Raw genomic sequence first — 57,671 nt, forward strand, 5'->3', positions numbered from 1 at the left:
CCAGCCTCAAGCAGCTGATTAATAGAATCTTTGTTTAAAGTGACCTGAATCTGGTTTGCCATAAGGTTCCTCCGTTCAGGTCATTATACTTAAGAAATACAAATCATTTTAATTACCTACAGTTCCTAATGCCCAGGCAGTCCCTGACCATGCTCTGCCCAGCCTGTCCCCGCCCATACCGGACAGCATGTTTTTGACTGCAGCACGGGGCCATATCATTGTAGCTACGCTGTTTTTGACTGCCGTCCCGTTACAGATGCGCAGCCAGGGGCAACATGTGATAACTTATGCTTGCGGGTCTCCTTATTCAGGGGCGTTATGTATGCAGAATTTCCCGGAGTGTTAAATGGTCACCAAGTTCAGAGTACTGCTGGTTCTGGCACTGGCCTCTTCCTTTGTGCTCAGCGCCTGTTCCATCAAGGATGAGACAACTCAGGAAGAGCGTGTCTCAGAATCAGTGCTGGCCAAACGCCCTGAGGGCAAGACCAAGACCCAGCGCTTTATTAACAAGTGCTCTGACTGTATCCTGGGCGACATTTCCGAAATCGAAGACATTATCGATACCTATCTGAGTACCTATACCGCTCTTACCAATTACCCTAAGGGCTCCTTCCTTTATCAGCGCATTGCCCCTACCCTTGCCTTTGAACGCTGCGCTCAGAAAGCCCTGCTACTTGGTGATGACCGCGCCTTTAAACGCATGCTGATCCGTCAGGGTCAGATTGCCCGTACCGCCCGCTATTTCTATGCTACCAACAGATACTCTGACGGCGCTTTCTGGATTCAGCGCATTATCAATGTCAGAGGCGAAATGGACGGCCTTGAAGTAGCCGGACGTATCTTCATCCAGGACATCAGAACCATTGGCGTGGGCGTGCGCCTGCTTGAGCAGTCAGCCCGTCTGGGCAACAGAAATGCCAGACAGATGCTCATGGGTCTTATGAATCCTGGCTCAGTTTATTACCAGCAGCTGACCCGCAACTCCACCCGCGATGAAGACTATGAGAACAGCGAGAAGGATCTGGATGATTTTGATGCCAGTGATGAGGAGCTTGACACTCCAAAGACAGCCGAAGAGGCCCGTCAGAAAGCCCGCGCTGAGCATCTTGCCATGATAGACGATGGCGACAGCGGTGCCCATCTTTACCTGCGCAAGACCAAACTTACCCCTAAAAACCAGGCTCTGAGCCGCACCCAGGTCATCTCCGATAACGGTACCTCAAACGCATCAGACAGCGCTGCCACCAGATCCGGCAAAGCCAGAGCAAGTGCTGACAGCGCTACTGCCCGGGATGCCACCGGAGCAGGTTCTGCCACTGAAGCAACTGCAGCCACAGCTGCAGCAGCTGACACTGCCACTGCATCATCTTATGCTGCTCCTGAGGCGGCTCCATCAGACACAGATGCTCAGCCGGCTCCTGCAGCATATGCAGCCCTGACTCCTGACAGCCAGGAAAAGTCCTCTGATGATAAGTCCACTGCCGATAAGTCCACTGCTGATGCAAAAGCAGCTATGGAAGGAGAAGAGAGCAAAGAGGAAAGCTCTATGCTGAGCTTTGGTGCCGTACGCCAGGACGGATCATCTGTTGAGGAAGAGTCTGAAAAGTCAGCAAAGGATAAAAAGCGTGACTCGGGCATACCTCAGGGCATTCCTGTACTCGAGCGTCCTGTCAGCTATTACGAGGCTGCCCGTCATCAGGCCGCAGCTGAAGATGCTGCCCGTGCTGCAAAGCAGGAGGAGCTTACCATACCGGGATCCGGCGCTGACACCCTGCATGCCCTTGATTCAAATGATCCTGAACTTGATACCCCACTGGAACTTTATGAGGACTACAGCAAAGCAAATGGCGAAGCTGAACATCACTTAGACAGTGACGGCATGCCGGACGAGCCGGGCTCACCTGATCCATCAGCCGCAGTTTCTGAAATTCTCAAGCGCCAGCAGGAGCGGGTAAAAGCCCGTGAAGAGCAGATGCGCGCTGTAGAGAAAAAGGCCGATGAAGCTGCCCGTGCTGCCCGTGAGCGTCTGGAAAAGCATATGAAGAAAGTCAAGGAGCGTCAGCAGCAGTCACAGTCTCTTTCAGAGGGCAACGCAACCGGGGATCAGCCTCCTGCTCCACCTTCAGGCTTTGACATCAAAGACCGTCATCCTGAACCTGAAGCGGCTGCCTCCTGGGCTGATCACACTGACGAAAGATAATGCGGCCCGGACTCACTGACACTACCGCCGTCTGAGATCGCATCCACAACAGCACAAAGCTACTGCAAAAGTTCCCGCGTTCGCCAGGTGGACAGACCTCAAGGCAAGAACCAGCCTTCAACCAGGAGCAAGCTGCAGTCACCGGCCAGCCTGCTGCCAGGAGCAAGCTGCAGTCACCGGTCAGCCTGATACCAGGAGCAAGCTGCAGTCACCGGTCAGCCTGATACCAGGAGCAAGCTGCAGTCACCGGTCAGCCTGATACCAGGAGCAAGCTGCAGTCACCGGTCAGCCTGCTGCCAGACTCAGGCACCAGTCTGATACAGTTACAAATCGTGCCTGGCAGTCCTCAGGTGCTCAGCACTGTAAAAGAAGTTGTGACCGAACGATAAAGTCACGTGCCCGTGCCCCATAGGCCCTGGCTTGAAAACAGAGTGTTTGCTGCCCTTTAAAAAGCTTATTTTTTTGATCCAGAGTCAATTTGCACTGCCCTTATCGATATATCATATCGAGTATTACTCTGAACATATGCTTTTCGGACTGAGCCCCATCAGGTGCTGAAAAAGCTTTGAATTAAGCACCATGGCCAACAGAGCTCAGTGATTTTTACGACCTCAGATCACGGCAGGTTCCTCATGGCAATGCTGGTCATAGCATGCCAGGATGTCATCGCCAGGGAATACTCTCCATAAAGGAGCTGCCGTCTGCATATTAATGACCAGGCCCGGCTGATCATGCAAATACAGGTACCGGGCCTTTCCTGGTGTGCCCCTGCAATACCCGGCCAGATTATTGCCAGGTCATGACCAGCGCTTTTGTTTTTTCGGTTATTTACCTGATTTTCAGGCTTTTAAGTTTTTTAATGCGCAGTCTGCAGCATGCGTCTGGCAACACAGGCCGCATGGACAAGTGATCCTGATGCTGCAACGCCACCTGGTTTTTCCCGGTTTTGTTCAATCAGGGTAAGATGCTTAACAAGAACTTAATTTCCCTGATTTATACTTTTGCGATCGTGTTACCAGCCCCCTGCGAGCCGGTAACTGACCATAATGCTTACCACCTGACAAGCAATGCTGCGCCCGTCACCCCCTGTGCATCGATTGCATCAGGATTCCTTTCCTCGCCATAACCATAACTGCGCTGCCCAAAGCCCGGGACGGCCTGGCGCTGCCATCACAGTTAACAGTATGTCAGCCCCTCAGGTCCATCCCGAAAAATTTGCCATACAGCCATGCTTCCAGTGGTACATGCCTGTCAGCTCATGCAGAGCAGATGATGCGTGGCAGATGGTGCAGGAGTAAACAGCAGAACATGCAGGCTGTTACGGGAAAGAGGTGGTACAGACCAAATCTGATTGAAAAGTTGCAGGCCTGCTGACGCAGGCAAGCAAGCCCCTGCACTATGCAGTGCATGCTGCGGCCAAACCCGCACAGCCTGCTGCAACGCATATGCAGCACGGCTGCGGCTCCGATGCGGCATGGATGCGGCGCAGATGCAGTATGCCTGCAGCGCTGCCGGCCCGTCAGCACTGGGCTCCAGTTTCAGGTTGTGAGCTGGTGGCCTGCAGCATTATGTGCGTGTGTTTTGTAAAGCCTTATTGCCCAGGGCTTGTCCCCGGGATCCATGGCAGAAGCTGCCTTGCCTGTGCAGGGCGGATATACGGACTTTTTATATAGGTTGCTCTATGTCTGACAGTAAGAAAGTTGATCTGGTACCAAAAGAAATTTCGTGGTTATCCTTCAATGGCCGTGTTCTTCAGGAGGCAGCTGACCAGTCCGTACCCCTGATTGAGAAGATTCGTTTCCTTGGTATTTACTCCAACAACCAGGACGAATTCTTCAAGGTACGTGTGGCCAACCTCAAGCGTCAGATCATCATCAACAAGGAAGAAGGCGGTGATGAGTCAGTAAGCGTACGTCTGCTCAAGGAAGTACAGCTGCTGGTAAGCCGCTATCAGGGTGAACTTAACCGCATCTACCGCTCCCTTGTCCAGGAGCTGGCTGAACACCGCATCTACCTGCGCGATGAAACCGAGGTAACCGACAATCAGAAGGCATGGGTACGCACCTACTTCAAGCGCCATGTACTCAAGCACATCAATCCTATTATCTTTAACAAGAACATGGATCTGGTGCAGTTCCTGCGTGACCAGTACACCTACCTGCTCATAAGAATGACAGGCAAGGAGGTCAACTATGCCCTGCTGGAAATCCCTTCAGATGTAGTACCACGCTTCATCTCCATGCCTACCGAGGAGGGTCAGACCACTCTGATGTTCCTCGATAATGTCATCCGCATCTGCCTTGATGACATTTTCAAGAGCTTCTTTGACTACGACACCATCGAAGCCTACTCCATTAAGATGAACCGCGATGCCGAGTACGATCTGCTGGGTAATGTAGACATGTCCGTACTTGAGAACATGTCAAACTCCCTCAAGCAGCGTCTGAATGCCATGCCGGTACGTTTTGCCTATGACCGCGCCATGCCTAAGGACATGGTTGCCTTCATGACCGATGAGCTGCATCTTTCAGACATCGATTCATGCATGCCTGGCAGCCGCTACCACAACTTCAAGGACTTCCTGTCATTCCCAAGCATTGGTGGTGACGGTCTTGAAAACCCTTCTCTGCCTCCGGTCCGCTCCACTGCCTTTGACAGCAATATCAACGTCTTTGATGCCATCTCCAAGGGCGATGTTCTGCTGTACTACCCATATCACAACTTCGACTACTTCACCGAATTCCTGCGTCAGGCCTCCTATGATCCAAAGGTTACAGCCATCAAGATCAATATCTACCGTGTGGCCCGCAACAGCCGTGTAATCGACTCTCTTATCGATGCAGCCAACAATGGCAAGCGCGTCACCGTAGTAGTGGAGCTCAAGGCCCGCTTTGATGAGGCCAACAACATACGCTGGGCCTCTCACCTTACCGATGCTGGCGTAAAGGTTCTCTTCGGTCTGCCAACTCTGAAGATTCACTCCAAGCTGTGTATTGTTTCCCGTAAGGAAGACGGTCAGACAGTACGCTATGCCCACATTGGTACCGGCAACTTCAACGAAAAGACGGCCAAGATCTACACCGACTTTGCTCTGTTTACCCGTGATGATGCGCTGACCAGCGAAGTACACAATGTCTTTGAGTTCATTGAGTACCCGTACACCCGCCCACGCTTTGACAAGCTGCTGGTATCTCCAATCAATGCCCGTCAGCGCATTTATGCCATGATTGACCGCGAGATTGAGAATGCCTCCATGGGCCTGCCATCCTACATCAACCTCAAGGTGAACAACCTGGTAGATGAGGGCCTCATTGAGCATCTGTACAAAGCCTCTCAGGCCGGCGTAAAGATCCGCGCCATTATCCGTGGCATGTGTTCTCTGCGTCCTGGTATTGAGGGTCTGTCAGAGAATATCTACATCACTTCAATCGTGGATCGCTATCTTGAGCACCCACGTGTGATGATTTTCTGCAATAACAACAATGAGGAGCTCTACATCTCATCTGCTGACTGGATGACCCGTAACCTCGATTACCGTATTGAGGTGGGCTGCCCTATTCTTGATCCTTCTCTGCGTGAGCGTATCCGTACTATCTTCAAGATTCAGGAGAGCGACAATCAGAAGGCCCGTATCATCGATGCCAACCAGAGCAACGAGTACGTTCCTTACCGTCCGGACTCTCCAAAAATCAGATCTCAGATCGAAATTCAGAAATATCTTGAGGGAATTGAGCAAAAGCTATCAAGTGAGATGCGTGACAAATCATCCGAGTTGGTAGATAATGAACCTGTAGCCGGGAAGAAGCCTGAAACGCGTACAGGCGCAGCAGCTAAACAGCTCAGTCACTCCCTGCCAAAAAAATCAGATAATCCGGACTTAAACGGTCCTCACGAAGAGGAACTTGATCCGGTAAGCGGTCCAGAGACCCGCAGCACTCAAAAGTCTGCAAAAGGCGCCAAAAGCGCCAGATCAACCGCATCTCGCAGCTCTGCAGCTAAGAGCAGAAAGCCTGCGACAGCCCGTACCAGAACCACGAAAAGCGACAGCTAGTCGCAACCGCTGCAGGTTCTGACCCATAAGGGGCAAGATTTCACAGCCCCATGCGACATGCGCAAGGCCATCTGCCAACCGGTGCCGCTGGTGCTGATAACCAATACTGTTATCTTAGTAAATCCCTGCATGGTATGCGGGGATATTTTCTACCTGTTTGTTGTATCTAGCAAATTGCGGATTTTACTCATATTTAAGCCATTTTCACACAAAACAACATACTCATACGAGCCATACCATCACAGCTGTACCTGGCACAAAAACCTGTCTCTAATCACCACAGTTAACAGCGCCCGCTCCGCACAAAAACCTGTCTCTAATCACCACAGTTAACAGCGCCCGCTCCGCATAAAAGTCCGTGCAATGACCTTCCAACTAAGCCCCTCAATCCCCAGCGCAGCACCAGTACACCACCATTACTCCAAACAGGCTGCACAGGATCTGATAAAAGCTCATAGACAGCCGTGAGCGCCTCATACAGCCACTTCAACCGCATCAGGGTACATGACCATACCCAAGCATAATATCGCCGTCTGAGAGCACGTCAGAGGCCGTATAAAGCATACCAGCCACAGCTCTGTTAAAAGGCAATACAGCATCTGCAGCAACGGCGCTGCACCAGCTCTGCTCCGGACCTGCACCGGCCGCTGCACCAGGGGACGACTGTTTTCATCCGCAGAGGAAATCTCGTCCTTAAACCATGGACTCACTTAAGCTAAAATTTCTGCAGATTTTTGCAATAAAAGTACGCCAATTTGGTGCACAATGCACCGAAACATATGCATAACTGATTTAATCCCCCGATCAGGCCCATTCCCTGATGATAATATTTATCAAAAGCCACAAAGCCCTTTCAGATGCTTTTTACCGGCCGCCAGCAAAGAGATAAGCCCACATCCCATCAGCATTACAAATAACAGTGCCGCAATAACAGCCCCGGCTCCAAAAGCGTATACTCACAGCTGCCAATCAGCCCAGGATAGCCAACACGGTCGCATGGCGCCTTATGCAGACTGCTGCTGCCGCTGACCAGTACTGACGTCAGCTGCAACCGCCTCCAGGCCAGCTTACTGACGTCAGCTGCAACCGCCTCCAGGCCAGTTTACTGACGTCAGCTGTAACCACCTCCAGGCCAGCTTGCGGGGCTGCGGCAAAAACCAGCGTCCCCAGACGACGGCATGCGCCAGCCATGGCGCCTGTGCTGCAGGACGGCCTGACCTGGCAGCAGCCTGATTCTTTCTTCCTTTTCTTATTTGTTCAGGGTTAACCCATGATGCCTCACGAGATCAGCAACATACTCATAACTGTTTTAACAGCCGTTGTTTCTGCCCTGGCTGTTGCCGCTTTCTTGCGCCGCAACCAGGCTGACAAAGGTGACAGCGCTCAGCAGGGATCTGCCGGTAATGGCAGCGGTTCAGTTGCAGGTGCTGCAGGCAGTACAGCTGATACAGCTCTTATTGAGCAGGCTGCCATTGCAGCCAGCCTCCAGGAGCAGCTGGATAATTTAAGACGCGAGTACGACGAGCTCAACGCTCAGCTCGACACTGTCCGTGAGGCTGCCCACAACGAAAAGATCACTCTGGTTAAGGATCTGTCCAACTGCCAGACTGAGACAGGTAATCTCAAGCAGCAGATTGCCAATCATGAAAATGAGCTTAAGAAAGTACAGCTTGACCATCAGATGGCCATCAAGAAAGAGCAGGAGCAGGCTGCACGACTTATTGAGGAAAGCAGCAACCGCTATGAAGCTTCCATCAGTGAAATCAAATCAGCCAATGAACGCCTGCTCATCAACCTCAAGACTGCCAACCAGGAAGCTCTGAACAAGCTTGAGCAGGAAAACACCTCCCTTAAGGAGGCCCTCAAAAAGGCCCAGGAGGAAATCATGGAGCGCAGTGAGGCTCTTGCTCAGACCCGCAGTGAAAAGGAGGCCGTGGAGCAGCTGCGTGTTGAGGACAGCAAGCGTTTTGCCCAGTCACAAAGCGAGCTTGAGCACCGCCTGAACACCATGGGTGAAAAGCTTCTCAAGGATCGCTCCGAATCCCTGCAGAAACTCAACAGTGAGCACATGGTGCAGATTATCAACCCTCTGCAAAATGAGCTTAATACTTTCCGCACTCTCATTGCAGCCACTCAGAAAACCAATTCTGAACAGGCCGGCCAGCTGCAAAATGAGCTCAAGCATCTGCATGAGGCTCAGATCAGCCTTGGTGAGAAAGCCGAAAACCTATCCCGCGCGCTGCTGCAGGGCAGCAAGAGCCAGGGCATCTGGGGCGAGCAGCAGCTGGCTCTGGTGCTTGATGCCTCAGGTCTTAATGGTGAGGAAAGCTATGTTCGTGAGGCCTATGCTGTTAATGACCATGGTGACAAGGGCAGAGCCGATGTACTGATTCGCCTGCCTCAGGGCCGTGGCCTGATTATCGACTCCAAGTGCTCATTAACAGCCTACACCGAGCTGTGCAATGCTGAAAAAGAAAACGACAGGAAGGCCTGTGAAGCAGCCCTGTCACGTCACATTGACTCTATTCGCAAGCACATTGATGAGCTGAGCAAGAAGGATTATCCGGGCTACGACAGTTACGGCAGCCCTGGCTTTGTCTTCATGTTTGTTCCTGTAGATCATGCCCTTGGTACTGCCCTGCGCCATGACGATCGCCTTTATGGTTATGCCCAGAGCAAGAATGTCTACCTGGTATCTCCATCATCCCTGCTCCCTGCCCTGCGCATTGTGGGCAATCTGTGGGTGCTGGCCAATCAGGGTGACAAGTTCCGCATGCTTGCCCGCAGCGCTGAGCGTATTTACCAGAAGTGCTCCAAGGTCTGTAACGACTTTGAGGCCATTCTCAAGATTCGTGACAGCCTCAACAAAAATATCGATGCCATGGCTGTGTCCTTATGCACAGGTCAGGGCAATCTCAAAAACATTCTGCAGAAGTTTGCAGCTGACGCCCCTGCTCTTACCATGGAAGCCGTCGAAAGCTTTGAGCGCGCCCTGAACGCCGACAGCGCCCCTGCCACAGCCGCATCAGCCGCTGCAGCCGCCACTGCAGCCGCCTCAGGATCAGCCACTGGCGCTCTGCTCATAGAGCGTACTCCAGCAGCTGCAGCAGCCACTGCAACCGCCACTGCAGCACAGCCAGTCTCAGCCGCCCTGCCAGCGGCCCAGGACAGCAGGAGCAGCGCCGACGACCAGGCACAGCTCAGCCCGGCAGAGGCAGACAGTCAATCAGACAGCAGCGACGCCACCAGCAGCTCTGCTGCCGCAGCAACACCAGCTGTCCCTGCTGCCGAGTCTGATAGTGACAGCTCAGAGTCTGCTGACGATGTTAATGAGGCTGCCGCCATAGCCTCTGAAATTGTCAGTGAGGCTGCCCAGGACAGCGACGAGCCTGCTCCTGCACGCTCCCGCAGCCGCAGCACCGCCAGAACTGGCCGTACCCGAACCACAAAACCAAGAACTGCACGCAAGAGCACCTTTACTCAAAGTGAGCTGCTTGACAGTGAGGCCGAGTCCGACATTCTTGAATAGCTGGACAATCTGCAGCGCACACAGCTGTCAAAGATGACCTGAGCAGCTGGCAATAAAAATGCCCTGAGATTTATTTCTCAGGGCATTTTTATTTGGGACCCGGCCTCTCAGGCATAGCCATATCCTCAGCGACGGCATATAGCCATATTCTGAGCAAAGCGCATCTGGTCTCTGCGCCTGCAGCGCATGAGACCTGGCCACTGCGCCTGCAGTGCATGAGACCTGGCCAATGCGCCTGCAGCGCAGGCCAGGGGCCAGTGACGCATGCCTGGAGCCAGTGACGGCTTTAGATCTTGTTTACCGGGACGGACTGAATGCAGACATCCATACGCTTGCGGACAGGGCTTGGAATCACCTTCTTGAGATCGAAGAGCTCAAGCAGAGCCGGAGCTGAGTGCTTGCTGCGGTACTCAAGCTCAGCCGGGAAAAGGAAGACCAGCTCAAAGAAGCGTACCACAGAGCCGTCGGTCAGGGTCAGCTCCTGACATTCCTTGTCGTAGGCACCAAGGGCAGTGAGCATGCCACCGGTAAAGTCGGTGGTGGAGTGGACAGGCTTGCCCTTGGAGAAGGCATAGCCAAAGCCAATGAACTCATCTGTGGTCAGCACATAGTTGATAAGGTCACACAGGGTATTTACCGGCCAGAGATTGTAAGACTCACTGTTGGAAAATTCCCACTCCTTTGGCAGGCACACAGCCAGCTCAATACGGCTGTTGGTCAGAGGATCAACACCGCCTGGTACGTTGAGCCTGCGGCCTGAAACACCACGGGTCATGATGAGATTGAAAGGACGATCCTCTGATGGAGGCACATTGACCAGCTCATAACGGTCGGTCTTAAAGATAATCTGATACTTTCCAAAATGATGACGGATGTGTTCATCAAGACGCTGCTCATCTTCCTTTGACAGGCTCAGTGAGGTGTTATCAGGATCGTAGGACTGACAAAGAGCCAGCATACGGTTGATAGTTGGCAGCAGCTTGTCTTCGGAGCCGAATTTGATGAACTTCAGAGCGCGCTGCAGACGGATCTGAGCGTCGTTGGTAAGACCGAGCTTGAACAGAGCATAGCCCTTGTAGAACAGATAGGTGGCATGATCCTTACCCTGCATGCCGTACTTGTCGAGCAGAGCATTGGCGTTGAGATAGAGCTGCTCACTGGTGGCCAGCACCTGAGGATTGGAATCCTGAACATTGGCAGCATTGATATAGGCACGGGCCAGCTCCAGGGCAAGGTCATAGTCGAGGTCAGCCAGATGAGGCTCAAGCAGCTCGATAATGCCACCAAATGAATCAGCCTCATAAAGCTCGGCAACCTGCTTTACAAGATTTGCCTTATCAACATTTTCCATCACAAAAATCTCCATCTAAAAGTGCATGAAGCAATGCCATCTCACCGGCATATGATAAGTATCCATATTATCTGCAGCTCACAAGCCCCATAACCAGGCACCACAATGGTAAGGCAACAGGGCAGCTGCGGCGCCAGCAATGCCCTGGCGCCGACCTGGTGTGGCCGGGTGCCCGGCCATGCATGACCAGGCCACCTTTCATCATGGCTGTGCTCACGATGCGGGCACCGGCTGGGCGTAGCGTGCATGCATAATTAAGGCAGCCTCAGCCCTGAGAGCAACTTTGTGCTCTTATCTGCTGCCATAAGCGCCTGCTTATGGCAGTTCAGATAATATCAGGACCGGCGGCTGCCCTTAAGAAAAGGCTGACCTCAATCAAGCCTTGCGTGGCCAGACACGCGGGAAGAAGCGAGGCACACGGCTCTTATAGTCGGCCCACTCCTCAGGAAATTCCTTTTCAAGACGTGGCTCATCGAGGAATACGGCAGCAAACCAGGCAAAGCACAGAATGGCAACCGGTACCACGAGGCTGGCAAGGGAGTTGAGCGAACAGGCAAAGCCCATATAGTACAGGAAAACGCCTACGTGCATAGGATTGCGACACACGGCATAAGGACCTGTTGTTACCAGATGGGTGGTCTCCTTCATCATTTTGACCTTGCCCAGGTTACCTGCACCGCCCTCGCCTTTCTTTACCAGGGCCACATTGGACCAGATGGCAAAGAACAGACCTACGGCAGAGCTGAGACTGCCAAGATAGACATTGGTGGAGCTTTGAGCAAGGAAGGTGGCCGGAACTGCAATGCTGATGAGATACATCACTGTCGGACCGACAAAGATAAAGGCGAAAAAGCCAACAGCATAAATAGCTTTCTCTCTAAAACTGAACATTTGTAACTCCTTTTCTCAGAATGCTCTGACAGCATCACAACCTGCATGGACTGAAACCATGGCCATGGTCTCAGTCACTGACTGCATCATACTGCCACAGGGCGCAGGCCAGCGACTGTACGGCACCGTTCAAGGTTTTCTGAGTTATGTAACTTTCAGTAAATATAACTGAAGAGCAGCCTGCAGACAGTGAAACACGGCACAGTGCGACAGCTCTTTATTCAGTATCTGGCTCGAGACAGGAGCAAAGGTCCAGTTCGGGAGCATCCTCAGTACAGTCTATCAGCAATAAGACAATACCTGGCAAAAATGATAAAGCCCCGCATCACTGACCCGTAAGGGCACTGATGCGGGGCAAATCAGCTCATCCAGGCACATGCAGCCTGGCCTGCAATACGATTCACACGATCATACGCCGCGCAGACCAGGTCATCAGCACTGCAGTATATGAAATACCTGTCAGGGCCAGCTTAGCCGGCGGCAGACCTGTCGGCTGCGGCGATAGCGGCAGGCCTGTCAGCTTAGCCGGCGGCAGACCTGTTGGCTGCGGCGGTAGCGGCAGACTTGTCAGATTAGCCGGCGGCAGACCTGTTGGCTGCGGCTGCGGCTGCAGCAGAGGCCTGCTCAAGGAGCATGGTCAGAACGTGTACCGGATGGTTGGCGCGCTTATGCTCCATACGCTCAACCTGAGAGCGGCAGGAGAAGCCGGTGATCAGGCACTGAGTGAATGGACGGCTGGTCAGATGCTCCTTCCAGTTCTGCTCATAGACAGTACGGGTCTCTTCCTGATTGCTCTTCATATGACCAAACAGACCGGCCATACCGCAGCATGCAACCGGCAATGGCAGAGCACGCAGACCAAAGTGGGCCAGAACATCCTGCCACATTCTTACTGACAGAGGTACCAGAGCCTGCTCGGTGCAGTGACAGAAGAGATAGAAGTCATCAGCAAATGAGCATGGGCCAATGGCGCTGTCATGTAAAGAATCTGCGTCGGTACTGCCTGCGCCTGCAGCGCCCTGAGCGGCAGCGGCTGCAGATCCGGCAGCGCCACGGGAAGCTGCGATGACATTTTTGATCTCAGCGCCCAGACGCTGCTCAACAGCTCGGAACTGAGAAGATACCAGAGCATCCTTAAGCCACTCTTCAGGCATCAGCACCTTAAACTCAGGACAGTCAGGAATAAGAGCCGGATATTCATCGCGATAGCAGATAGTAAGTGCCGGATCAAAGCCTACCATGGTAAGTCCACGGCTGTGCAGACGGGCAAGGCGCTGGGCCTGCATGCGGCCATACTTGATAAATTTGGCGCGGGCACCACGAATAATGAAGAGCTTGCCATTGATATATGGCTTTAATATGGCAACCCTGAAGCCCATTACCCTGACAAGACGGGCCAGCTCTACCAGTGAGTCAGCCTCATGGCTGGCAGTAAAGGCATTGGAAATAACAATGACATCAAACTCAGAAGCACGGTTTTCAGCTTCCTCAGCACTGAGTACCGGAATTGAGAACTCAGCGCTCTGCTGCCACATGGTGCGCTCATTGAACACTGGCAGATCAACAAAGTTGAAGAAGTGCTCCATGATTGCCCTGTTTAAATCCGACTGAATCAGGGCATTGGCCAGCTTAGGCATCTTTGCCAGCACCGGATTGGAACGTTCGGCATTCATGCACAGCAAGTCCATGGATGGACGCAGATAACGGCTGTAGTAGAAGTTGAGGAAGCGGGAGTTCATCTCAGCTGAGTTTACGTGAGCCGGACACTGGGTCTTGCAGGACTTGCAGGACAGACATGTAGCCACATGGCCCAGATACTCGTGATTGAAATCCTCACGGTCAAAAATGGTATTACGGGTACGGGTGCACAGATTGCCAAGCCAGGAAAGCCATGATTTGGCCTGAGCCACAAAGTCACCAGGAGGATTGTTTGCCTCGGCCAGCAGCTGCTGCTCTACGGCATTAACATCAACCTGACGCTCACTCATAAGGCGCAGCCACTCACGCATCAGACCTGAGTAGCCCTTTGGTGACTTCACATGGTCTTTGGAGAAACGGTAGCTTGGGCACATAAGTGAGGCACGTGAGTAGCTGAAGCACTGACCGTTACCATTACAGTTAAGGGCAGGCTCAAAGTTCTCACGAACCCTGATATCGATGGTGCGATCCAGATCGCCGCGCATAGGGTCATCAAGAGCTACCAGACTGTCAGTCTCATTGCCCCATGGCACACAGATTTTGCCCGGATTGAGTCTGTTGTCAGGGTCGAAAATGGCCTTGATCTTACGGGCCAGAGGATAGAGCTTGCCAAAGAAGACCTCGCCATAGCAGGAGCGGTAGCCACGACCATGCTCACCCCACATCTGACCGCCATACTTCTTAACCAGCTCGACCACGCCATTGGAGATATCTACCAGCTTCTGACGATCCTCATCGGTAGTCAGATCAAGAGCCGGGCGTACGTGCATCAGACCGCAGTCGACGTGACCGAACATGCCATAGGTTACATTCATGCTGTCAAGCAGAGCACGGAACTCCAGAATATAGTCAGCAAGATTCTCAGGAGGCACTACTGTATCTTCAGTAAAAGCCACCAGCTTCTTGGCACCGGCAGCAGATCCGAGCAGACCTACGGCCTTCTTGCGCATGCCATAGACAGCAGCTATACCCTCTTTGGTATCAACAACCTGAGCGCCCAGAATACCGCTGCGGCGCTCAGAGGCATCCTTTTGAGTCTTCTCATAAAGAGACATCATGAAGGCGCGGTCTTTTTCTTCGTCATGACCGTTGAACTCAACAATGTTTACGCCGCTGATTTCAGCACCGGGAACATCAGTAATGTAATTCTTTACGCTCAGCCAGACAGGATCCTTTCTGGCCAGATCAAGCACTCTGGAATCAACGGTTTCAACAGAGAAGGCGCCAGCCTTGATCAGGACATTGGCATGACGCAGGGCTGAGTCAAAGTTCTCATACTTGATGACGCACAGAGCACGGAAAGATGGCTTTAAGGTCAGATCAATACGGGCACCGACCAGAGTAGCAAGCGTACCCTCAGCACCGCAGATCAGGCGGGCCAGATTGAGAGTATCAGTATCTGCATCATAGGCATGCATCAGGTCATAACCGGTAAGGAAACGGTTAAGTTTTGGAAAGTGTTCTTTGACCTCTGCGCTGTGCCATTTGAGCAGCTCATAACATCTGCGGTAAATCTCACCCTCAAGGCCTGGGCGGTCAAGACAATTTTTGAGCTCCTCACCCTTTACCGGTCTGAAAGTACATAAGGTACCGTCACGCAGCACCACCTCAGCCTCGAGTACATGCTCAGAGGTGCGGCCGTAAACAAGCGATCCCTGGCCGGCTGCATCATTGGCAATCATGCCGCCAATAGTGGCACGCGATGAGGTTGACAGCTCAGGAGAGAAAAACAGCTGCTCGCTGGCAACATGCTCGTTGAGCTCATCTTTGATTACACCTGGCTCGACCACGATGCTGCGCTCGTCCGGTCTGAAGTCACTGAAACTCTTCATGTGACGGGACATGTCGACAATCACACCATGATTGAGTGACTGACCATTGGTACCGGTACCGCCGCCACGTGGGGTAATACGGATTTTTTTAAACTCAGGAGCTGAGGCTGTTTTAAAGAGGGTAACCACATCTTGCTTGCTCTTTGGGAAAACCACAGCCTGAGGCATTTTCTGATAGACAGAATTATCTGTAGCCACCAGCAGACGGGCCGCATAACGATCTTCAATTTCACCGGCAAAACCGTTTCTTGCCAGCGCCTCAAGAAACCTGGCATGATCATTATCCACTTTGGATACATTAACAATCTGAGGAATAATCAAAGTCATACGACACCCGCAATATGCAAAAATCCCTGAGCAGCCCGCCCAAAAAGGCGGTACTCCCCCACGTGCACTTCTCAACAGCCACTTCCCACCCTTTCACCTCATCTCATGAAGCCCGGCTTTATGATGACAGGCCATTCTTACGTCAGGCCACACTCCTGGAAGGCCACCCTTTATGGCAGGCCATGGCAGGCCATCCTTACATCAGGCCATCCTTATGGCTGGCTATCCGTCAGTCTACAGTCATTGCCGGCCATACTCATGACTTGCCATAAAGGACCTGAATAACAGCGATGAAACGGCATGGGAAAGCCGATAAGATACGCCCATATCTGTGCAAGATCAAGAATGCCACGGCCATGCAGCAAGAGCCTTTTATCCCGCTCAAAACCTCATCATATGAGCCAATAATTACACAGCAGATCAGCAATATACGCCGCATATTATCCCTGGTCAGCTTCAGGCGGGCAAAGCTCACTACGGCTGACAACAATTGCATGCAAAGCCCTCTGAAAGAAGCGCAGCAGCGCTCATTCACGGCCGGTTTAAGCGGCCACAGCCATGGCAAAGCTCCCAGGAGAACACGCCTGCAAAAGCACCTGGCAATGCTATATTTTTGCAGCCCTGCCCTTACAGTGCGCCTTCTTTCACCATAGTGGGCCTGCCTGTGCACCAAAAAAGTCCCATCTTACAGCCATGCCTCCCGATTCAGGAAAGACCACCTGCAGCTGCCAGACGCTCTGTAAAACATGAATAAGGCGCAGTCAATGATCATGCATTGAATATGGAATTTTCCACACAGCAACAGTATGGACGCCCTCAGTATCGGACTACCTGAAAGCCTGCTCTGTGGTGCACCCACTATCTGATAATACCAGGCCTGGGCATCAAAGCTCCAGAGCAGCTGCCGGCCAGTGACAGGGGCTGCTCTGGGCCAGGTCACGCTCTGCCGGCGGAGATCGACAGTCTGATGCATACCGCAGATAAGAGCCTGAAAAGCAAAAAAGCCCTTTCACATGGTGAAAGAGCTTTGCAATACAACTGTACAAGGAAAAATTCTGCTAATTACCTGGCTGCTGGTGCAGGAGCAGCACCTGGCTGACCTGGGGCACCAAAACCGGCTGCGCCGCCCTGTGCTGCTGGAGCTCCCTTCTCTAGGGAAACAATGCGCTTAACATCGATGGTGGTGCTGAAGAAATCCTTATCTACAGTACCGGACAGCTCAATAAGCTCGCCCTTGGAAATATGAGACCAGTTCTGCTCGTCATCAAGCTCAACCTCAATGGAGTTGGTGCCGTCAGTGAACTCGTAACGCTCATGGCCCAGGTAGTCTACAAGGCGGCCGCGCAGGGTAACCCACTGATCATCATAAGCATTTTGCTTTACGGCCTGAACTGAGCCTGTATCCGGGGTATTGAAGCCCTGTGGACCGGCGCCGTAGCCACCGTCAGCATAAGCAGCTGCACTTACAGATAAAGCGGTTGTAACCAGTAATGCATTTAAAAACTTCATATGATCTCTCCTGGCCGACAGCTTATCTGATGAAGCCTGGTGGCCTTTGCTAGCCCTTAGGGCCATGTAAATGCCCTGCGGCATGTCTGCAGGCTCGAAGTGCATTACCTGCATGACATTAAAAACTGTTATTTACCAGGTGGCCTGTATACCACCCTTGATTAATCTGTAACTCAGACAGCTGAAAATATAATTGGCCGGCCTGATTATTTGACAACCTGAGCGTCGGTTACATCAATCTCGATGGCGCGTGGGGTTACATCAGTCTCGCCGTAGATGGTAATGGTCTGATCCTTACCAATGTGAGACCAGTTACGGTCATCATCAAGCTCAACTACGATGCGGCCAGTGCTGTCAGCAAATTCGTACTTGTCATTGCCAAGGTAGTTGGTGAGCTTGCCGGTGAGCACTACGCGCTGCTCGTCAAGACCGCTCTGGGTAACAGCCTGAACAGTGTTCAGAGCAGTTGCTGGACCAAAGCCTGCTGGACCGCCGGCCTGGCCTGAAGCGGCCTGACCGCCGCCAAAACCTGCAGGACCGGCAGCAAAGGCAACAGAGGAAACAGCTGCCAGGGCAGCAGCACTTACAAGAGCAGAAATCTTACGCATGTGACTCTCCAGATTCGGGACTTGGTTCACTTCAACCAGGCTTTTCTCAGAGAAATCAGCGCACAATACGCTGTTCTTTTTGGAACTGAGGGCTCCCGGCAGTTTTGGTTCGTTTGTGTGTGTAAGCTCATTTAAACCCATTGCACTTAGCTGATACTTAGCTGATTTTGTCTCTTTCCTAATACAGTCCAGTATCACCCCAAAAAGCCCGAAAATATGGGGTCCATGGGCACAGTGAAATACAAGTGTCAGATAATAATAATTAAAAAAATATGATCTTCGTCACTACTGAGGAATGCGTTTCACTCAATCATAGATTCAATGTATGCATTGCATACTGCCCGTACATCTAATCCCAATCTTCCTGTAACCAGGATGCAGCCGCCTGTCTGGCCAGCTGAGCAGACATGCGCCCCCTGCACCTCAGGCCTGCTGAACAGGCATGCACCTCTGCCTGCCCTGCGTTGACAGCTGTAAAGTCTAATGATTCAAAGTTACAGCACGTTCGCCTTAATCTTTTTCCTGCCAGAAAAGAAAAAGCCCTTTCATGCCGGGCACGAAAGAGCTTGCAAATACAACTGTACAAGAAAAAATTGTTAATTCTGTCTTACGGCAGGGGATGCAGTCTGAGTCTGGACCTGCTGCACAGGAGCCTGCAACTGACCTGCAGGGTAGGTCTGTGAATTAACAGGCTGTGCTGCAGGCTGGGCATAACCCTGCTGGGCCTGTCCAGGCTGTCCGTAGCCACCGAAACCGGCATTTTGATGAGCAGCCGGTTTCTCCAGAGAAACGATGCGCTTGACATCAATGGTGGTGAAGAAGAAGTCTTTGTCTACCTCACCTGTAAGCTCAATGAGTTCACCTTTGGAAATGAAAGACCAGTTCTGATCATCATCAAGCTCAACTTCGATAGAGCTGGTGCCATCGGAAAACTCATACCTGTCTTCGCCCAGATAATTCACCAGACGGCCACGCAGAGTAACCCACTGGTCATCATAGGCATGGCTCTTAACCCCGGCTACTGACCCAACATCAGGGGTGTTAAAGCCCTGCGGGCCAACGCCATAATAGCCGTCAGCATAAGCAGCGGAACCAACAGTCAGGGCAGCACCCAGAATTATAGAGTTAACAAGCTTCATATTTTTCTCCTCCCAGCCCCTGGCAGCTTTCGCTCCAGCCTGCCTGTACGTTTATCTGCCCGTATGACAGTCCGTTTATACAGCAAGTCTGAATGTGCTGTGGTCTGTCCGTATGACAGCACCTCTGAGTATCCCTCAGTCTGGCTGGCTCATCAGGGGGCCTGGGATATATCTTTTCAACAACCACGCCTTTGTCAGGACTTAAACTATCGGTCCTGCAGCACACAAAGGCAATTTTCGGTCTATACCCGATTATGTGCATGCATTCAAATCACAGCCAGTTCCTTCTCAGGAAGGAGACCCGGCTTTAAATCAAAATGCATGCTTATTTTCAGATCACCAGAAGCACTATTCAGTCAATAATCGCAGCTGGTAATTGTTTGCACGGGAACATTAAAGCGCAGGCAACTTAGCTGTTACTTAGTGTTTTTACCACCTTAAATGTGCCTGAGAAAAAGTTAAAGTCATTTGCCTTAAATAAGGTATTTTTGCGGAAAAATATTTTTTATTCCCCGAAAATTATGGTGCAGGATTAAAAAGCATTTATGTCATTATTCCTGTCCGGAATAAATGCAAAAAAGCCCTTATACCGGGGGATATAAGGACTTTGCAATACAACTGTACAAGGAAAAAAAATCTTTGTCTGGCTGGGCTATCTGGCCGGAGCCGGAGCACCGGCAGGCACAGGTGCCTGAGCTGGAGCTGCAGGAGCTGCTGATGCAGGTGCAGCAGCCGGTACCGGCTGAGCGTATCCAGGCTGCCACTGACCGCCAAAGCCTGCAGCACCCTGCTGAGCACCAGGTCCCTCAAGAGGAATAATATGGCTTACTTCAATGGTAGTTGAAAGGAAGTCCCTGTCTACCTTGCCGTGCAGCTCGATAAGATCGTTCTTTCTGACATGTGACCAGTTCTGATCATCGTCAAGCTCAACCTCAATTGTGGCGCTGCCGTCAGTGAACTCATAACGCTCATGTCCCAGGTAGTTTACGAGACGTCCGCGAATGGTAACCCACTGATCGTCATAGGCATTTTTCTTCACTGCGGCAACCGAACCCATATCTGGAGTATTGAAGCCCTGAGGGCTGCCGTAGTTATAATGTCCGCCGGCATAAGCCAGAGCGGCTGCTGACAGACCAGCAGAAACCAGCAAAATCTTTACAAGATTCATAATATTTCCTCCCGACCCTGCGCCTTTCTGGCGCTGGTTTCGGAACCATAACTCAACAACACCGCCCTTTATCAGGAGTACATCCTGTCACTTGAGCACATAAGGCGGTAATGACGGCCTTAATACAGCACAGGCCGTTCATATTCAGGGGACATCAGCTGTCCTTACCTGCCAGATTAATCAGCTTAATCTTGAGATTAACGGGCATCCTTAACGTCGATCTCGATGCCTCTGCGACTGCGATCGATCTCACCGTAAATGGTGATGGTCTGATCCTTGGAGATGTGTGACCAGTCACGGTCATCATCAAGATCAACTACGATACGGCCGGTCTTATCGGTGAATTCGTACTTGTCGTTGCCAAGGTAGTTGGTCAGCTTACCGGTCAGAACAACACGCTGATCGTCCCAGCCATTCTGAATTACGGCCTGAACAGTGTCAGGAGCAGCAGCCTGCTGGAAGCCGGCTGGACCACCTGGGGCAGCAGCTGGAGCACCAAAACCTGCAGGACCACCTGGGGCGGCAAAAGCGGCGGTTGAAGCGGCTGCGATGGCGGCAGCACCTAAGAGAGCAGAAAACTTGTTCATGATATTTCTCCAGAAATGGGTATTTAACTGTTGAAGGTCTGCCACGCGCCATACTGTCCTGATCTGTCAGATAAGGCCCAGGGACCAGGAGCAACCGGAATCAGAACCGGTCAGTTGCATTTGCGTGGAAGCCTGCGCTGAATACATTAAACGCTTTTGTACTTAGCTCTTACTTAGCATTTTTTGCCAATTTCCTAAGGAAAAATAACAAGAAATACTCCCATGCCGTAGACAGCCCGTATCTATCGCATTTATGCCCCCGGAAAAATTTCATGCTTTTTTTACATTTTATTTACCTGGTTCGAATACTCACAAAAACAGGGCATTTTCCAGGCTGCTTTCCAGGCTGTTTTCCTCCCGCAACAAACTGCCATGCCACATGCTAAAACCTGCCCAGGCAGCGTCCCTGCGAAAACTCCTCACAACTGTTAATTGCTCCTGCGCAAAAGCCCGATCCAGGCTGAATCTGACCATCTACTGAGCAGTCCGGTCTAAGCTGAATCTGACCATCCATTGAAATTGCAAATCTTAGCTCCATTTGAACGCTCATACTTTCTTACATCTGAATTCAGGCCAGGGCATAGCTGCGTTCTGACTACCGCTCTCAAGACTGACCTCTGCCATTTATGTACATTTATACATTCAAAATTGAACCGGCCAGCAGCTCAGCTATACAGAAATCTGAGAATCACCTGTGTAGTGTACTGAGTTCATCTTGATGCCAGAAATTCCTGTCAATTTATGACGCGCAAAGCAGACATGGCTCACAAAACAGGCCTGTTTTACCTGAATTTGACCATATTACTGGTACCAGGGTACGGAACTTAGCACTGTCAGTACCTGTCAAATATACAATTTGATGGGCCGCTCCCTCTTAACTGTTACCTTTTTAATGCGTGCCTGATTTTATGTCCGGCAACAGCCTGTGCTCACTCATGACGGACAAAGTAAAGCCAAAATAGTACCTCACCCATACGGCCTCCCCGCACCTTGCGGGGAGCGCTAACCCCCTTACCTTGCTGGGACCGTCAGGCCCTTAACTTGTGTGGTGCGCTAAGCGAATTACCTTGTGGGAGCACTGAGCCCCCATATCCGGATATTTTCCTCTGTCCAGTTTGACTGAAAGGATCGAAAATCCTGTAATTATTACAGTCTGTGCAGCCTGATGCGCCGAAGGCATGAATAAAGTCAACCGCAACATGGAATCAATCACATGCTCAGATTAATTTTTGTGACAGGAGCTCTGTTTTCTGAATCTCATTAAGAAAATGTTGCCTGATAACGGTTACAATGGCGGGCCGCAGGTATACCTCCGGGAGAGGGCTCTCTTGCAGCATCACGCCGTGACTGAACTATAAAGATTTTGCGGTTTGCTAAATAATGAGCCCAAATATTGGTATATTAATAACTGCGTATAACTGGCAGATAAGAAAAGTACAGGAAATCTGACTTTCATACTTTCTGCAGCACTACTCTAAAACATTGGAATTATGACGGTTTTAGCCGCAGAGAGTATTCCCAGGAATATGCCTCACCAATAAGCTTTCTGATGTGCGAGTCTAACTAGCCGAGGCGAAGAATATGGATTTTAAAAGTAACAAGCCTTTAATTATCATTACTGGTGCCCTCACTCTGGCAATTATCGTTATTGCCATCCAGCTGGTTTTCCTTTCCATCACCGTAAAGAGCCAGAAGGACACCATGCAGTCTTTCTCCTCAGCAACCGATGTTCACAGCATCCAGAACCGTATGGCTAATATGGAGAGCAATATTGTAGAGTTCTCCCGTGAGCTTGAGACTGTCCGTGCTGAATTTGCCCGTCTCAATGCCGAAGTTAGCGCCATGCAGAGCGTAGTTGGCAAGACCGGTAATGACTACCAGTTCCTGCAGCAGGAGCTCACCAATTTCGACAACCGCATTTCCAATCTTGAGCGTCACGCCGCCAACTCCGAGTACGTAATTCAGAGCCTCGAGCGTTCAGTGCGCACCCGCTAAAGAATTTTTGAGCACTTGCCAAAAAAGCCTGACATTTGTCAGGCTTTTTTGTTTGCAGCATATCTGCACAGCAACAGGCTTTCTGCCCCCATTTGCAACGCACACACTGAAAATCTGCCCCGGGAACGGCCCCCCGGTCAGCAAGCATGCCGACCGTCCCGGCCACCGGTCAGCCCGGCTCCCCAGAATCACCAGTCCAGGCCGGCCTTTAATGTTCACGAAGTGCTCATGAGCTCAGAGAGCCCGACTGGAGAAGTGGTGAAGAAGTGCTGGATTATTGCAGACAGGTTCAGGTCTGAATCATGGTGAAAATTCTTATGACTGGAGCAGTGAATGCAGGCTTTCAGTGCAGCGCAGCGCTGCACAGCGCAGTTCAGGACACTTAGCCTGGCATGATGACGGGATTTGGACAGATCTTGTGGCGAGATTAAGTGTGCTGCATGCTGCCAGAGGATGATCAGGTGGCAGTACGGATTTGCAGGTTGGATTGATTAATATTGATATGAACTTAAGGCGGGATTTTTGGGAGGCCCAAAAACAAAAAAACACCAAGAAGTATGTCTTCTGGTGTCGATGAGATGGTAGCTATGACTGGAATTGAACCAGTGACCTCAGCATTATGAGTGCCGCGCTCTAACCAACTGAGCTACATAGCCACTGAGTGGCAGGGGTACAAGGACTCGAACCTTGGAAATGACGGAATCAGAATCCGTTGCCTTACCAACTTGGCGATACCCCTACATGAGAAGCTCATGAATGAGCAGATTGAGTGTCTTAACCGCAAAAGACTGGTAGCTATGACTGGAATTGAACCAGTGACCTCAGCATTATGAGTGCCGCGCTCTAACCAACTGAGCTACATAGCCACTAAATGGCAGGGGTACAAGGACTCGAACCTTGGAAATGACGGAATCAGAATCCGTTGCCTTACCAACTTGGCGATACCCCTGTGGCGGTTTCTTAAAGACTGATGGCAGGGGTACCTGGGCTCGAACCAGGGCGTGACGGGATCAAAACCCGTTGCCTTACCACTTGGCTATACCCCTAATACCTTGCCGTCTTTAAGAGTCTGTGTCGTTATGACAACGGCGCTCATTATAGCGAATATAAAACCCCAGTCAACAGTTTTTTTTAAAATTTCACACTTTTTTAATATGAGGAGCTCCAAAGGCCTGTTTATCAGCTGTGCAGGAACATCGCCCCGCACGAATCCCCTAGCCCCCTGACATCACTGACATCACTGACATCACTGACATCCCAACAACCATGCAGCACTCAATTGCAGTAACGCTCCTCCCCCGCAAGCGGCAGGCTCGCAGCTCCTGCCGTACTTATAGCATGTGCATGGTTATGGTCATTGGGGCCAGATGGCGGCCTGCGGACTTACGTTATGTCTGCTGATGAGCGTGCAGACCATGAGTACGTTAGTGCACTTTGCTGTCCATAAATGGGAAATACTGTCGTGGTGTGGTACCAGACTGCTACAGTGAATTGCGCAGTTTTAGAAAAGTCGATTTATCTGCAGCTAAGGAGTACTATAGCTAAACTGTCTTTCCTGGCTCATAATTACATGAGACTGACGCCTCCGGTTTATGTACCTGCCAGGGTATTGCTTAAGCGGTCGTACTGAAAGGTCCGCCGCCGGTTATTGTGGCGTTATGGAACTGTTACTCATATCAGCAAGCTGTCTAAAGGAGCAGATCATGCTGCGCACTGGCTTTGTTAATGCGTCTACTTCCCGTTTCTCTGTTGTTTCTGCCCTGGCAGCTGCAGCCTTCCTCAGTGCCTGCAGTTCAGGTTCACAGGACAATCGTGAGTCCATGTCCACCCTGCTCAAAGAGCTCAATGACAAAGAGGCGCGAACAGCTTCGCAGAACCGCGCCATTGAGCGTATTCATAAAAACACCCGTGAGGAAATCGACTCCCTGTACGGTGAGACTTCATGGACTCCTGATAATGAGAACGCCTACCGTATTGCTTTAAAGAACACTGATCTCGTTTACGACGAAAGCAGCCGCACCTTTATCCGTCTGGCCCGTGAGCAAAAAGAGGCCATGGAGCAGGCCCGCCTTGAGGCCCTTGCAAAGGAAGCTGCCGACCAGAAGGCAGCTGATGCGGCAGCATCCGCTGAGTCAGAACCTGATGAGTCAGCACCTGCTGATACAGGATCTCAGACAGTTGCAGCCCCCGGAACAGCTCCTGCTGATGCAACCGCCGAGGCAGCTGATGGGGCTGCTGACAGCAAAGATACTACTGAAGCTCCCAGTATATAATTCATCTGAATCTGATCTGAGCGCCATGTTCCAGGCTGCTGCCGGAACTGGTGGCACCGTCAGCCCCTCAGCTAACAGTGGCTATGCACAGCCGTCAGCTTCGACTGGTGGTGCACAGGTCAGCAATGCCACCTCAGCACAGATAAAACCGGCACCGGGAGGATCAGGGCTGCGTCCGGCAAAGCCTCTGCAGTTTCAGAAAATGTCCGATACCCTGCAGCAGGATGGAGCTGTTTACAATGCCCCTGTTCCTGTAAGGGAACCAGTGCGCAGCTCATCAATACGTAATACTCTCAACTACTATCAGACAGGTCGTGAGCCCTGCCATAACTGCGCAGACTCATACGACACTGATCCTGTGTATTACGAGCCGTGGTATCAGCGTTTTAACACCACAGACAATCCTTCGCCCAATGTGCGTAAGGCTACCCAGGGTTATCAGCCCAAAGTATTCAAATAGCACTGAGCGGCAGTCCTGATCTGATATCGCCCAATGCGCAAATGGAAAAGCCAGGCAAATGCCTGGCTTGTCCATTTCTGTGGCTGAATAAGGTCCTCAAAGCCCCCTCAGGATATTACTGAGGATCATACTGATGAGCTTACTGACAGGCCTGATGTGCCCTGACAGTCTGCCGTATCTAAGGCAGTGACGGGGTTGGGTAACCACCTGGTGGCGGCTCCAGAGGCACATTAGGAGATGTTGGAGCCCATGCCGGAGGCGGTGGCGGAGTAATCACTGTGCCTGGTGGTGGTGGCGGATCCGGCAGCATAGGCATGTCAGGCGGTACCGGGGTGCCTGGTGGTGGAGGTGGCGGACGGTGACCTGGATAATTGCCGCCCGGATACTGGCCTCCTGGATAGTTGCCATTGCCACCGTAATAGTAATAGGCATCAAGGCCCACTCCAAAACTGTTACTGGTGCCCGACTGCACAGTTACGGTATTGCCGTTTTCATCTACATAGGTGTAGGTGCCAGGACGGCTCTGGGCCTCCTGTTTGGCAAGCTCCTGTCGATAGGCAGCCACCTCTTCAGGAGTGCCTATCATGGTAGGTGTCTTGTTGCCATAGACCTTTATTTTAGGCTGATTATCCTGAGCGCCCTCATTGCCCGCCGCCCATGCCGAAGTCATAAAGGCACAGGAACCGAGCATCAGGGACAGCACCAGCGCTGCAGGTGTTTTTCTCATAAACCACCTCCTGAGAGTGTTAGCTTGTGGCTGATCGTTATGGCCTCATCATACAGCTGCCATGGGACACATAGCCCGCATACCATAGCACACGGACTGTCCTTACGGGGCATATGACCCAGGGGCCGTGACGGCCTTGCAGGCGTGCAGGCATGCGTGCATGCATGCAGGCAGGCAGTCATGCAGGCATGATGTGCAGGCAGACAGGCTTGCCATACATTGCAAGAACTGTGATGAGGAAAATAAAGACCCTTTTAAAGGCTTAACGGCAGCTGATCTTACAGCTGTATAGTCACACAAAGGGCCCTGACAATAAATGCCAGAGCCCTGTAAATAGCGCGTTAAATCGTTATGCCTGCCGACCGCCTGCTTATGAAGGACGCAGCTGCTTTAAGTCATTAAAGTCTGCTGGAGCCTTCCTGTGAGCTGGCAGCAGGAATATTGACACCGGCATCATTGCTTACCGAGGTGACAGAAGGTGCACTGACAGTGTCTTTGACCTTGGTGGCAATGGCAGAAGAGGCGGCTCTGATAGCTGCTGCCGCATCGCCAGCCATCCGTTCGGCTCCGGCGCTTATGGCGCGTCCGGCTTCAGCAGCTTCTTTGCCAAGGGCACGGCCAGCTTCAGATGCTTCCCTGCCAGCCTCGCGGCCTGCCTCGGCAGCTTCCTTACCAATCTGGCGTCCGGCCTCGACAGCTTCCTTACCAATCTGGCGGCTGATTTCAGCAGCCTCTTTTCCAGCCTCACTGGCTGACTGGGCAACTTCACTGCCGACTGACTTTACTGCACTCTTTACAGAGTCAAAAGTATCACTTGCAGATGCAGTTAAATCCTCGCTGGCAGATACCAGATAAACTGATGCTGAATCACGGATAGCCGCAGCGCCATCATTAATCTCACGGGCTGACTTCTCTATATCCTTGTGGCTGTCCTTAATGCTCTTTACAGCCTCTGCAGCAGCATTGCTGATCTGATCAGCGCCCTGTGGGGCAACGGCCGGGCCGCCCCCGTCGCTGTTTTCTGCCTTGTCAGAGTTTTCACCCTGCTCATCAGCACTCTTTTGCTGTGGGTCTTTGGCAGGAGCATCGGCACTGAGCGCAGCAGGCGGCTGTGTCTGGCCTCCTGTGGCCTGATTAGTCTTTGCCTGGCCTGCCTGAATATTTTTGTAGGTGCCGTCCTGTACGGCATGAACAGTAGCTGCAGCTGTACCGGCTACAGCTGAGGCGGTAACGGCTGGCACGACGGCAGCCGGAACCACAGCAGCGGCAACTTCAGTGACCGGCTGGATGCCCTGACCTGTCATTGACGGGACGGGAACTGGAGTGATTATGATGCCTGATTCACCTGAGGCAGCACTCTGAGTGGCTGCAGTTGCAGCGGTAGTTTCGATAATGCGGTAGCTCTTGGCTTCGATCTTGAGCTTGAACATGTTGCGCTCAACCTCGCCAATAATTTCAATGAGCTGATCCTTGTGGACATATGACCAGTCCACATCATCATCGAGCTCTACCTCAATGGAGCTGCCCTGTTCATCGGTAAATTCGTAATTGTTCTTGTGCAGAAAGCCGGTCAGACGGCCACGCAGCCTGACGACTTCATCATCACGTCCATGGGTCTGAATTACGGCTACAGAGTTGAGTTGATCAGAAAATCCCTGAGGAGCATTGTGATACTTGTATCCGGCCCAGACGCAGGCAGGAGCAAGGAGCAGGCTTGTGCTCAGTACCACAGCAGCTGAGCCTGTCATGGCTCTGCTTAAGGCAAAGTGCATAGTTCCTGGGAATATATTTTTTACATTCAACATACCTTACTTCCTGTCATAAGGCCTGACAACCTGATTCACATCAGCATGACAGACCCGCAGCAGCGGGCAAAGGCAGCCTGCCGCCAGATAAGCACGTGGCCGTACTGTTCAAAACCACAGCTGGCCATGGCATAACTGTTATGCCTGAAACTGCCTTATTCCCTGCATTCAGTAAATTCAGGGCAGCACTGACATCAGCCTGAGCCGGCTGACTGCTGTCCATACCATGGGGCTGTTTACCATTACCCAGGTGTTATCAGGGCAGCGGTTTGTAAATACAGCTGGTCAGACAGAACAAAAGGCAGGAGGTGACGCACAGTCAGAAGCATCTGTGCATAATAACCGGCAGGCCAGGATCTGCAGTCCCCACAGGCGGGGTAAAAATTCACTGGTGTCAGACACGGCCCTGTCAGCAGAAAGGGACTTATGTCTCTCAGATCTCTGTTCCATCAGTGATGACGGGCATTTATAAAAGCTTACGGCCTGCATTTTTGACAAGACTATCTTAATCACTGCAAATTAGCCCTTACTTAGGCAAGTTTGAAAAGACAATTACGTACCTCTCTGTCACCGTGCAATACCTGCATGTATATATACATACAGCCACGTCCAAAAGCCCGATGTTAAGCCATTAACACCAGATTTATCTCTGTATTGCCCTCATACTTCCCTGCTGATTACAAGTGAGTGCTCTCCCGGCTCCATTACACTCCACTGGACATGAAAGCTGCAGATTTCCCATGCACATATCCCGGCAAGCCCCTGCATGTTTCTGCTCAAATGGCAGAAATTTCAGATTTTTACGCGCTTTAAGTCCAGATTTAGTGTTCTATGAGCCCAATATCATCTCAATAGCGCTCTGTAAAACCCCATCTGAGCGCATCATGACATCCATCTTATGAGCTGCAGCCGCCCCTCTGCCTGTGCTGCTGCCCATCTGGCGCAACGCGCCGCAGTCCATGCGGCGGGCGCGGCGGGAGCAGCAGGTGCGGCGGGAGCTCCTGTGTGGCCGGTGCGCCTGAGTGACGGGAGCTGCGGTGACGCTGGCTCTTCGGATGCAGATGGAGCTTCGGTGACGATGACTCTTCGAAAGCATATAGCGCCGCTGTTGCACTGCTTATGGCCGGAGGGCATTTTTATGCCTGGGGCTCAGTGCCGCGTTATATGGATGGGCTGTTATGATTATGTTGTTCAGATGATGGGATTTGAGCGCAGGGGACGGGTAAAAAATTGTATAATAGCCCGCATTTTTTTCACGGTCTGATGACTTTTCTGAAGACTTTCCGCGCGTTTTTATTAGGTGAGATATGACTGAGATTACCGGTATTAGACTCAACAGCAATGTCAAGCTGCAGATGGGCACTTTCCATGTGGCTGTCTGGGGCTGTCAGATGAATGTCTATGATGCTGACCGTATCCGCGATCTTATGACTGCTTCAGGCTATGTTGAGCTCAAGGAGCCAAATGGCGCTGATGTCATCATTCTGGTCACCTGTGCCGTACGCGCCAAGGCTGAGGACAAGGTCTTCAATCAGATTGGCTCATGGAGACACAAGGGCATTATCAGCGAAGACACAGTTATTGCCTTTGGTGGCTGCGTAGGCTCTGAGCTTGCCCATCAGATTATTGAAATTGACCCTGAGATTGCCATTGTCTTTGGCCCTCGTACCGCTCACCGTCTGCCAGCCATGGTGGCTCAGTTCCGTGCTACCCGTGAGCCTGTAGTTGACGTAACAGCCGAAGCTCTGGAAAAGTTTGACTCTCTGCCTGAGCAGGGTCAGCGTGGTCCAAGCGCTTTCGTAACCATTATGGAAGGCTGCTCCAACAACTGCACCTACTGCATTGTGCCTCACACCCGTGGTGGTGAGGATTCCCGTCCTGTGCAGGATGTGATTGACGAGGTTATCACCCATGTGGCCAATGGCGTCAAGGAAATCCATCTGCTTGGTCAGAATGTAAACTCCTACCGTGGCATGGGTCCTGACGGCTCCATAGTGCGCCTGTCCACCCTGCTTTACGAAATTGCTGCCATTGATGGTGTGGAGCGTCTGCGCTTTACCACCTCTAACCCTATGGAGTTTACCGACGATATCATTCAGGCCATTGCTGATCTGCCTGTGATTGCCGATTCCATCCATATTCCTGTTCAGTCAGGATCTGACCGTATTCTGCAGCTGATGCGCCGTGACTATACTGCTGACTCCTACCGTGAGCTGGTAGCCAAACTGCGTAAGGCCCGTCCAAATATCTTCATCTCCACTGACATTATTGTGGGATTCCCAGGCGAGACTGATGAGGACTTTGCCCAGACCATGAAACTGGTAGATGATGTTAAATTCGACGCCAGCTTCAGCTTTATTTACTCGGTGCGCCCAGGCACTCCTGCAGCCGATCTTGAGGACAATGTCCCTCTGGAGCACAAGCGCCAGAACCTTTATGCTCTGCAGGCAAAGCTTGAGGACTACGCTACCATGTACTCTCAGAGCCTGATGGGCACCCGTCAGCGTGTACTGGTAGAGGGTATTTCCCGCAAGAGCGATCAGGAGCTCAAGGCCCGTACCTCCAACAACCGCATTGTGGTATTCGAGGGCAGCCGCGATCTTGTTGGTCAGATGGTTGATGTGGACATCATCAAGGTTATGAGCCACACCATGAAGGGCCAGCTTATCAACAGCGCTCTTAACTTAAGCAATTAAGCACACTGCAGCTCGTCTTAACAGGCGCGCTTTAAGGGCCGCAGACTGACCAGCAGCACTGCACCGGGGCCGGAGGCTGACATACAGCCTGCCGGCCCCGGTTCATTATGGCCCCTGAACAGCCCAGGCTGCGCCAGGCTCCATGCTGTGCACGTGCAGGCGCGCCCCTGACGCAGCATGGCGGCGGCCCCTGACGCAGCATGGCGGCGCGCTCCTGACGGCGGTATGGCGGCACGCCCCTGACTGTGGCAGTGGCGATGCGCGCCACGGGACCGGGCTGCAGAGTCTTTTTAATACTCAGGGGCCTGCAAATGATGCGCACTTAATATTTTTCATCTATCATTACCGACAGATTTTTTTCTCCATGCTCCTGTTGTGCAGAGAAAATGCTACAGCGCTGCCTGCAGCCCTACGGCCTGCATCATGACAGTCTGCATAAGGCTGTTGCAGCGTGCCGCACCTTGCCCTGTCTGTCAGGCCAGAGCCCAGACCGTCAGGCCTGGCGGCCTTTCTGTCTGATTACCGTTTGAGCATGGGTATATGAGGCCATCAAAGGCCTGTACTTTGGAGAGTAAATGACCAGAGAGCATTCTGATAAAGACGTTGATATGCGTCGCTTCATCCTGGAGCCGGCTGACCGCAACCGTCTTGGCAATCTTGTTGGGCCTGAGGATGAAAACATCAGGCAGATTTCCGATCGTCTGGGTGTGGAAATCCTGCACAGCGGAGCTTCCTTTGCCATCAAGGGCAAGGGCAGGAAAGCCATTGCTGCCGAGCGCATTATTAAACAGCTTTATCTGGAGACTGCACCTGTAGGCAAACAGAAGAAGGCTCAGTACATTACCCCGGACAAGGTCAATCTGGCTATTATCGAAAATACCCATCTTGAGGCCGACAAGGCTGACAGCCCGGATCCTCTTGACTATATCGATGAGCAAAGCCGTCTTGAGCAGGCTGAAAACGCCCGTGCCACCCTCAAAAAGCAGGTACGTGAGGGCGAGGGCGATCGTGGCAGCGTCGGTGAGCTTTATCACAAGGCTTCAACCCTCAAAACTCAGCGTGGTGTTATCAAGGCCCGTACTCCAAATCAGGCCGGCTATATAAGCCAGATCATCAGCCACGATGTGTCCTTTGGTATTGGCCCGGCTGGTACCGGTAAAACCTTCCTTGCTGTGGCTGCGGCTGTTGATGCCCTGACCCGCAATGAGGTGCGCCGCATTATTCTGACCCGTCCTGCCGTTGAGGCCGGTGAAAAGCTGGGCTTCCTGCCAGGCGATCTTACTCAGAAAGTAGATCCTTATCTGCGCCCTCTGTACGATGCCCTTTTTGAAATGCTCGGTTTTGAAAAGGTGGAAAAGCTCATTGAGCGTCAGGTCATTGAAATTGCCCCTCTGGCCTATATGCGTGGCCGTACCCTCAATGACAGCTTCATCATTCTTGACGAGGCTCAGAACACCACCATCGAGCAGATGAAGATGTTCCTGACCCGTATCGGCTTTAACTCCAAGGCCGTTATTACAGGCGATCCTTCTCAGGTGGATCTGCCACGCAACGTTCGCTCCGGTCTGCGTCATGCCATGGAAGTACTTGAGCGTGTTGAGGCCATTTCATTTACCTACTTCCTCTCTGAGGACGTGGTACGTCACCCTGTAGTAGCTGCCATTGTTAATGCCTACGATGCCTGGGACAAAAAGGAAAAGGAAGAAGAGGAACGCAACGGATCTGAGCGCCGTGGCCGCGACCGCTGGCGTGATGACCGCAGCTATGGCCCTCGCCGCTATGGCAGATTTGACCGTGGCTCTGAACCACGTCAGGATCACGAAGAGTCTGACGAAGAGAATCAGGACAGCCAGGCTGCAGGCAGCAGAGAAGTGGCCGAAATGATTCCAGCAGCTACACAGGACAGCCGTAGCTCAAGGGATCACAATGACTCTCAGGCAGATCATGGCGCAGTAGAACTCTTTCCATCATCCCACTACTCACGTTCAGACTCAGACAGCTCTGATCAGTACCGCCGCTCCCTTGATGAGGATGTAGAGCGCCTTAAGGATCAGCAGCTCAAGGTAGAGCAGGCTTTTACCACAGCCGATGACTTTGATGCCCTGATGGATGATCTGATGGGATCAGATCAATCTGCCGCACAGAGCCGCACCGATGGGGCTGATAAGACCACCGCCCAGGCTGACGATGCTGCCCAGGCTGATGAGAGCTGGAACAGCTGAGCTCCTGGCAGCCGACAAGGCCACCGCCCAGGCTGACGATGCTGCACAGGCAGATGAGAGCAGGAACAGCTGAGCTCCTGGCAGCTGACAAGACCACCGCCCAGGCTGACGATGCTGCCCGGGCAGATGCGCGACCAAACAGCTGAGCTCCTGACAGCCGATAAGGCTGCGCAGCGATACCATAACAGCGCCCGCACCTGCGGGCCCTAGACAAAAGGAGGCTGCCCGAGGGCAGCCTCTTTTTCAGAACGGAACCAATGCTCCGTCCGGGACGAACCATGCAGAAGATCTTTATTGATTTACAGACAGCCGTTGAAGATACGGCGGATATTCCCTCTCTGGACAAGCTGCTTGTCTGGGCTCGAGCCGCCTTTGAAGGTGCCGGTTACCAGGAGGACTGCTCACTGAGCGCCCGCTTTGTCACTAATGAGGAAATCCATGAGCTCAATGCAACCTACCGCAATGTAGACAGGCCTACCAATATCCTCTCTTTCCCTTACGATGAACCAGATGAGCTCAGCTCCCTTGACCCTCAGCTGCGTGCCCAGCTTGAAGCCGGAGCAGAGGCTGGTGATGACGAGGATTCAGCTAAGGCAGATGCTGCAGCCACCTGCTGTGATGAGTATGAAGACGAGACTGAGGGCACCTACCTTGGAGACCTGGTCATTTCCATGGAAGTACTCAAAAAGGAAGCTGCCGAGCAGGAAAAAAGCCTTGATGAGCATGCCGCTCATCTCATCATCCACGGCTGCCTGCATCTTCTTGGATTTGACCACATTGAAGATGATGAGGCCGAGGAAATGGAGAGCCTGGAGATCAAAATCCTGGCAGGCCTTGGCTATGCCAATCCATATCTGGAAGCTCATGAGCGCATGTCCTGACCGGACCTGACCGGACCTGACCGGACCTGACCGGTCCCTGACCCGGCGCCGCCCTGCCATGCTGCAGCCATGGCCACGGCATGGACTGCCATGGCCATGGACATGGCTCTGACCCGGGCCCTTACCTGTACATTCAAAAGCAAAAGGCGCAGCAATCCTGAAAAATCAGGAGGCTGCGCCTTTATTTTGCTCTTCAGTGCCAGATAGCATCTGATTCACTGTGTAAGATTGCTGCGTTCAGACAGGTTCTGTTGCAGGTCCTGTTAATGCCCCATTACTGATTAACGATGCGGGTGACGGCATATATGGCCTGCTCGCTTGCCTTGTTCGCCTCTGCATAATTGATGGTGTTGACCTGATCTGCAAGAGAGCTGTTTTCATCCTTGAGCAACAGCTTTACCTTGCACATGGCATAGAGAACCTGTACCAGGGCAACGGTATTGCTGATAATGCGCTGTCCCTCACTGCCAAGATCACTCCACTCTGCCTTGCCATGAGCATCAGTATTGCTCATCACGACATCGCGCATCATATTGAGCTGACTGTTGTAGACGCCGCGTACAGATGTCAGCGTGTCATTGTAGTTACGGGCCGTGTTGCGCAGCTCAGTAAGGTAGTCGCAGATTTTTTCAATCTTGCTTTCGGCCTTATACATCTGATCCTTTGCCTCTTCAGCCTGGTCGCTGATCCTGCTGCCGGCCATGGAGAAAATCATACCTCCCACCAGCAGGCCCACGCCCAGAGTAGCGCCGCCCAGAACCATGGAACCAAGAGCCATGCCGACGCCACCTGCGGCCAGGGAACCGCCACCAGGTGCAGCAAGAGCGGCACTGGTTGCAGCTGCACCGCCAAGTCCACTGATGGCAGCACCTGTCGAGGCTGTACCTGCAGCCATAACCGCAGCTGTAGTAGCGCCTGAGGCCGCCATGGCACCTGCAGTCCCCAGTGCCGCACCACCAATACCGGCTGCCAGAACCGAGGCTCCCACTGACACATCCTTTAGCTCCTCAAACCTGAAGTCAGGAATCACGTTGCCCATGATGTCCAGATTTTTAAATTCAGGACGGTTCCTGATGCACTCAAAGAGATCAGCAAATTCCCTGAATGAAGACAGGGTCTCAAGCTCATTGCGGCCCAGCTTGTCCATCATGGAGCAGGCCGGCTCATTACAGTCCCGGAGCTTGCCCATATTGCGTTCATGGCGGCGCTTTGCCCACTCAATATCCTCTTTGGCCTCCTTCATTTTTACTGCGCCGCGAACACCCATACCAACACCCGCTGCACCTGCAACAGCAGCAATGGCACCAACAATCAGTGGAAGGGGCATAAGAAAAACTCCATGAAAAAACACGCAAAGCTTACCTGAGCTGAGCTGAGCGTAATGCCAGGCAATTTCCATATGCATACTGGCTGGCCACAGTCAGGCCCAGGGCCACGCCTTGCCTTAGTCAGGCCCGGATGCCTTTGGCCTGCAGAGTTGACTGCAGGCCGGGAGTGACTTTCGCCGGGGCCTGTCAGGGTCAGAACAGGATATGCCAGAAAGCATAGATGAACTCAACAAAGGCTGACCATACTGTCGGCACTGCAAAATACACAAGTCCGGTAAGAGAGCAGATGCTGTCAACAGGATGGAACAGGCAGCCCAGAATGCCGCCTACAAAGATATTGCCCAAAGCCAGCCAGAAGTCGCAGAAATATCCAAGGAGGCTGACTAAAAAGTCTATGACAACCATGATGAAAATCATGAATGAGCTTGAGGTCTCCAGCTCCAGATTTTTGGCCAGAGTATCGAAGTCAAAGATAATTGTAGCCAGATGACGGGCAATCTTCTGAGGAATGTTGATTATCCAGCTCAGAGAGTACATTACCACTGTAGGACCATCGGTAGCTGTGGCCATAAATTCAGCCTTGCCTCTGCTGTCAAACAGATACAGAGAATAGTTTCTCTGGAATTTGGCTATACGGTAAGCAAGATTGAGGTTCTCAAGTGAGCTCCTGTTGCCAAGGGTAGCAATTCTTGAAAGCCAGTTATTGTGCTCTTCATAAAAACGGTCAGAACGAATGATGACTGAATACTACTGCATGCCAGGATTTACAGCCTGCCGCAGTCCATATGCTGATGTGCAGCGCTCTGTGCCAGGCATTGCGTGTTACAGAGATAATGCACATGGTGAGGCAAAACCTTTCATCAGCGCAGATTCCAGCGTCTGCTGACGGGCAATGAAATGCCCTTGGCTCTCTGCCATGCACATGCCTCCTGTTATGAACAAAACTCTTGCTCTGGCCCTTGCCCTTGCGCTGCCCTCTGCCAAAGGCTGAGCAAATGGCACTGCAAATGACACTGCACCTGCCTTTGCCATGTGAGGGCTGGCGGTTGTGTCCGTATGGTGTGTCCTTTGGCTATATCCGTGGAGGCTGTCTGTGGGTTGTATATGGCCATATCCCTGCTCTGTCCCGGGCAAGGGCCGCAGACATTGCCCTGTATCTGAGACTGGATGAGTCTGCAGGGAGAACTCAGAGGTTGACGGTGCTGATATCAGGTATGGGCAGGCTGACGTAAAGACAGGTGATGGTGCGTGCTTATAAGGGAGGGCTTTGGGGTACCTGGGCTGCTTATGACCGGGGATTTTCTTGAGGATGCTCACGCTAAATAAGGGCAGGTTAATGACGGGGGCATGATACACGCTATAATGAGCTGTGTTTTTTTCATGGAGTTTATAATTCTCACTATGGGATCTGATTTACCGTCGCATCCGTCTTTCATAAGCCGTACCCGCGAGCGCCTGGCACGCCTTATCCTCAAGCGTGCACTTCCATCCAACCAGCAGGAGCTTGCCGAAGTAATCGAGCAGGCCGGTGCCGATGAGATTATCAATGAAGACACTGAGGATATGATTCGTGGTGTATTTGATATCTCACAGCGCCGTATTGCCGATATCATGATCCCGCGCAGCCGCATTGTGGCCATTGACGCTGAGAGTACTGTGGCTCAGGCTATTGATACAATCAAGCAGTATGGACACTCACGCTACCCTGTCACCAGCGAAGGCAAGGATCATGTTCAGGGCATTTTGCTGGCCAAGGATCTGCTGCCTCTTGCCAATGAGGGCGACCGTCGTATCTGCGATATTGAAAACCTGCTGCGCAAGCCGGTATTCGTCCCAGAGACCAAGCGCGTCAATGTCATGCTCCGCGACTTCCAGAAAGATCGCATGCATCTGGCCATGGCCATTGATGAGTATGGCGGTGTCTGCGGTCTGGTAACTATCGAAGACATTATTGAGCTTATCGTAGGTGAGATTACTGACGAGTACGATCCGGCAGAAATCGAAAACTACATCACCCGCACAGATGAGAACACATACACTCTGCTGGGCATCACTCCTCTTGAAGAGTTTGAAGAGTTCTTCAAGACCAGCCTGCCTGAGATTGATGTAGACACCGTTGCCGGTCTGGTAATCCATCTGTTAGGTCACATCCCTCACAAGGATGAAACCGTAACCCTCAACGAGTTCAATTTCAAGATTCTCAGCTCCAATCACCACAAGGTGCAGACTATCCAGGTAACTGTTACTCCTCAGCCTGAGGAGTAAGCCTGAAGCCCAGGTTGCTCCAGCAGGCACCGCTGCCTGCGTGCCCTGCCTGATTATCTCTGCGGCACGGCTGATATCGTGCCCCTGGTGGCTGGTATTGACCGTAAACAAAAGGCCTTATCCCTGCAAAGGATAAGGCCTTTTGTTTTATCATCTGCATGAGTGTGCAGCTTCAGGCTCAAGAAGAGTAAATGCCTGACGGGGCGACAAGGTCAGGCCGTTGCAGCCCGGAGCCAGGGCATGAGGGCAGGTGCTGCAGCCTGGTGTCGGGCGTGAGGGCAGGTGCTGCAGCTGCATTGCAGATGCGATGGCCGGCTGCGTATTATCCTTGCTACAGGTGTACTCCTATGCCCACGCCTATGCTCACTGGTGATCCTGATAATGCCCCTGACTCAGGATATGCTGTTGTCTCAATTATCTGACCGTATTCTGATGTTTTCACAGGGCCTGGATTAACTGATCCATGAGGTGCTGGTCTTTGATCTGAATCTGAGGCCAGAACCTCAGTATTTTCATCAGATGGTACGGGAGCAGCTTTTAAAGAGCCGTCAGCTGCAGGAGGGGTGGCACTGCTGTCGCGTTCAGGGGGAATATGCCCCTCAGGACGGTACGGACCGTCAGCAATACCAGGGCGCTTTTCAAGAGGTATGGCAGCCGGACGCAATGGGCCTGTAATACCCTTACCCTCAGGGCAGAAGTAAGCACGTCCTGAGAGAAGGTAGGTGTCAGGGTCAGCATAAGGGCCGCCCCAGTGACGGGAGTAAAACACTGTTCCGGCACTGACACCAAGATGAGTCTCCACCAGGTGATTGCCCCCGAGCTGAGCCGTTTTCAGACGCAGATGGTTACGGGCAGCCTGTATGGAGTATGAGCCGTAATCAGTGTCGACATTACCAAGGAAGGTACATCCCTCCACCTCCGATGGCAGGGCAGTAACCACACTGTCTATCATCGACTGAGTCTGAGGATCTGTGGAGTTACAGGCGCTGACCAGCGTCATGGCTGCAGCACACAGTCCGGCACGTACAGACAGCTTCAGCATAACAATGCTCCTTGCTCACCTGAAGGTGATGCTTTGCCAGTAACAGCAGGCACTGCTGTTACCGCTGTTGTGAAAATACCATAATATCCAGTCCTGACTCCTGACATGTCAAAGTACGCAAGGGGGTGCAGCTGCCAAAGGCAAGGCCTCGAGGGGCAGCCGCGCGCCGCCTCAGGCGGTGCGGCGACTGCCTGCTCTCAGCGGCCCCGTCCGCTGACCAGCTCTTCGAGCATGGTATTTACCACACTGCTGTTAAGCTGGGTCAGGGCCTTTCCTATAGCTTCTCTGTCGGCGCCTGGTGTGAGGTTAAAGCGAACGTTGGAGACCTTGCCCGAACCCTTGTACCACACCATGAGAATGATGTTCTGTCCTGATGGAGTAGTTACTGAGAACTGACGCTGGTAACTCTTCTCCTGACAGTCGCGTATCTTAAAGCCCAGCGGCTTGAGGATATTTTCGACCCTGTCATTGAGAGTTACTACCTTGCCCATGCCGGCACGGGCAGCACTGTGGATGTCGATTTTGTCGCCATGCACTACCTGAGAGGCCACTTCTGCTGACACGAGGGCAATGTTTTTATTGCGGGCCGCCATGCCCTTATTGCGCACGCCCTGAGCTACAAAATCAGGCTCCTGCTCACTGAGCTTCATGTCATCAATGCAGCTGCCCCTGAGAGCCTCAAGATGCTTCAGGCCGAGCTTGACCTCAGTACTGGTACAGGCGCACTGGATATATTTGATCTTACGTTGCTTACTGTAGAAAACACTTAGCTTGAAGCGCTCATCCTCTCTTGAAAGCATGGAACACAGTACCTGAAAAGGTCTGTTATCAACATCAAGTACAGTAATGCCATATGGAGCCACCAGGTCCTCCATACTTTCACGAAAATCATCAAGATCAACCTCGTCATCTCCTGACTTGCCAGACACTTCGGGCTCATAAGTGCTGAATGGCGCAGCCGGAGCAGAAGCATGAGCAGGAGTATGAGCAGAGCTGCCAAAAGCAAAAGCCCTTGATTCATTAGACTGATGAGCCTGCATCGCTGACTGTGATGAACCGGCAACACTGCCCCATCCTGCAGGCTGTGCAGCCGCTCTGGTGCTGCTTTTACGCGCCGACCTGCCCCTTTGCTGACGACACAGCTCTGGCTCTACTTTATTGCGGTAATCATCAAGCACCTTACTGATGTACTCAAAACTAAAGCCGCTGTCATCTTCCTCATCCTGCCCCTCAGCCCACTTCATGGCATGACTTGCACCAGCTCCCTCAGCGCCGGCAGCTACCTCAGCTGCAGCGCCGTTACCTGCGGCACTGTCGGCAGCCATACTGGCCGCGCTACCGGCCATACTGGAGGTTTTACCAGCCATGCCGGCATCCTTACCGGCCTTACTGGCAGCTTTACCAGCCATGCCGGCAGCTTTACCTGCCATGCCGACATCCTTACCGGCCATACTGGCAGCTTTACCTCCGGTAATGGTCTCAGAGGCAGTACCGGGAGAAGCTGAAGTCATGCCAGAAGTACTGCCGGTTTGTAAGCCCTGTCTGGCAGCTGAATTGCCTGCCTGGTTTAGACGGGGATCATCAGGTCCAATATACCATGGTGGAAGGTCATCATTAACTGCTGCCTGAGTCTTAACCTGAGATGCGGCTCTGGCTGCTGATACACCGCTCTGTCCGTAAGGAGACACTGCAGTAACGCTCTGAGCTCTGGTGCTGTTAAAGGCACTGCTGGCAATGGCGCTTTCCATAACATCAAATATATTGCTCATGTCGCCTGCATAAGGATTAACCGGCTCTGGTGCTCCCATATGCATATGCTCAGGCATATGACCGCCCTTATGTGATGGGGCCGGTTCAGGCATGGACTCAGGCATATAAGCATAATCAGCCTGATGCTGGTCGTGATACTGATCTGCAAACTCTGGTGGAACATCAAATTCAGGGGCACTGGAGTGGCTGTGGCTGCCGGCGCGGGCGCCTGCAGCTGCGCGGACACCGCCCATATTGCCCTCATGAGCACGGCCTGCGGCATAGGCTGCAGCCGCTGCATGACCCGAGCCGCTGCCAGCATTGCCATCATTGCTGGTACGGCTGCCAGCACCTGCCTTGCTGCTGGTGCGGGCGCCTGCCGCTTTCTGTGCAGGTGGTGCAGCATATGGGCTGGAGTTTACAGGCTGTCCCTGAAAGGCATTTTGCCTGTCATTACTGCTATTGCTGACTAAAGAAGCAGGACGCTCAGCAAACTCAAAACGCACCTTTGGACCGGAAGCTGGCGGTTGAGCAGCTGCTGCCTTGCTCTGGACGTTACTCTGAGCACTTGCAGCTGCCTGATCCTGGTGAGCCATGATGGCCTCAGGATCAAAATCATCCCAGATATCAGCCCCGGCCTGGCCATCATCAGAACTGTCTGACCACTGGGTATACTCAACTATCTCATCCTCTGCAATATGACCGGTATCTGGCATAGCATCATATGCAGGCAATGACTGCCCGGTCAGGGCCGGTGCTGTAGTGTGAGCTGATGGCTGAGCCTGCAAGTGTGGCTGTGCCTGTGCCTGTCTCTGAGTCTGAGCGTATGTCTGCCCCTGGTGCTGCGGCTGTGCATATGAAGGCTCAGGAGCATATGCAGGTGCTGGTGCATATGCAGGTGCTGGTGCATATGCAGGTGCTGGTGCATATGCAGGTGTCTGTGCGGGTGCGGGTGCGGGCGCCGCTGGCGTTGGTGCCATACGTGAGACTGCCCTCTGACGATCGGCCAGTTCTTTACGGGCAATCAGCTCTCGTTTCTGTGCTTCGATTTCATAATGACGCTCAATATCATCAGTTCTGAAGCTCGAGCGCAGGCAGGTTTCACCTGGCTTGTTGCGCCATGAGCCATCCTTTAACTCTTCTATGGAAAAAGTTCTGTAGGAAGGAAGTTTTTTGAGCAGTTCTTCATTGGCCATTGAAAGTTCACCCTGCGGAGTAAAGCACAAATATGAGGTCATTTTAGCAAGTTGCAGTGCAATTGCAGCAATTGCGCCACCTGGAGCTGACACAGCTCTCATCCATACTGTATGCAGCGGCTTAAAGGAAAACACGAACTGCTTTGCACTTCCCCGGCTGCAGCGCACGTTCTAAAAGATGCAACGCTTTACAAAACATTATGGCAAGGAATATCATCAGCAAGGCAGACTGAGACCATGTGTGGCCAGAGATTACTCTGAGTATGAGGTTACAGTATCTGGACACAGTGAGGCTGGTAAGAGCGTATTAATGGACCTGTTGACTATATTCTCAGCGCAATGAGCACAGTATTCCAGCTGGCCACAGGAAAGCACTGAAATTACCGGGTGAGGCTGGGGTCGTTATTGCGGGAAAGACGGGTCGGATGAGCCTGTTAGAGGTTCCGTATTATGTATGGCAGAGGCGGGCAGTCGGGACAGGATTTTAATGGCTGGCCAGTTGCCGCAACAGAAAAAAAGGGGCCCTGCTGGCCCCATTTTTTTCATGCATGTTTCACTGCTGTGAAATCAGCAGGCTACGACGGCACTGGAGCTGTCGATAAGCCAGTTGAGATAGCGCACAGTCAGCTCGTCTGCGGTACGGATGCTTTCGTGGCTGACAAAGATATGGCCTCTTGCAGTATCAGCGCCTGAGAACATGGGGCCATACATCTTACCCGGCTCCAGTCTGTTGACTATCTCTACAATGCACTGGCGCTCACGCTCGTTATACAGACTGCCTGGAATCTTACCTTTAGCAGCAGATGAGCTGGCAGTTAACTCAGCACTGTAATCGTCAGTATGCTGGTGATAGCAGAAGCTGCGGATGAAGTTGAAGAAACGAAGCACAGCTGTTTTCTGACTGGTGTTAACAGCTACATCCTTACTCCCCCTGATCACAGCCTGATTGAAGATTTTCAGCGGATTATTGCCATTAAAACGCAGCAGGCGCAGAAGATTGTTGCCACCAAGACGTGGGGATATATCCACAATGTATGGTCTGTTATTGCCATCAATAATTACATCAGCATTGATAAAGCAGTTGCTGAGCTTGAGCAGAGTGCAGATCCTGTTCATGTAATTGATGATGATAGCGCTTTGTTTGCTGAACTCGTCACTGAAATAGCATGACTCCTGACGGTACGGAGCAGCTGTAATTTCCTTGCGGAACAGGCCCATCATATGACAGCGGCTGCTCTCATCAACAAACACATTGGTTGAAAACTCAATGCCACCAATCATTTTCTCAAGCAGCAGACGGCAGCCGGCAAAACGCTCAGGCAACTCGTAAGCAAGCAAATCATTTCTGTTTTTGATGACACGTACACCCTGAGAGCCTGATCCCCATACCGGCTTGGCAATGAAAGGATAATCAAGGGCTGCCTCAATTTCCTCAACGCGTGAGACAGTTTCCTCTCTGGTACCTGACTCAATAACAATATGTCCCGCGTCATTAAGCCCGTTGGCCAGCTGAAAATTATGAAAGCTCAGCTTGTCAGTCATGATGTCAATGGCAGCAAAGGACGGACCTGCAAAACCAAAGCGGTCATTTATTCTACCCATAGAGGTAAGAGAACGGCCAACAGGCAGAGCCAGAGTATGAGTTATACCCTCCTCGACAACGGTACGCTCAGCCTGACCGATATCACCAAAGTCACGGGCCAGACATTTGAGCTGACCTTTATGGCGGGAGGTAAACTCTTCAGGGAGCGTCGGGTTGCGATCCATGCATACGACTGACAGTCCCTCATCCATGAGCAGAGAAAGAAAAGGAACAGCCTCGGCACTTGCGCCCAGGGTCAGAATTACAGGCTCAGATACAGGTGAGCCGCCTGTGATACTGATAGAAGACATATTTTTACCTTTGATATCAGCCAGAGCCAGAGCACCTGGTTTCTGACTGAGTTATATGACAGCCTGATGTAATGGGCTGTCATACTCCGGAAATGCTCATGGATATGCTGCAAATCATGTCTGCAGACTCCTTATGTTTTTTGTCCATGACTGTTAATACACAGCTGAGCAGCAGGGCATACAGTCATATGCAGACTGAGATCTGGCCCATGCAGGCATAGCTATCCGGAAAATGCTAACCAGTTCAGATAAGATCCTGCATGGAAATAAGTTCATCACAGGTGCAGTTGATTTCATGCAACACTGCGGTGATCTCTTCCATAAAACGCGGAGACAGCACTCCAAGTATCAGAACCGGAATATGTCTGTCTTTTAAGGCCGAAACGGCCCAGTGCACTTCCTTGACTGACCCGTCAGGAAGCATGAATAAAGATCCCTCGTCGTCTTTAAGAGAGTTAACCAGTAACAGCTCCATGCTGGCACTGGTCTTATCAAGGCAGCTCAGGATATTGAAGGTCTGCAGACCGGTACCGTAGATGACCAGGGTATGCCCCAGCTCAGCGTGAGTACGCAGCTTTTCATTAAGCCGGGCTGCTGCGGAGGCAGAAACAGTGGATGACTGAGCGAGCTGCTCAATGCACTGCTTTTGAATATGACGCGAAAAAACTTTTCCTTCGTATCCCCCGGAGTTTTCATTCCTCTGGGGCTTAATTAAATACGCTGCATCAGGAACTTCATCATCATAGAGCACATCTGCAATCTTAGTCAGGACATAGATCTCGTAAGTTACCTGAGAGGTTACCCTGTGCTCTGTAAGCTCAAAGCCACAACGGGAGACAATCCAGTCAATGGCATTGGCATTAAAGTGCCAGATTTGCATGGCATGCATACTGTTAAATGGCGGAGTGGTCAGCACCAGGGTGCCTCCCATCCTGAGCACAGCGTTAAGTCCCTTTACAAAGTGCATGATGTCAGGCACGACACTGAGCACTTCCTTGCAGGCGACTACATCGTAAAGTCCAACCGTATCCAGGCTAAGCCCTTCAGTCATGGTATGACTGTTGCCAGGCTCGCAGCTGTGGGCATGTCTATCGCCATTTTCAAGGACTGACGGGCATTTGGATTCACAACAGTATGAGCGACCTCTTTCTACGCGCATGCGATATACAGGCTCATCTTCAGGGAAGAATCCTTTTACGACTGTGACCCTGTTGCGGCACTGGTCGATTCCGTCAGTAACCACAGCCGGGTCAATCAGAGTCAGACTGGTGTAACCCTCATTACTCAGGGTGCGCAGCAGATAGCCGTCATATCCACCTACCTCAAGCACACGTGCACTTTTGCTATCAAGGCGCTTTCTTACCTCATCTATGTAGGGCTGATAGTTAGCTCCGCCCATGGATGAGGCCTTGTAGAACCTGTAACGTCCCCAGATCCATGATCTGGTTTCATCGCTGATTCCTGTTTCGTTAAAAGAAAGCTGGCAGTTGTTGCACAAAGCCGGTGTAAAACTGACCACAGCCTGAGTATCGAGCTCCTCAGGCTTTACAGGCACTGACTGCAATATTTCCCTGCGCTCAGCTCCAACTACATAATCGCGTGAGCCGCATAAGGGACAGGAATGGTTATTTACAAAAGTGATGTACTGACTGGACTGGGCCATGTAAATGAACCTGACTTCATGTCAGCTGGTCCGTGCATATGAAAATACTCAACAACGCAGCGTAATATGAGCATACATAAATGCGCAGTCATCACAGGACGTGGATCTGACATTTCTTTCTGATTATAAGAACAAATGAATCCTGCACTTCCCCAACAGGCTCTGATCCTGGCCCAAAGCACAAAAAGCCATAACAAGGCCCTGCAAAGCCAGAAAAATCTGGACAGGCTGGACAAGTCTTATGGCATCGATGGTTTTATCAGACGCAAAGTCAGGCTTTCTAAGGAGAATGCAGGCAGGAGTATCCCCTTAATATTTAGCGTATTATTACATACTGCGCTTGTATATGATCGGACAGCTGATGCATTAGTTTGTATAGGACCCCTTATTTATCAGCTTTTTCACTCACATATGTAAATGCTATAGCGTAAAAAGAGAACATTACACCAACACAATTGCACCTCAGTAATATCCATACCGACCATAGACACATTTCAATAACAAGTGACACTATCCTGATAAACACGGAGTTACGAGGTATATAACCTCCACATAATCCATGAACAGTCCGCCAAATGCCGGACAATCCCTCCACACACAAAAAACAGCGCCCCAAGGGCTGCCGCCTGTGCCCAGGCCACAGGCCTGCCAGCCTCACACCTGCCCCTATTCTCATACCCGGCCCTGCACATCATGCCCTGAAACAGCTAATCCCTGCAGATCACCTCATCCACCCTGCCTCAGAAAAGCACCATACCGTGGAACGGTAGCGCCAGAGATTCATGAATCTGTGAGAGCATAAGAAAATGAGGCGTCAGAACAGCCAATGCCGGTAAAATCTCCACCTGCGGCCACGCTGCGCGCAGATTTCATCATTACTGCTGCGCCGCACAGGGGCATAAGTGACATATTTTTCGGAATACAGGCGGACTTGCAGGTCTTTTGTTAGAATGTCACTTTCGTTTTTTCCCGGTTTTACTGCCACATGCCTGAGAGCCTTCAAATAAGTGCAAGGATGCAGGGGATGCGGCAGCGACCTCTTTTTGTGTGTCATCTGGCTCAATTCGGTGGTGATCATGTCGTCCCTGCTCGTCAAGCTTCAAATCTTCAGCGATCGTTCATTCTGGCAGAAGGTACTGCACTCAAAATCAGGTCTGGTCATAACCTCAGTGTGCCTTGGTCTTATCTCCACCCTTGGTTATGCCCCATGGAACATGTGGCCGGTAAGTCTGGTAGCCCTGGCCTTTGAATTCTGCTTTGTAGCCAGCCTTAAGACCAGAAAGCAGGTCTTCTGGTCACTGCTCATGTACTTTGGTGCCCTCAATACCATCACTCTTGAGTGGCTCAACTTCGTCATGACTGACTTTGGAGGACTGCCATATCTGCTCTCCTTTGGCGTAGAAAGTCTGTTTGGTGCCTATCTGGCACTTTTTCATGCTCTGATGGGCATGTTTGCTTTCCGTCTGGCATTTCAGAAATATCAGCCAAAGGCTGAGGAGCCCGAGGAAGAACCTGAAGATGACGAGGGCGCTGTTGAAATGCCAGAGCCTGCCATGGGTGGCAGCATGATCCCTCAGGGCTTTACACAGAACTACCTTTTCCCTGTACTGACCATGAAAGATGGTCAGCAATACCGCTTTTTCAAAAATGCCTTCCTGCTGTGCTTCCTGCCTGTAGCGCTTATCATTGCTGATTTTATTGCAGGCTGGCTCTTTACCGGCTTCCCATGGATGTATTTTGGCTACACCGTGCTTGATGGCCCATTTACAGCTTATGTCCCGCTCATTGGTGTACGCGGTCTGACCCTTATTCTCTTTATCTGCGCCGGCTCTCTGGCCCTGGCCATTGAAAGACGCTACATCTACCTGCCTGTAGCCGGTGTACTCTTCTTCTTTGGTATTTTCCTGCATGGTGTTAAGTACACCACTGATGAACCGCCAGTTAAAGTGGCCGCCATTCAGGGCAATATCCCTCAGGCTGTTAAGTGGGATCCATCCCAGACCATGCCAAGCATCGACAAGTACATCTCTCTGTCAGTAGATCACTTTGGCAAAAACGACATTATTGTCTGGCCTGAATCAGCCATGCCTGTCTACTTCCAGCAGGTACGTCCGCTGCTGCGCGACATGAACCGCTATGCTAATGAAAGTGAAACCTCAATGATTATCGGCATGCAGCGCGTCACTGAAGATCAACACAGCTTTAACTCCATGTTCCTGCTTGGTCAGAGCAATGACATCGATCAGGTCCAGTACTACGACAAGCGTCAGCTGGTGCCTTTTGGCGAGGTTGTTCCTTTTGAAAAGTACACAAGGCAGCTCGGCTCAATCTTCAACTTCCCAATGTCAAGTTTTACCCGTGGAGAGTACAACCAGAAGCAGATTTACATCGAGCGTAACAATCTTTATCTGATTCCAGCCCTGTGCTACGAATCCATTTTCCCTGAGCTCATGAGCTCACTGCATGATGAGAACACCAATGGCATCATCATGATTTCCAATGACTCATGGTATGGCGATACCCGTGGTCCTCAGGAGCACCTGGCCATTGCTCAGATGCGTTCCATGGAAATGCAAAAGCCAATGATTCGTGTCACCAACTCAGGCATTACAGCGCTGATTGAGTCTGACGGAAGTATTGGAGAGCGTCTTGAGACCAATATCGAGGGCTCCCTGATTATGTCCTTTACTCCGGCATCGGGAATGACCCCATTCGTGCGTTTTGGCAATATACCTCTGGCAGTACTGCTCGTTGTCCTGTGCGCCATAGGCTGGCGCCTGCGCTCTGAAGACCAGGACGAACGCCTTGCTCAAATCCAGGAGCTCATTCGCCCTTAATCCAGCTGAAAGTATCACCAGGAACAAAGCTGCAAACTGTACCAGCACAAAGCAGTAAGCCGCCACCTCAGCCCAGCCCATCCCAGTGCAGAAGCACTGCCGCCCGGCCGACCGCTAATGCATGACGCCCTGCTAATGCACGTCCAGCTGATGCATGACCAGCTGATGCGTGACCGGCAAATGCATGCTCCGGACACTCAAATGGTCATGCAAACGCGCATGTATATGCACTTTGCTACAGCCGCTGCAGCATATTAGTTCAGACGCTGACAATACAAAAAGCTGTGACTGACCGTGCCGTCTGTCTGGGGAAAGGCCGCCTGTTTGAGGCAACTTTACTTAGCTCTTTGTATTGCAGATTTACGTCATTTTCAAACAGACAACATTCAGGCAAACCACCAAAATCAGTATCCAACTTACAGCCATAAACACGAATAATCGTGACACTGAGGCCGTTTAAAGGCCGGTTCCATGGGGCTTACAAACAACCTGGCAACACCTGGCGCGTTACTTGCTGTATGCATATCAACCCTCCAGGGAAGTCTGCATTGTCATCTTGTCAGAGCACAGCCAGTCACTCCCATGGCACGGGACATAACTACGGGTCTTTTGTTTTGTGTATTAGCGGAAATGACCGTCGCAGTGGGCATTCTTTTGGGGTATTAACAACGTCATGCTGTATCTTAGTTGCAATATGACCAATATCACCAGCTGACATGTTTTTGCTTGTTTTCCCTGAAAAATCACCATAATATATGCACTATCTGAAGATCCCCCTACCGAAGAGTATGGTATCGTGCCATGCACTTATGAGGCGGACAGTACCATTTATCCGGGCGTATTTTAGGAAGGTTTTATGCGCGAGATTTTCTTCAGCAGCTCACAGGTCTTAACCTACATCATAAAGAGATGCTATCTTAAGAACTACCCTATCAATCAGGCCAAGGCTCAGCGCCTGCTTTTCTGCAGTTATGGCAGCGTCATGGCCCTCTTTGACATGCGCCTTACCGACGAGCGTCCTATTACCTGGGAAGCTGGTCCAATCTTCCCTCGCGCTCTTTTCGATCACATGCATCATCAGCTGAACTTTACTGATACCCAGAGCCCCCTGGAGCAGAGAATTACTCAGCCTGCCATCATTTACGTGATCGATCAGACTGTAGATAACTTCTCCGGCTTTACTCAGGAAGCTTTCACTCAGTTCCTGACTGCCCCAGGCTCACCATGGGCTGATGCCTCAGGCAACGGCGAGAACCTTGGCGTTATCATGGAAGATGAGCTTATCCGTAACTATTTCATCAACCACGTAGTCAATCCAGATGCCTACAGTGGTCCAGCCATGGAAATCCCGCTGCCAGCATTCTCTGACAGCCGCTGGGCATAACAGCAAGGGCCTCATGGCCCATGCCTTACGCCCTGCCACATGGCAATAAATCCTTCCCAGGCCTCCGGCCTGCTGCAAAACAACAGCAGCAGCCGGAGGCTGTTATTTTTCCCGCCTGCCATCCCCCCATACTCTCAATATCGACAGATAACAGCTGATAACCCCAACATCAGCTGACAATACCACAATCAGCCGACAATCCCACAATCAGCAGTCGCTCTACATAACAACACTTACATACAAGCATTTTCTCCAGACAAAGATGATAAATAACGAATATTAAAGGAAAACTTGCTACAGCACCGAAACATCGTCATGTATGCATCTAGTAAGCTCTACAAAACATTGTAGTTACGCCTTTATTATTCACGAGAAGCTGAGTACTGATGCTCATAAAAAGCCAGACCTGAGGGACGTTAAGAAATTAATGAGAGAAAAAGGGCGCAAGACTGGCATTGCCACCTGCCCCTGGAACTTAACGTCATGCGATCTATGGGGTATTTACTATGGCAGTTTACGTCAACACAAACATCAGCTCACTTAATGGCCGCCGCTACCTGAACAATGTTCAGAACCAATTGGCTACAACCTATCAAAGACTCTCTTCTGGCTTAAGAATCAACTCCGCAAAGGACGACGCAGCCGGCCTTCAGATCAGTTCCCGTTTAACCACCCAGATAAATGGCCTTAACCAGGGCAACCGTAATGCAGCTGACGGAATAGCTTTTGCTCAGACAGCTGAAGGCGCTATGGATGAAATCACCAACATGCTGCAGAAGGTCCGTACTCTGGCTGTTCAGTCCAACAACGGTACTAACACAGCTGATGATCGCAAGGCTCTGAGTGCCGAAGCCAACTCCCTGCTTAACGAGGTCCAGCGCATCGTTACTAAGACCACCTTTGGCGGCAAAACCATTCTTAATGGCCAGCAGGATAATGCTATGTGGGGTAAGCAGAATGCCGCCGGTGACGACGCTAAAATTACTTTCCAGGTAGGCGCAAACAGTGGTGATACCATTGACCTTACCATGAAGAATTTTGCTCTTTCCAAGCTTGGTAATGGTAATGTTGATGCTTTAAATATCGCAGCTACTGGTGTTGTCACGGTTAAGTTTTCAACTGCAGGCGAGTCGGAAAAGATTATAACTGCAATGGACAAGCTCATCGGTCTGTACGATGGTGAGCGCGCTTCACTAGGTGCAATGCAGAACAGGCTAGAATCTAGCATTCGCAATCAGGCTAACGTCTCTGCTAACCAGGCTGATGCCCGTAGCAGAATTCGTGATGCAGACTTCGCAGAAGAGTCTGCCAATCTGTCCCAGCAGTCCATTATTCAGCAGGCTGCTGCTTCCATGCTGATGCAGGCCAACACCCGCCCTCAGCTGGGTCTTTCCCTGTTAGGCTAAAGATTACTGTATCAGGATCCTGGCTGCCTGTCTGGCAGCGTCAAGTGGCTCCTTATAACTCAAAGGGCAGACCCACCGGGCCTGCCCTTTTTGCTGTTAACAATGAATCAGGGCAGATTACATTGCTGTAATCTGCCCTGCTTGTTTGCTGAGATAGTCATTTTGAGCTCTTGTTGCTGTCTTGACTCATATATGGTCCTGGGGTGTCTGTGCCCTTAATGAAATAGCCTTTGTTTTTCAGGCGGGAGCTGCTGATATGGTAGCGCAGTGAGTACTCAAGATAGGATCCCTGATCATCTTCAAATGATGGGCGGCTGTTGCTTTTAATGTTGTGCCACAAGGCTTCCTGTGAAATGTTCGAATGACGCCCGAGTATCTCCCTGACATACTTTCTTTGCAGTGCACGCACTGGTAATACCGGCTGAACTATCTGCAGTCCTCCATGACCACCGTAAGCAGAAAGCCTCTCATCAGTCCCCAGCTGGCAGACTGAATTGACAGTACGCGAAAGTGAAATCATTGGAATCGGCACAATAGCTGGAAGAGACGCTCCAGTCAGCCCGTCAGGGTGACTATCAGAGCTCCCGTTCGGTAATGCACTATGCGTGTCACCACCATGCAGTGCTGCTGTATCAGACACTGTTGCACTGGTGCTGGGATGTACACCACCCTTATCATTGGCAATGCTCAGGGTACTGGTTTGAGCGCCTGCTGGTTGCTGCTGCGAGTTCTGCGTATTTACAGTCTTTGCCTGATGAGCAGATGAGTTGTCTGAACCGGAATTGCTTTTGGTCTTGTCATCGTCATTACTGTCATCGCGCGTCTGAATTTTTACCGGCCTGCCTTCGCCGTTATCGCTGCCGCTGAACATCATTGATGCTGAAAAGCGCTTGTTGTGACGCTCATAGCTTTTGTCGTAACCGTATGGAAGGTCATCAAGAGTGATCATGATATCCACAGGCTCTGCGCCAGATCCGGAGCCCTCCACCACTGGGACTGTGCCAGAGGAACTGCTGGCCGATGAGGCGGACTGTGCCGTGCTGTTGTCCTTGTCGCTCTTTGAAGAAGCTGTACCGTTGAGGAATTCGATACTGAACTTCTTGTTGTACTTCTCGTAGTCCTGATCGTAGCCGTTTGGCAGATCGTCCAGAGAAATCATAATGTCTACGCCAGAATTTCCAGATCCGTCAGAATGGTTCGATGCAGCAGCTGCGGCTGCGGCTCTGACCTCATCCTGGGTCTTAATAACCTGGCTATGATTTGCAGCTGCAAAGGCTTCAGCATTAAGGGTACGGTCAAAACTAACCTGTCCGGTACGTGAGATACGCTCCTGAAGCTGCCTGTACTCTTTAACACCTACTGTATTACTGTCCTTGAGGTCCTGACGGATAATATCCTGAAGGTGCTCATTAAAATTCCACAGCGCAGTGTAGTTGCTGTAGACATTGTCATGGTTGATACTCAGAGCATTCTTCAGTTCATGGGCGTAATGATTAATGGTGAAAATACTGTTTATGGTTGGACTGAAACGGGTCATGCAGATGCTGAAGCGATAGTCAGTACACGCCTTCTCATAGCCATGACTGCGGTAAAAACTGACATCGTCCTCATGGACTTCACCCATATTGCGGGCATTATCCCTGACCTCGTTCTGGTATTCCTGAGTTACCCACTGCTCGTGCATGGCTCTGGCATAATCAAGGTGCATCATGTGCATATAGACTGATGCCCCCATAAAGCCGGACTCATTTTCATAAGGAATATGGGAAAGTGTTGGGGATGGCTGAGACATCAGCTGATTGAGCTCAAGAAGAGACATGCTTCTGGCACGGGCCATATTGCTGCGTCTCTCCTCTTCGGTACGACGGATCAGCTCAGCGTCAGGGCGCATGGTGCGCGACAGTGTGATTAATTCCCTCTCACTGATATATCCATAATCTGACTGGCTGGCAGGAGTCATGTCAGTCATGCGTCGGGCTGTTTCGCGCTCCATGGCGCTGATGTATCGGCCATTGTCATGACTTACCGAGGCATACTGATTATTTGCAGGCACAGCTCCATTAGCTGATGGACTGCCATTTGCTGAGCTTTGCTCTAAGGCAGCCAGGGCCGAAGGAGCAAGGAAAAACATGAGTGAAAGCAGAGCAGACAGGGCTAAACTGCTGTCGCGTAAGGAAACCATCAAGTGAACCAACCTGATTGAGTCACATGCCAGAACACAGAGTCTTTCAGAGACGATGATCTTTCATGACTGCTGAAAAGGTATTTGAGACTGTACGTGTATGCATGTACCGGGGATTACTCCCCTTACACTGAAAAACCGCAGAACAGATAAAACAACATGAGACAGCAAGTAAGCTGTACCTGTATCCCACATCACAGTTACTTTCTCCTGTAACCGTAAGTGATTACCTGTCTTTAGAGACAGAAAGAGTACTCATGCTGTCAGCACAGGATGGCCTGCGGAAAAACGGCAGCTTTACAAAACACATTTGCAAAAAGCTATATAACACAGATTCAAGGGCGTAGAGGCCTTACTGTGTGACTATAATTGCGCTCCTGCAGAGGTATCTGGCTGTAAGCCATTAGTGATGATATGCCTTTTGATTGATACCACCAGGAGTCTTTGCTTATCCGCACTATTATACTGTTATTGCATGTTTCTTACGTGTGGCATTTATGTAAAAAAACGTGATTTACGCACGACTTTTAACAAGACAAGTGCCATCCTGGTCAACATACTTCGAACTTTTTCATACTGACAATATCGCTCTCAGACATCGCCAGCGCAAAAGAGCACACATTAAATGCAACTTCATGTTTGCATCCCAGACAGCAAATCATTTAACCCGATCCCTGCCTTTTAATCCTCCTGCTCTGTTCGCCATTGATATCTGTCTCAGGATTCTGCAAGACGGTCTACCGTCTTTGCGAACAGCTCCCTGTTATGTACAGCCATGCCATAAACGGGTATGTCAGCTGTACGGCCTCTGCGGCCATATGTCCCAGCAACAGTGCCCCGGCTATTATCCACTGTGGTCATGTTAGAATGCTAATTTGTCACAGGAGTAACCTGGCAATCCCTGAAGCATGTCAACTGTCCTGCAATTTCGGGATTTGTTCGGTTTTTTTGTCAGGAATTATCCTTTGTGTATCAGTGGCATGGCCAGCATCCTGCCTGCAGCATCGTCCTGCATTTTCTGTCTGTATTGAAGCTGTTTTTTTTACCTGAATATAGCCGCCCATGGCTAAACTCAAGCATGCACTTCATGCAGGGCTTTATATGAGCTCTTCAGGCATGAAGTGTGCACTGCTTTGGGTATGGGGTCAGTACAGGAAGCTCAGAACAGCTGTCATCTGCTGATATTATCGACCTATGAGCAAACTCAGCGCTGCAGGTCACAAATGATATACCCCTGCATCTTCACAGCCGTTACGGCATCAGAACATGTTCTTCTTCTGCCAGGCCGGGTAATTTTGCAAGCGCAGCGCAACGTGCATGCATAATTGCTCGCGCCGGCTTCAGGTTTTGTTTCATGAGCACTAACGTAGATAACCGCCTGCAGAGGACCTCCGCTGCGGATACCTCGAGAATTTCATTGAAATCCGCCCTTACAGGTGAAGATAAGGAAGCGTCACGCTCCCCTGCAATGAATAAAGCAGCTACAGTCTCATATCTGAACTCTCTGTCAAGGGAGCAGGATGAGGTAGGTGACTCACTGTCGCGCTCAATGAACAGGCTCAATCAGAGTCTGGGCAATGCCATGTCTGCTGCCGGTGAACCAGAGGTCGATTCCCAGGCCGAGCAGATGGCTGTTTACAGCAAGCTGGCAGGCAAGCTCATTGACCGTGATTCCTCCCTCCAGGAAAAAGTTGCGCAGAATCTTTCCAGCGGCTCTTCAACTGTCCGCACCCGAGATGCAGCCGAATCGCTGCAAAAGGCCATGAACTCCCTGCCTGCAACCCTCAAAGAAGGAACTCAGACCGGTAAGGATCTGGCCAAGTTCATGGTGGAAAACCTGGTTACTCTTTCAGACCGTCGCCACATGGGCGCAGGCCTTGAAAGAGATCTGGCAGTCCGTCAGATTAATGTTCCAAAGAACCAGCCCAACAGCCGCATTCAGCAGGCAAGCAGCCGTGTGCTCAGTGCCTCAATCGAATACGTCAAAAGCAATCAGCCAGAGGCTCTGGCCCGCTCAGCCAGAGAAAATGCTGCAGCATCAACAGCAACTTCCTCCTCATCCCGTGGCTCAGACAATTCAGTTGCTTTGACCTCCCGCGATAACCAGCATGCTGCCAAACAGGACTCAGCCACCTATGCCGAGCGCCTGCGTCAGCTGCGTCAGGCTCATGCCAACCCTGACACCGCCCGCACAGAGAACAGCCGCAACACTCAGGGAACTCCCGGAGCTGACAAGCCTATCAGCGCTGAAATCTCAAAGCGCATCAGCAATCTTATTGCCCGTGCTGCCAACACAGCCAAGAGTGGCAACCTCATCCAGATTTCCCCTGAAGAAGCCGAAAAGTTTGATCGCAGCATTTCAAGTCAGAACCGCTCTGACAGCATCAACCGTCTTTTCAGCCGCGATAACGGCTCTTCAGCACCAAGCGATGGTGAACTGCCGCCACCTTCACGTCATGTTCCTGAGGCTAACGTTCGCCAGCTTTCCCTGGCCGAACTGTCTGCCCGTGCAAGCAAACTTCAAAGTGAGTTTCGTGCCGAGCGTCAGCGCATAGTTCAGGAAGGCAAACTGCCTGATCCTGCAGAAATGCCAAAGATAGTCTTTGAGCCAAAAGTATCTGCACAGAACAGCGCATCTGACAGAAAATCAGCTCTTGATGCCATGCGTGCTCATACCATGGCTCTGTCTCAAAAACTTGCTGCAGCTCAAAACGCTATCAGCTCACGCTACCCTGTCCCTCCTGCAGACGCAGAGGGTGAAGCTGCGCCAAATCAGACTCGCCCTGCCCAGACTCCTGCAGATGGCAAGGCTCAGGCAAACACCCCGGCTGAGAGCAAAGCACCTGTAATTGCTCAGAACAACAAAGCCACTGCTGATAGTAAGGGAGAGACAAAACCGGCTCCAGCTCCAGCTCCAGCTGACAAGCCAGCTACAGCCGATATTAAGCCTCAGAGCAATGCAGCCAGACCTGCAACTGATGGCAAGATGCCTCCACTTAGCATGAACAACATGCCGTCCAATATCGTAAATCTGAGCTTTAAGGCAGTTCAGAGCACCGGTTATGGCGGTATGGATATCATGCCAGGCATGACTATTCCTGTCTCCCACTTTGGCAGTGTCGATAACGATACTATCCAGCCAAACCAGCAGGCTTTAAACGCCCTCAAGATGCAGGCACGTATCCTTGAGGCCCACAATCAGGCTCAGCAGTCTGAGGCCGATGCTGACATCCCGACATCAAACAGTCAGCATGCCCGCCCTGTAACAATCCCTGCAGGAGAGGCTGACGCTGATGTCCCTGTACAGCAAAATCAGAACACAGCTCAGCGTCCGGCCATCACACCTAATCAGCAACCAGCTGACGGCGATGAAAGCAAGGCACCTGTAAATCAGAACACTGCCCAGCGTCCATCCATTGTTCCGCAGCAGCCTGAGGCTGATGGTGATGAGTCCAAGGCTCCGGTAAATCAGAACACTGCCCAGCGTCCCTCCATTGTTCCTAACCAGCAACCTGCTGACGGCGATGAAAGCAAGGCACCTGTAAATCAGAACACTGCCCAGCGTCCAGCCATCGTTCCTAACCAGCAGCCAGCTGACGGCGATGAGTCCAAGGCACCTGTTAACCAGAACACTGCCCAGCGTCCATCCATTGTTCCTAACCAGCAACCTGCTGACGGCGATGAAAGCAAGGCACCTGTTAATCAGAACACTGCCCAGCGTCCATCCATTATTCCGCAGCAGCCAGCTGACAGCGATGAGTCCAAGGCTCCGGTAAATCAGAACACTGCCCAGCGTCCATCCATTGTTCCGCAGCAGCCAGCTGACGGCGATGAAAGCAAGGCACCGGTTAACCAGAACACTGCCCAGCGTCCGGCCATCACACCTAACCAGCAGCCAGGTGACGGCGATGAAAGCAAGGCACCTGTTAACCAGAACACTGCCCAGCGTCCATCCATTGTTCCGCAGCAGCCTGAGGCTGATGGTGATGAGTCCAAGGCTCCGGTAAATCAGAACACTGCCCAGCGTCCATCCATTGTTCCTAACCAGCAACCTGCTGACGGCGATGAGTCCAAGGCACCTGTTAACCAGAATACTGCCCAGCGTCCATCTATCGTTCCTAACCAGCAACCAGCTGACGGCGATGAGTCCAAGGCACCAGTTAACCAGAACACTGCCCAGCGTCCATCCATTGTTCCTAACCAGCAACCTGCTGACGGCGATGAGTCCAAGGCACCTTTTAACCAGAACACTGCCCAGCGTCCATCAATTGTTCCGCAGCAGCCAGCTGACAGCGATGCGTCCAAGGCACCTGTTAACCAGAACACTGCCCAGCGTCCATCCATTGTTCCGCAGCAGCCAGCTGACGGCGATGAGTCCAAGGCACCTGCTAACCAGAACACTGCCCAGCGTCCATCCATTGTTCCGCAGCAGCCAGCTGACGGCGATGAGTCCAAGGCACCTGTAAATCAGAACACTGCCCAGCGTCCATCCATTGTTCCAAACCAGCAGCCAGCTGACGGCGATGAGTCCAAGGCACCTGCTAACCAGAACACTGCACAGCGTCCGTCTATCGTGCCTCAGCAGCCTGTGGCTGATGGGGAGGAGGGTCGTGCCCCTGCTGATCTCAATACCGCTCAGCTTCCGTCTATTGTTCCGCAGCCTGAAGGTGAGGGTCAGGGTCAGGACGACATTCCTGAAAATATGGCTCATCGCCCAACCATTGTTCCGGGTAATCAGCAAGGCATGGGAGCAAGTGACGGCAGCAACAGCGAGACT

At 51.6% G+C, this 57,671-nt stretch carries 32 protein-coding genes, 5 tRNA genes and 1 pseudogene (1 of these 38 running past the window's edge); 15 read left to right on the forward strand and 23 right to left on the reverse strand.

The genetic code is table 11. The annotated features are described in order from the left end of the window. Positions 1 to 346: 346 nt before the first annotated feature. The 3 genes from MXE39_RS07020 (at position 347) to rmuC (ending at position 9,780) form a co-directional block, all read left to right on the forward strand. On the forward strand, positions 347 to 2,200 hold the full coding sequence (locus MXE39_RS07020; protein ID WP_246979040.1) for a hypothetical protein: 1,854 nt from the start codon (positions 347 to 349) through the stop codon (positions 2,198 to 2,200). A 1,681-nt stretch (positions 2,201 to 3,881) separates the two neighbouring features. Then, positions 3,882 to 6,251: a polyphosphate kinase 1 gene (gene ppk1, locus MXE39_RS07025; RefSeq protein WP_246979039.1), complete on the forward strand. Its 2,370-nt coding sequence runs from the start codon at positions 3,882 to 3,884 to the stop codon at positions 6,249 to 6,251. A 1,270-nt stretch (positions 6,252 to 7,521) separates the two neighbouring features. Then, positions 7,522 to 9,780 carry a DNA recombination protein RmuC gene (rmuC, locus tag MXE39_RS07030; RefSeq protein WP_246977931.1) on the forward strand — a complete coding sequence of 753 codons (2,259 nt, stop codon included), beginning with the start codon at positions 7,522 to 7,524 and terminating at the stop codon, positions 9,778 to 9,780. Positions 9,781 to 10,066: 286 nt separating this feature from the next. Here the strand turns inward: rmuC and MXE39_RS07035 are convergent, their stop codons facing one another. The 8 genes from MXE39_RS07035 to MXE39_RS07070 all read right to left on the reverse strand — a co-directional run bounded on the left by MXE39_RS07035 (position 10,067) and on the right by MXE39_RS07070 (position 20,890). Beyond that, a complete protein-coding gene (locus MXE39_RS07035; RefSeq protein ID WP_247073897.1) occupies positions 10,067 to 11,146 on the reverse strand; it encodes a suppressor of fused domain protein in 1,080 nt (359 codons plus the stop codon). Between the two features lie 360 nt (positions 11,147 to 11,506). Further along, the gene (locus MXE39_RS07040; RefSeq protein ID WP_246977932.1) at positions 11,507 to 12,022 is read right to left on the reverse strand and encodes an isoprenylcysteine carboxylmethyltransferase family protein; all 516 of its coding nucleotides are present in this window, start codon (positions 12,020 to 12,022) and stop codon (positions 11,507 to 11,509) included. Positions 12,023 to 12,594: 572 nt separating this feature from the next. Next, positions 12,595 to 15,879, reverse strand: coding sequence for an FAD-binding and (Fe-S)-binding domain-containing protein (locus MXE39_RS07045; protein ID WP_246977933.1), 3,285 nt, complete (start codon positions 15,877 to 15,879; stop codon positions 12,595 to 12,597). Between the two features lie 1,062 nt (positions 15,880 to 16,941). Beyond that, positions 16,942 to 17,388 (reverse strand): NirD/YgiW/YdeI family stress tolerance protein, encoded by a 447-nt coding sequence (locus tag MXE39_RS07050; RefSeq protein WP_246977934.1) that lies wholly within the window; start codon positions 17,386 to 17,388, stop codon positions 16,942 to 16,944. A gap of 206 nt (positions 17,389 to 17,594) precedes the next feature. Then, entirely contained in the window at positions 17,595 to 17,996 is a 402-nt protein-coding gene (locus MXE39_RS07055) for a NirD/YgiW/YdeI family stress tolerance protein (protein WP_246977935.1), read from the reverse strand. 596 nt (positions 17,997 to 18,592) lie between these two features. Continuing rightward, positions 18,593 to 19,135, reverse strand: coding sequence for a NirD/YgiW/YdeI family stress tolerance protein (locus MXE39_RS07060; RefSeq protein WP_246977936.1), 543 nt, complete (start codon positions 19,133 to 19,135; stop codon positions 18,593 to 18,595). Between the two features lie 652 nt (positions 19,136 to 19,787). Beyond that, complete coding sequence (locus MXE39_RS07065) at positions 19,788 to 20,303, reverse strand: NirD/YgiW/YdeI family stress tolerance protein (protein WP_246977937.1); 516 nt, start codon at positions 20,301 to 20,303, stop codon at positions 19,788 to 19,790. Positions 20,304 to 20,500: 197 nt separating this feature from the next. Beyond that, positions 20,501 to 20,890 (reverse strand): NirD/YgiW/YdeI family stress tolerance protein, encoded by a 390-nt coding sequence (locus MXE39_RS07070; RefSeq protein WP_246977938.1) that lies wholly within the window; start codon positions 20,888 to 20,890, stop codon positions 20,501 to 20,503. Between the two features lie 1,581 nt (positions 20,891 to 22,471). Here MXE39_RS07070 and MXE39_RS07075 point away from each other — a divergent pair. After that, positions 22,472 to 22,885: a hypothetical protein gene (locus MXE39_RS07075; RefSeq protein ID WP_246977939.1), complete on the forward strand. Its 414-nt coding sequence runs from the start codon at positions 22,472 to 22,474 to the stop codon at positions 22,883 to 22,885. Between the two features lie 579 nt (positions 22,886 to 23,464). On the opposite strand, the gene MXE39_RS07080 is transcribed toward MXE39_RS07075, so the two are convergent. The 5 genes from MXE39_RS07080 to MXE39_RS07100 all read right to left on the reverse strand — a co-directional run bounded on the left by MXE39_RS07080 (position 23,465) and on the right by MXE39_RS07100 (position 23,931). Further along, positions 23,465 to 23,541: transfer RNA gene (locus MXE39_RS07080), tRNA-Met, on the reverse strand. A 6-nt stretch (positions 23,542 to 23,547) separates the two neighbouring features. Next, positions 23,548 to 23,624 (reverse strand) — tRNA-Gln (locus tag MXE39_RS07085). Positions 23,625 to 23,674: 50 nt separating this feature from the next. Beyond that, positions 23,675 to 23,751, reverse strand: a tRNA-Met gene (locus MXE39_RS07090). A 6-nt stretch (positions 23,752 to 23,757) separates the two neighbouring features. After that, positions 23,758 to 23,834 (reverse strand) — tRNA-Gln (locus MXE39_RS07095). Positions 23,835 to 23,856: 22 nt separating this feature from the next. Beyond that, positions 23,857 to 23,931, reverse strand: a tRNA-Gln gene (locus MXE39_RS07100). A 612-nt stretch (positions 23,932 to 24,543) separates the two neighbouring features. On the opposite strand from MXE39_RS07100, the gene MXE39_RS07105 reads away from it, so the two are divergent. After that, positions 24,544 to 25,158 (forward strand): hypothetical protein, encoded by a 615-nt coding sequence (locus MXE39_RS07105; protein ID WP_246977940.1) that lies wholly within the window; start codon positions 24,544 to 24,546, stop codon positions 25,156 to 25,158. Positions 25,159 to 25,183: 25 nt separating this feature from the next. After that, a complete protein-coding gene (locus MXE39_RS07110; protein WP_246977941.1) occupies positions 25,184 to 25,618 on the forward strand; it encodes a hypothetical protein in 435 nt (144 codons plus the stop codon). 178 nt (positions 25,619 to 25,796) lie between these two features. On the opposite strand, the gene MXE39_RS07115 is transcribed toward MXE39_RS07110, so the two are convergent. After that, entirely contained in the window at positions 25,797 to 26,345 is a 549-nt protein-coding gene (locus MXE39_RS07115) for a hypothetical protein (RefSeq protein WP_246977980.1), read from the reverse strand. Between the two features lie 398 nt (positions 26,346 to 26,743). Then, positions 26,744 to 28,150, reverse strand: coding sequence for a NirD/YgiW/YdeI family stress tolerance protein (locus tag MXE39_RS07120; RefSeq protein WP_246977942.1), 1,407 nt, complete (start codon positions 28,148 to 28,150; stop codon positions 26,744 to 26,746). A 1,307-nt stretch (positions 28,151 to 29,457) separates the two neighbouring features. Between MXE39_RS07120 and miaB the strand changes: the two genes are divergently transcribed. From miaB to ybeY, 3 genes and pseudogenes are all read left to right on the forward strand, one after another. After that, positions 29,458 to 30,846, forward strand: a complete 1,389-nt coding sequence (gene miaB, locus MXE39_RS07125) for a tRNA (N6-isopentenyl adenosine(37)-C2)-methylthiotransferase MiaB (protein ID WP_246977943.1) — start codon at positions 29,458 to 29,460, stop codon at positions 30,844 to 30,846. A 608-nt stretch (positions 30,847 to 31,454) separates the two neighbouring features. Then, a pseudogene (locus tag MXE39_RS07130) lies at positions 31,455 to 32,555 on the forward strand (PhoH family protein); the annotation flags it as partial. Between the two features lie 791 nt (positions 32,556 to 33,346). Then, positions 33,347 to 33,949, forward strand: coding sequence for an rRNA maturation RNase YbeY (gene ybeY / locus MXE39_RS07135; protein ID WP_246977944.1), 603 nt, complete (start codon positions 33,347 to 33,349; stop codon positions 33,947 to 33,949). A gap of 274 nt (positions 33,950 to 34,223) precedes the next feature. Here ybeY and MXE39_RS07140 read toward each other — a convergent pair whose 3' ends face one another. Together MXE39_RS07140 and MXE39_RS07145 are read right to left on the reverse strand one after the other, a co-directional pair. After that, on the reverse strand, positions 34,224 to 35,276 hold the full coding sequence (locus MXE39_RS07140; RefSeq protein WP_246977945.1) for a hypothetical protein: 1,053 nt from the start codon (positions 35,274 to 35,276) through the stop codon (positions 34,224 to 34,226). A gap of 193 nt (positions 35,277 to 35,469) precedes the next feature. Further along, positions 35,470 to 35,847, reverse strand: a complete 378-nt coding sequence (locus MXE39_RS07145) for a hypothetical protein (protein ID WP_246977946.1) — start codon at positions 35,845 to 35,847, stop codon at positions 35,470 to 35,472. Positions 35,848 to 36,657: 810 nt separating this feature from the next. Between MXE39_RS07145 and MXE39_RS07150 the strand changes: the two genes are divergently transcribed. Then, on the forward strand, positions 36,658 to 37,542 hold the full coding sequence (locus tag MXE39_RS07150) for a transporter associated domain-containing protein (RefSeq protein WP_246977947.1): 885 nt from the start codon (positions 36,658 to 36,660) through the stop codon (positions 37,540 to 37,542). A 331-nt stretch (positions 37,543 to 37,873) separates the two neighbouring features. On the opposite strand, the gene MXE39_RS07155 is transcribed toward MXE39_RS07150, so the two are convergent. Next, positions 37,874 to 38,584: a DUF4156 domain-containing protein gene (locus MXE39_RS07155; RefSeq protein ID WP_246977948.1), complete on the reverse strand. Its 711-nt coding sequence runs from the start codon at positions 38,582 to 38,584 to the stop codon at positions 37,874 to 37,876. A 197-nt stretch (positions 38,585 to 38,781) separates the two neighbouring features. Then, complete coding sequence (locus MXE39_RS07160; protein WP_246977949.1) at positions 38,782 to 41,049, reverse strand: hypothetical protein; 2,268 nt, start codon at positions 41,047 to 41,049, stop codon at positions 38,782 to 38,784. A gap of 140 nt (positions 41,050 to 41,189) precedes the next feature. On the opposite strand from MXE39_RS07160, the gene MXE39_RS07165 reads away from it, so the two are divergent. Next, the gene (locus MXE39_RS07165; protein WP_246977950.1) at positions 41,190 to 41,414 is read left to right on the forward strand and encodes a hypothetical protein; all 225 of its coding nucleotides are present in this window, start codon (positions 41,190 to 41,192) and stop codon (positions 41,412 to 41,414) included. Between the two features lie 682 nt (positions 41,415 to 42,096). Here the strand turns inward: MXE39_RS07165 and MXE39_RS07170 are convergent. From MXE39_RS07170 to MXE39_RS07180, 3 genes are all read right to left on the reverse strand, one after another. Then, on the reverse strand, positions 42,097 to 43,422 hold the full coding sequence (locus tag MXE39_RS07170) for an ATP-grasp domain-containing protein (RefSeq protein WP_246977951.1): 1,326 nt from the start codon (positions 43,420 to 43,422) through the stop codon (positions 42,097 to 42,099). A 244-nt stretch (positions 43,423 to 43,666) separates the two neighbouring features. Further along, complete coding sequence (locus MXE39_RS07175; RefSeq protein WP_246977952.1) at positions 43,667 to 45,085, reverse strand: methyltransferase domain-containing protein; 1,419 nt, start codon at positions 45,083 to 45,085, stop codon at positions 43,667 to 43,669. Positions 45,086 to 45,899: 814 nt separating this feature from the next. After that, positions 45,900 to 46,163: a hypothetical protein gene (locus tag MXE39_RS07180; RefSeq protein WP_246977953.1), complete on the reverse strand. Its 264-nt coding sequence runs from the start codon at positions 46,161 to 46,163 to the stop codon at positions 45,900 to 45,902. On the opposite strand from MXE39_RS07180, the gene lnt reads away from it, so the two are divergent. The 3 genes from lnt (at position 46,162) to MXE39_RS07195 (ending at position 50,712) form a co-directional block, all read left to right on the forward strand. Further along, positions 46,162 to 47,922 (forward strand): apolipoprotein N-acyltransferase, encoded by a 1,761-nt coding sequence (gene lnt, locus MXE39_RS07185; protein ID WP_246977954.1) that lies wholly within the window; start codon positions 46,162 to 46,164, stop codon positions 47,920 to 47,922. The two genes, MXE39_RS07180 and lnt, sit on opposite strands and share 2 nt — an antisense overlap. Positions 47,923 to 48,778: 856 nt before the next feature. Continuing rightward, positions 48,779 to 49,306, forward strand: a complete 528-nt coding sequence (locus MXE39_RS07190; RefSeq protein WP_246977955.1) for a hypothetical protein — start codon at positions 48,779 to 48,781, stop codon at positions 49,304 to 49,306. A gap of 506 nt (positions 49,307 to 49,812) precedes the next feature. After that, positions 49,813 to 50,712: a flagellin gene (locus MXE39_RS07195; protein ID WP_246977956.1), complete on the forward strand. Its 900-nt coding sequence runs from the start codon at positions 49,813 to 49,815 to the stop codon at positions 50,710 to 50,712. Positions 50,713 to 50,869: 157 nt separating this feature from the next. Here MXE39_RS07195 and MXE39_RS07200 read toward each other — a convergent pair whose 3' ends face one another. Beyond that, on the reverse strand, positions 50,870 to 52,897 hold the full coding sequence (locus MXE39_RS07200; RefSeq protein ID WP_246977957.1) for a hypothetical protein: 2,028 nt from the start codon (positions 52,895 to 52,897) through the stop codon (positions 50,870 to 50,872). A gap of 1,351 nt (positions 52,898 to 54,248) precedes the next feature. On the opposite strand from MXE39_RS07200, the gene MXE39_RS07205 reads away from it, so the two are divergent. Next, positions 54,249 to 57,671 carry the 5' portion of a flagellar hook-length control protein FliK gene (locus tag MXE39_RS07205; protein ID WP_246977958.1) on the forward strand. It continues 2,901 nt past the right edge of the window, so the window shows 3,423 of its 6,324 coding nt (coding positions 1-3,423); its start codon is at positions 54,249 to 54,251; its stop codon lies beyond the right edge, outside the window.

The organism is Anaerobiospirillum sp. NML120511 (assembly GCF_023050955.1).
GTDB lineage: Bacteria > Pseudomonadota > Gammaproteobacteria > Enterobacterales > Succinivibrionaceae > Anaerobiospirillum.

What these genes read in the sequence shown, in the direction of transcription:
- MXE39_RS07020 (WP_246979040.1), top strand. Translation starts at nt 347, where the DNA reads ATGGTCACCAAGTTCAGAGTACTGCTGGTTCTGGCACTGGCCTCTTCC.
- MXE39_RS07175 (WP_246977952.1), bottom strand. Translation starts at nt 45,085, where the DNA reads ATGGCCCAGTCCAGTCAGTACATCACTTTTGTAAATAACCATTCCTGT.
- MXE39_RS07055 (WP_246977935.1), bottom strand. Translation starts at nt 17,996, where the DNA reads ATGCGTAAGATTTCTGCTCTTGTAAGTGCTGCTGCCCTGGCAGCTGTT.
- ybeY (WP_246977944.1), top strand. Translation starts at nt 33,347, where the DNA reads ATGCAGAAGATCTTTATTGATTTACAGACAGCCGTTGAAGATACGGCG.
- MXE39_RS07145 (WP_246977946.1), bottom strand. Translation starts at nt 35,847, where the DNA reads ATGGCCACAGCTACCGATGGTCCTACAGTGGTAATGTACTCTCTGAGC.
- MXE39_RS07160 (WP_246977949.1), bottom strand. Translation starts at nt 41,049, where the DNA reads ATGCCAGATACCGGTCATATTGCAGAGGATGAGATAGTTGAGTATACC.
- ppk1 (WP_246979039.1), top strand. Translation starts at nt 3,882, where the DNA reads ATGTCTGACAGTAAGAAAGTTGATCTGGTACCAAAAGAAATTTCGTGG.
- MXE39_RS07065 (WP_246977937.1), bottom strand. Translation starts at nt 20,303, where the DNA reads ATGAATCTTGTAAAGATTTTGCTGGTTTCTGCTGGTCTGTCAGCAGCC.
- MXE39_RS07195 (WP_246977956.1), top strand. Translation starts at nt 49,813, where the DNA reads ATGGCAGTTTACGTCAACACAAACATCAGCTCACTTAATGGCCGCCGC.
- MXE39_RS07070 (WP_246977938.1), bottom strand. Translation starts at nt 20,890, where the DNA reads ATGAACAAGTTTTCTGCTCTCTTAGGTGCTGCCGCCATCGCAGCCGCT.
- MXE39_RS07050 (WP_246977934.1), bottom strand. Translation starts at nt 17,388, where the DNA reads ATGAAGTTTTTAAATGCATTACTGGTTACAACCGCTTTATCTGTAAGT.
- MXE39_RS07140 (WP_246977945.1), bottom strand. Translation starts at nt 35,276, where the DNA reads ATGCCCCTTCCACTGATTGTTGGTGCCATTGCTGCTGTTGCAGGTGCA.
- MXE39_RS07105 (WP_246977940.1), top strand. Translation starts at nt 24,544, where the DNA reads ATGGAACTGTTACTCATATCAGCAAGCTGTCTAAAGGAGCAGATCATG.
- MXE39_RS07110 (WP_246977941.1), top strand. Translation starts at nt 25,184, where the DNA reads ATGTTCCAGGCTGCTGCCGGAACTGGTGGCACCGTCAGCCCCTCAGCT.
- MXE39_RS07115 (WP_246977980.1), bottom strand. Translation starts at nt 26,345, where the DNA reads ATGAGAAAAACACCTGCAGCGCTGGTGCTGTCCCTGATGCTCGGTTCC.
- MXE39_RS07035 (WP_247073897.1), bottom strand. Translation starts at nt 11,146, where the DNA reads ATGGAGATTTTTGTGATGGAAAATGTTGATAAGGCAAATCTTGTAAAG.
- MXE39_RS07040 (WP_246977932.1), bottom strand. Translation starts at nt 12,022, where the DNA reads ATGTTCAGTTTTAGAGAGAAAGCTATTTATGCTGTTGGCTTTTTCGCC.
- MXE39_RS07060 (WP_246977936.1), bottom strand. Translation starts at nt 19,135, where the DNA reads ATGAAGCTTGTTAACTCTATAATTCTGGGTGCTGCCCTGACTGTTGGT.
- rmuC (WP_246977931.1), top strand. Translation starts at nt 7,522, where the DNA reads ATGATGCCTCACGAGATCAGCAACATACTCATAACTGTTTTAACAGCC.
- MXE39_RS07045 (WP_246977933.1), bottom strand. Translation starts at nt 15,879, where the DNA reads ATGACTTTGATTATTCCTCAGATTGTTAATGTATCCAAAGTGGATAAT.
- MXE39_RS07150 (WP_246977947.1), top strand. Translation starts at nt 36,658, where the DNA reads ATGGAGTTTATAATTCTCACTATGGGATCTGATTTACCGTCGCATCCG.
- MXE39_RS07180 (WP_246977953.1), bottom strand. Translation starts at nt 46,163, where the DNA reads ATGATCACCACCGAATTGAGCCAGATGACACACAAAAAGAGGTCGCTG.
- MXE39_RS07190 (WP_246977955.1), top strand. Translation starts at nt 48,779, where the DNA reads ATGCGCGAGATTTTCTTCAGCAGCTCACAGGTCTTAACCTACATCATA.
- MXE39_RS07165 (WP_246977950.1), top strand. Translation starts at nt 41,190, where the DNA reads ATGAAGGCTCAGGAGCATATGCAGGTGCTGGTGCATATGCAGGTGCTG.
- MXE39_RS07170 (WP_246977951.1), bottom strand. Translation starts at nt 43,422, where the DNA reads ATGTCTTCTATCAGTATCACAGGCGGCTCACCTGTATCTGAGCCTGTA.
- miaB (WP_246977943.1), top strand. Translation starts at nt 29,458, where the DNA reads ATGACTGAGATTACCGGTATTAGACTCAACAGCAATGTCAAGCTGCAG.
- MXE39_RS07120 (WP_246977942.1), bottom strand. Translation starts at nt 28,150, where the DNA reads ATGTTGAATGTAAAAAATATATTCCCAGGAACTATGCACTTTGCCTTA.
- MXE39_RS07075 (WP_246977939.1), top strand. Translation starts at nt 22,472, where the DNA reads ATGGATTTTAAAAGTAACAAGCCTTTAATTATCATTACTGGTGCCCTC.
- lnt (WP_246977954.1), top strand. Translation starts at nt 46,162, where the DNA reads ATGTCGTCCCTGCTCGTCAAGCTTCAAATCTTCAGCGATCGTTCATTC.
- MXE39_RS07155 (WP_246977948.1), bottom strand. Translation starts at nt 38,584, where the DNA reads ATGCTGAAGCTGTCTGTACGTGCCGGACTGTGTGCTGCAGCCATGACG.